At 33.7% G+C, this 57,671-nt stretch carries 55 protein-coding genes, 1 tRNA gene, 1 pseudogene and 2 riboswitches (1 of these 59 running past the window's edge); of the genes and pseudogenes, 47 read left to right on the forward strand and 10 right to left on the reverse strand.

Going from position 1 to position 57,671, the window contains the following annotated elements; translation table 11 throughout:
- Positions 1 to 414 precede the first annotated feature (414 nt).
- From BP18_RS10895 to BP18_RS10920, 6 genes are all read left to right on the forward strand, one after another.
- A complete protein-coding gene (locus BP18_RS10895) occupies positions 415 to 2,415 on the forward strand; it encodes a DHH family phosphoesterase (protein WP_007724034.1) in 2,001 nt (666 codons plus the stop codon).
- 4 nt (positions 2,416 to 2,419) lie between these two features.
- Complete coding sequence (rplI, locus tag BP18_RS10900; protein WP_007724036.1) at positions 2,420 to 2,875, forward strand: 50S ribosomal protein L9; 456 nt, start codon at positions 2,420 to 2,422, stop codon at positions 2,873 to 2,875.
- 202 nt (positions 2,876 to 3,077) lie between these two features.
- A complete protein-coding gene (gene dnaB / locus BP18_RS10905) occupies positions 3,078 to 4,463 on the forward strand; it encodes a replicative DNA helicase (RefSeq protein ID WP_007724038.1) in 1,386 nt (461 codons plus the stop codon).
- A gap of 188 nt (positions 4,464 to 4,651) precedes the next feature.
- Positions 4,652 to 5,944, forward strand: a complete 1,293-nt coding sequence (locus tag BP18_RS10910) for an adenylosuccinate synthase (RefSeq protein ID WP_007724040.1) — start codon at positions 4,652 to 4,654, stop codon at positions 5,942 to 5,944.
- 142 nt (positions 5,945 to 6,086) lie between these two features.
- Positions 6,087 to 6,159: transfer RNA gene (locus BP18_RS10915), tRNA-Lys, on the forward strand.
- A 318-nt stretch (positions 6,160 to 6,477) separates the two neighbouring features.
- On the forward strand, positions 6,478 to 7,290 hold the full coding sequence (locus BP18_RS10920; protein WP_331279873.1) for a ZIP family metal transporter: 813 nt from the start codon (positions 6,478 to 6,480) through the stop codon (positions 7,288 to 7,290).
- 67 nt (positions 7,291 to 7,357) lie between these two features.
- On the opposite strand, the gene BP18_RS10925 is transcribed toward BP18_RS10920, so the two are convergent.
- A complete protein-coding gene (locus BP18_RS10925; protein ID WP_029278036.1) occupies positions 7,358 to 7,573 on the reverse strand; it encodes a DUF378 domain-containing protein in 216 nt (71 codons plus the stop codon).
- 220 nt (positions 7,574 to 7,793) lie between these two features.
- On the opposite strand from BP18_RS10925, the gene BP18_RS10930 reads away from it, so the two are divergent.
- The 4 genes and pseudogenes from BP18_RS10930 (at position 7,794) to thiE (ending at position 12,010) form a co-directional block, all read left to right on the forward strand.
- On the forward strand, positions 7,794 to 9,254 hold the full coding sequence (locus BP18_RS10930) for an alpha-amylase (RefSeq protein ID WP_029278038.1): 1,461 nt from the start codon (positions 7,794 to 7,796) through the stop codon (positions 9,252 to 9,254).
- Positions 9,255 to 9,403: 149 nt separating this feature from the next.
- Positions 9,404 to 9,502: riboswitch (TPP riboswitch) on the forward strand.
- A 57-nt stretch (positions 9,503 to 9,559) separates the two neighbouring features.
- Positions 9,560 to 9,656, forward strand: a riboswitch (TPP riboswitch).
- 175 nt (positions 9,657 to 9,831) lie between these two features.
- Entirely contained in the window at positions 9,832 to 10,575 is a 744-nt protein-coding gene (gene thiM, locus BP18_RS10935; RefSeq protein ID WP_029278040.1) for a hydroxyethylthiazole kinase, read from the forward strand.
- Positions 10,572 to 11,391 (forward strand): annotated as a pseudogene (gene thiD, locus BP18_RS13035) (bifunctional hydroxymethylpyrimidine kinase/phosphomethylpyrimidine kinase). Before thiM ends, thiD begins: the two are co-directional and overlap by 4 nt.
- Positions 11,381 to 12,010, forward strand: coding sequence for a thiamine phosphate synthase (thiE, locus tag BP18_RS10945; RefSeq protein ID WP_029278042.1), 630 nt, complete (start codon positions 11,381 to 11,383; stop codon positions 12,008 to 12,010). The pseudogene thiD and the gene thiE overlap by 11 nt, the downstream one beginning before the upstream one ends.
- Before the next feature lie 107 nt (positions 12,011 to 12,117).
- On the opposite strand, the gene BP18_RS12970 is transcribed toward thiE, so the two are convergent.
- Together BP18_RS12970 and BP18_RS10955 are read right to left on the reverse strand one after the other, a co-directional pair.
- The gene (locus tag BP18_RS12970; RefSeq protein WP_029278044.1) at positions 12,118 to 12,501 is read right to left on the reverse strand and encodes a YtxH domain-containing protein; all 384 of its coding nucleotides are present in this window, start codon (positions 12,499 to 12,501) and stop codon (positions 12,118 to 12,120) included.
- Between the two features lie 27 nt (positions 12,502 to 12,528).
- The gene (locus BP18_RS10955; protein ID WP_029278046.1) at positions 12,529 to 12,984 is read right to left on the reverse strand and encodes a hypothetical protein; all 456 of its coding nucleotides are present in this window, start codon (positions 12,982 to 12,984) and stop codon (positions 12,529 to 12,531) included.
- A gap of 336 nt (positions 12,985 to 13,320) precedes the next feature.
- Here BP18_RS10955 and BP18_RS10960 point away from each other — a divergent pair, with 336 nt between their 5' ends.
- The 7 genes from BP18_RS10960 (at position 13,321) to BP18_RS10990 (ending at position 21,251) form a co-directional block, all read left to right on the forward strand.
- The gene (locus tag BP18_RS10960) at positions 13,321 to 13,839 is read left to right on the forward strand and encodes a PTS sugar transporter subunit IIA (RefSeq protein ID WP_007724054.1); all 519 of its coding nucleotides are present in this window, start codon (positions 13,321 to 13,323) and stop codon (positions 13,837 to 13,839) included.
- 189 nt (positions 13,840 to 14,028) lie between these two features.
- Positions 14,029 to 14,736 carry a response regulator YycF gene (gene yycF / locus BP18_RS10965; RefSeq protein ID WP_007724055.1) on the forward strand — a complete coding sequence of 236 codons (708 nt, stop codon included), beginning with the start codon at positions 14,029 to 14,031 and terminating at the stop codon, positions 14,734 to 14,736.
- 6 nt (positions 14,737 to 14,742) lie between these two features.
- Positions 14,743 to 16,587 (forward strand): cell wall metabolism sensor histidine kinase WalK, encoded by a 1,845-nt coding sequence (gene walK, locus BP18_RS10970; RefSeq protein WP_007724056.1) that lies wholly within the window; start codon positions 14,743 to 14,745, stop codon positions 16,585 to 16,587.
- Positions 16,584 to 17,885 carry a YycH family regulatory protein gene (locus tag BP18_RS10975; RefSeq protein WP_007724057.1) on the forward strand — a complete coding sequence of 434 codons (1,302 nt, stop codon included), beginning with the start codon at positions 16,584 to 16,586 and terminating at the stop codon, positions 17,883 to 17,885. Before walK ends, BP18_RS10975 begins: the two co-directional genes overlap by 4 nt.
- 1 nt (position 17,886) lies before the next feature.
- Complete coding sequence (locus BP18_RS10980) at positions 17,887 to 18,744, forward strand: two-component system regulatory protein YycI (protein WP_007724058.1); 858 nt, start codon at positions 17,887 to 17,889, stop codon at positions 18,742 to 18,744.
- Positions 18,745 to 18,929: 185 nt separating this feature from the next.
- Positions 18,930 to 19,739: an MBL fold metallo-hydrolase gene (locus BP18_RS10985; protein WP_407921366.1), complete on the forward strand. Its 810-nt coding sequence runs from the start codon at positions 18,930 to 18,932 to the stop codon at positions 19,737 to 19,739.
- Positions 19,740 to 20,015: 276 nt separating this feature from the next.
- Positions 20,016 to 21,251 carry a trypsin-like peptidase domain-containing protein gene (locus BP18_RS10990; protein WP_029277826.1) on the forward strand — a complete coding sequence of 412 codons (1,236 nt, stop codon included), beginning with the start codon at positions 20,016 to 20,018 and terminating at the stop codon, positions 21,249 to 21,251.
- A gap of 57 nt (positions 21,252 to 21,308) precedes the next feature.
- On the opposite strand, the gene BP18_RS10995 is transcribed toward BP18_RS10990, so the two are convergent.
- Positions 21,309 to 21,818, reverse strand: coding sequence for a ClbS/DfsB family four-helix bundle protein (locus BP18_RS10995; protein ID WP_007724064.1), 510 nt, complete (start codon positions 21,816 to 21,818; stop codon positions 21,309 to 21,311).
- A 279-nt stretch (positions 21,819 to 22,097) separates the two neighbouring features.
- Here BP18_RS10995 and BP18_RS11000 point away from each other — a divergent pair, with 279 nt between their 5' ends.
- Positions 22,098 to 22,280: a CxxH/CxxC protein gene (locus BP18_RS11000; protein ID WP_007724067.1), complete on the forward strand. Its 183-nt coding sequence runs from the start codon at positions 22,098 to 22,100 to the stop codon at positions 22,278 to 22,280.
- Positions 22,281 to 22,347: 67 nt separating this feature from the next.
- Positions 22,348 to 22,827 carry a 23S rRNA (pseudouridine(1915)-N(3))-methyltransferase RlmH gene (gene rlmH / locus BP18_RS11005; RefSeq protein WP_007724069.1) on the forward strand — a complete coding sequence of 160 codons (480 nt, stop codon included), beginning with the start codon at positions 22,348 to 22,350 and terminating at the stop codon, positions 22,825 to 22,827.
- Between the two features lie 179 nt (positions 22,828 to 23,006).
- Here the strand turns inward: rlmH and BP18_RS11010 are convergent, their stop codons facing one another.
- The gene (locus BP18_RS11010) at positions 23,007 to 24,170 is read right to left on the reverse strand and encodes a BstXI family restriction endonuclease (RefSeq protein ID WP_029277829.1); all 1,164 of its coding nucleotides are present in this window, start codon (positions 24,168 to 24,170) and stop codon (positions 23,007 to 23,009) included.
- Positions 24,171 to 24,255: 85 nt separating this feature from the next.
- Here BP18_RS11010 and BP18_RS11015 point away from each other — a divergent pair, with 85 nt between their 5' ends.
- The 16 genes from BP18_RS11015 (at position 24,256) to BP18_RS11090 (ending at position 40,224) form a co-directional block, all read left to right on the forward strand.
- On the forward strand, positions 24,256 to 26,340 hold the full coding sequence (locus tag BP18_RS11015) for a DNA-methyltransferase (protein ID WP_035050627.1): 2,085 nt from the start codon (positions 24,256 to 24,258) through the stop codon (positions 26,338 to 26,340).
- A gap of 138 nt (positions 26,341 to 26,478) precedes the next feature.
- Positions 26,479 to 26,787: a hypothetical protein gene (locus BP18_RS11020; RefSeq protein WP_029277831.1), complete on the forward strand. Its 309-nt coding sequence runs from the start codon at positions 26,479 to 26,481 to the stop codon at positions 26,785 to 26,787.
- Positions 26,788 to 26,860: 73 nt separating this feature from the next.
- Positions 26,861 to 27,361 carry a JAB domain-containing protein gene (locus tag BP18_RS11025; RefSeq protein WP_029277832.1) on the forward strand — a complete coding sequence of 167 codons (501 nt, stop codon included), beginning with the start codon at positions 26,861 to 26,863 and terminating at the stop codon, positions 27,359 to 27,361.
- Positions 27,362 to 27,548: 187 nt separating this feature from the next.
- Positions 27,549 to 27,854 carry a DUF960 family protein gene (locus BP18_RS11030; RefSeq protein WP_029277834.1) on the forward strand — a complete coding sequence of 102 codons (306 nt, stop codon included), beginning with the start codon at positions 27,549 to 27,551 and terminating at the stop codon, positions 27,852 to 27,854.
- A gap of 117 nt (positions 27,855 to 27,971) precedes the next feature.
- On the forward strand, positions 27,972 to 28,280 hold the full coding sequence (locus tag BP18_RS11035) for a hypothetical protein (protein ID WP_029277836.1): 309 nt from the start codon (positions 27,972 to 27,974) through the stop codon (positions 28,278 to 28,280).
- Positions 28,281 to 28,346: 66 nt separating this feature from the next.
- Complete coding sequence (gene radC, locus BP18_RS11040) at positions 28,347 to 28,850, forward strand: RadC family protein (protein ID WP_051669253.1); 504 nt, start codon at positions 28,347 to 28,349, stop codon at positions 28,848 to 28,850.
- A gap of 4 nt (positions 28,851 to 28,854) precedes the next feature.
- On the forward strand, positions 28,855 to 29,142 hold the full coding sequence (locus BP18_RS11045) for a hypothetical protein (protein ID WP_029277840.1): 288 nt from the start codon (positions 28,855 to 28,857) through the stop codon (positions 29,140 to 29,142).
- A gap of 195 nt (positions 29,143 to 29,337) precedes the next feature.
- Entirely contained in the window at positions 29,338 to 29,850 is a 513-nt protein-coding gene (locus BP18_RS11050) for a DUF1643 domain-containing protein (RefSeq protein WP_162176205.1), read from the forward strand.
- Between the two features lie 106 nt (positions 29,851 to 29,956).
- Complete coding sequence (locus BP18_RS11055) at positions 29,957 to 30,985, forward strand: hypothetical protein (RefSeq protein WP_029277844.1); 1,029 nt, start codon at positions 29,957 to 29,959, stop codon at positions 30,983 to 30,985.
- A 208-nt stretch (positions 30,986 to 31,193) separates the two neighbouring features.
- Positions 31,194 to 31,622 carry a hypothetical protein gene (locus BP18_RS11060; RefSeq protein WP_029277846.1) on the forward strand — a complete coding sequence of 143 codons (429 nt, stop codon included), beginning with the start codon at positions 31,194 to 31,196 and terminating at the stop codon, positions 31,620 to 31,622.
- Entirely contained in the window at positions 31,619 to 32,026 is a 408-nt protein-coding gene (locus BP18_RS11065) for a hypothetical protein (protein WP_029277848.1), read from the forward strand. The genes BP18_RS11060 and BP18_RS11065 overlap by 4 nt, the downstream gene beginning before the upstream one ends.
- A gap of 21 nt (positions 32,027 to 32,047) precedes the next feature.
- Positions 32,048 to 33,946, forward strand: coding sequence for a DUF927 domain-containing protein (locus BP18_RS11070; protein WP_035050630.1), 1,899 nt, complete (start codon positions 32,048 to 32,050; stop codon positions 33,944 to 33,946).
- Positions 33,947 to 34,148: 202 nt separating this feature from the next.
- On the forward strand, positions 34,149 to 35,582 hold the full coding sequence (locus BP18_RS11075) for a recombinase family protein (RefSeq protein ID WP_029276232.1): 1,434 nt from the start codon (positions 34,149 to 34,151) through the stop codon (positions 35,580 to 35,582).
- A 2-nt stretch (positions 35,583 to 35,584) separates the two neighbouring features.
- On the forward strand, positions 35,585 to 37,231 hold the full coding sequence (locus tag BP18_RS11080; protein ID WP_051669189.1) for a recombinase family protein: 1,647 nt from the start codon (positions 35,585 to 35,587) through the stop codon (positions 37,229 to 37,231).
- A gap of 968 nt (positions 37,232 to 38,199) precedes the next feature.
- Positions 38,200 to 38,880: a zinc ribbon domain-containing protein gene (locus tag BP18_RS11085; RefSeq protein ID WP_029276228.1), complete on the forward strand. Its 681-nt coding sequence runs from the start codon at positions 38,200 to 38,202 to the stop codon at positions 38,878 to 38,880.
- 192 nt (positions 38,881 to 39,072) lie between these two features.
- Positions 39,073 to 40,224 carry a hypothetical protein gene (locus BP18_RS11090; protein WP_029276226.1) on the forward strand — a complete coding sequence of 384 codons (1,152 nt, stop codon included), beginning with the start codon at positions 39,073 to 39,075 and terminating at the stop codon, positions 40,222 to 40,224.
- A gap of 190 nt (positions 40,225 to 40,414) precedes the next feature.
- Here BP18_RS11090 and BP18_RS11095 read toward each other — a convergent pair whose 3' ends face one another.
- Entirely contained in the window at positions 40,415 to 40,795 is a 381-nt protein-coding gene (locus tag BP18_RS11095; protein WP_007724081.1) for a VOC family protein, read from the reverse strand.
- A gap of 228 nt (positions 40,796 to 41,023) precedes the next feature.
- Between BP18_RS11095 and BP18_RS11100 the strand changes: the two genes are divergently transcribed.
- The 4 genes from BP18_RS11100 (at position 41,024) to BP18_RS11115 (ending at position 44,127) form a co-directional block, all read left to right on the forward strand.
- Positions 41,024 to 41,725, forward strand: coding sequence for a CPBP family intramembrane glutamic endopeptidase (locus BP18_RS11100; protein ID WP_035050633.1), 702 nt, complete (start codon positions 41,024 to 41,026; stop codon positions 41,723 to 41,725).
- 124 nt (positions 41,726 to 41,849) lie between these two features.
- Positions 41,850 to 42,467, forward strand: a complete 618-nt coding sequence (locus BP18_RS11105) for an NAD(P)-dependent oxidoreductase (RefSeq protein WP_029276224.1) — start codon at positions 41,850 to 41,852, stop codon at positions 42,465 to 42,467.
- A 102-nt stretch (positions 42,468 to 42,569) separates the two neighbouring features.
- Positions 42,570 to 43,358 carry a glutathione-dependent disulfide-bond oxidoreductase gene (gene yghU, locus BP18_RS11110; protein WP_029276222.1) on the forward strand — a complete coding sequence of 263 codons (789 nt, stop codon included), beginning with the start codon at positions 42,570 to 42,572 and terminating at the stop codon, positions 43,356 to 43,358.
- Between the two features lie 58 nt (positions 43,359 to 43,416).
- Entirely contained in the window at positions 43,417 to 44,127 is a 711-nt protein-coding gene (locus tag BP18_RS11115; protein WP_231549465.1) for a YoaK family protein, read from the forward strand.
- 78 nt (positions 44,128 to 44,205) lie between these two features.
- On the opposite strand, the gene fabV is transcribed toward BP18_RS11115, so the two are convergent.
- Positions 44,206 to 45,399: an enoyl-ACP reductase FabV gene (fabV, locus tag BP18_RS11120; RefSeq protein WP_029276218.1), complete on the reverse strand. Its 1,194-nt coding sequence runs from the start codon at positions 45,397 to 45,399 to the stop codon at positions 44,206 to 44,208.
- Between the two features lie 256 nt (positions 45,400 to 45,655).
- On the opposite strand from fabV, the gene gloB reads away from it, so the two are divergent.
- The 3 genes from gloB to BP18_RS11135 all read left to right on the forward strand — a co-directional run bounded on the left by gloB (position 45,656) and on the right by BP18_RS11135 (position 48,038).
- Entirely contained in the window at positions 45,656 to 46,357 is a 702-nt protein-coding gene (gloB, locus tag BP18_RS11125) for a hydroxyacylglutathione hydrolase (protein WP_029276216.1), read from the forward strand.
- An 80-nt stretch (positions 46,358 to 46,437) separates the two neighbouring features.
- Entirely contained in the window at positions 46,438 to 47,145 is a 708-nt protein-coding gene (locus tag BP18_RS11130; protein WP_029276215.1) for a DNA alkylation repair protein, read from the forward strand.
- Between the two features lie 29 nt (positions 47,146 to 47,174).
- A complete protein-coding gene (locus BP18_RS11135) occupies positions 47,175 to 48,038 on the forward strand; it encodes an alpha/beta fold hydrolase (RefSeq protein WP_029276214.1) in 864 nt (287 codons plus the stop codon).
- Between the two features lie 75 nt (positions 48,039 to 48,113).
- On the opposite strand, the gene BP18_RS11140 is transcribed toward BP18_RS11135, so the two are convergent.
- Positions 48,114 to 48,713 carry an acetate uptake transporter gene (locus BP18_RS11140; RefSeq protein ID WP_029276213.1) on the reverse strand — a complete coding sequence of 200 codons (600 nt, stop codon included), beginning with the start codon at positions 48,711 to 48,713 and terminating at the stop codon, positions 48,114 to 48,116.
- A gap of 200 nt (positions 48,714 to 48,913) precedes the next feature.
- Positions 48,914 to 50,104: a coenzyme F420-0:L-glutamate ligase gene (locus BP18_RS11145; RefSeq protein ID WP_029276212.1), complete on the reverse strand. Its 1,191-nt coding sequence runs from the start codon at positions 50,102 to 50,104 to the stop codon at positions 48,914 to 48,916.
- Positions 50,105 to 50,577: 473 nt separating this feature from the next.
- Here BP18_RS11145 and BP18_RS11150 point away from each other — a divergent pair, with 473 nt between their 5' ends.
- Entirely contained in the window at positions 50,578 to 51,138 is a 561-nt protein-coding gene (locus BP18_RS11150) for an NUDIX hydrolase (RefSeq protein WP_029276210.1), read from the forward strand.
- 69 nt (positions 51,139 to 51,207) lie between these two features.
- Here BP18_RS11150 and uraA read toward each other — a convergent pair whose 3' ends face one another.
- Entirely contained in the window at positions 51,208 to 52,482 is a 1,275-nt protein-coding gene (gene uraA / locus BP18_RS11155; RefSeq protein WP_029276207.1) for a uracil permease, read from the reverse strand.
- 332 nt (positions 52,483 to 52,814) lie between these two features.
- Here uraA and BP18_RS11160 point away from each other — a divergent pair, with 332 nt between their 5' ends.
- The 4 genes from BP18_RS11160 to BP18_RS11175 all read left to right on the forward strand — a co-directional run.
- Positions 52,815 to 53,339, forward strand: a complete 525-nt coding sequence (locus BP18_RS11160; RefSeq protein WP_035050634.1) for a YehS family protein — start codon at positions 52,815 to 52,817, stop codon at positions 53,337 to 53,339.
- A gap of 316 nt (positions 53,340 to 53,655) precedes the next feature.
- Positions 53,656 to 55,164 (forward strand): DUF1846 domain-containing protein, encoded by a 1,509-nt coding sequence (locus tag BP18_RS11165; RefSeq protein WP_029276205.1) that lies wholly within the window; start codon positions 53,656 to 53,658, stop codon positions 55,162 to 55,164.
- A gap of 412 nt (positions 55,165 to 55,576) precedes the next feature.
- Complete coding sequence (locus BP18_RS11170; RefSeq protein WP_029276203.1) at positions 55,577 to 56,815, forward strand: MFS transporter; 1,239 nt, start codon at positions 55,577 to 55,579, stop codon at positions 56,813 to 56,815.
- Positions 56,816 to 57,017: 202 nt separating this feature from the next.
- Positions 57,018 to 57,671 carry the 5' portion of a serine hydrolase gene (locus tag BP18_RS11175; RefSeq protein WP_051669188.1) on the forward strand. Its footprint extends 138 nt past the window's final position, so the window shows 654 of its 792 coding nt (coding positions 1-654); its start codon is at positions 57,018 to 57,020; its stop codon lies off the right edge, out of view.

A 57,671-nucleotide genomic window follows, 5' to 3' on the forward strand; every position in this document is an offset into this window, starting at 1 on the left:
AAGAAGAGGTCTTCTTAAAATAGTATGGAATAGATGAATTTGCTTGTAAGAGCCCTAGTGCCATCGTAAGCCTCAAACACAGCTTAATCGCTAAAGCGTTAAAGCTGTGTTATTCGTATTGCTGGTAACTTCAGTAATCCTTAAAATTACTTTAGGTATTTATGTCAAAGTTTGTTATGCTTATAAGTTCCTAAGGGGCAAATTTGTTCATGGTACAATAAATTTCTGTTCAATCATTCCTCTAGCTATTGAGTAAACTGAAAAAATGGGTAACTCAAAAGAATTAAATCAAGAAAGTTTCACGTGAAACATTGCTGATTTTGTTTCATGTGAAACAAGTTGTCTACTTAGAGAACAAGTGGTAAAATAGAGAGTGAACTTGAATTAGGAAAGAGATGGAAAAAGGAGTTTATTATGAATAAAAAACTGTCTCAAGAAAAGCTTCCAGAATTCTTAAATGATAAAAAAATACAGACTATTATTGCAATTATAATCGCATTGCAGTTAAGTACGATTATTCTGGGATTCTTCGCCAACATTGGAATTGGTTTAGCATTATTGGTTATATTTATAGTTGTACTAGTTTTATTGTATAATTTGCTAAAAAAATTAACTGCTGAAAATAAAAAATATATTTCTGATTTAGCTTTTAGAATTAAACGGGGAGAACAAGAAGCGCTTATTAAAATGCCAATTGGAATTCTTTTGTTTAATGATAATTTACAACTGCAGTGGATTAATCCATATCTTCAATCTCATTTGGGTTATCAAGAAGTTTTAGGCAAACAATTAGAAGACGTTGATAGTGAATTAGCCACACTTATTGAAGAAAGTCGTGATTCTGGCTTGAAAACAGCTAAATGGGGCGATAAGTTTTTTCAAATTATTGTTCAAAAAGACATAAAAGTGGTATATCTTATGGATATTACTGAATACGCTATCATTCAATCGAAATATGAAGATGAAAAAATTGTTATTGGTAATATCTTTGTTGATAATCACGATGAAATTACTCAAGGGATGACGGATCGAAATATATCTAACTTAGATAATTTTATTACAACTCAATTATCTAATTGGGCGAAATTGCACCATGTATATTTGAAACGAATTACTGAAGATCGTTTTATTGTTATGATGCACTACAACTCTTTGACAAAGATGGAAGAAGAGAAATTCAGCATTATTGATCAAATAAGAGAAAGAACATCAAAACAAAATTTCCCATTAACATTAAGTATAGGTATTGCTTATGGATCTGATGATTTAAGTGAGCTGTCTAAATTAGCTCAAAGTAATTTGGATCTAGCTTTAGGCAGAGGTGGAGACCAAGTTGTTGTTAAAGGTTATGAAACTGAACCCCGTTATTATGGTGGAAAAACAAATCCAATGGAAAAAAGAACGCGTGTTCGTTCTCGGATGATCAGTCAAGCACTCCAAGAACTGATGAAACATTCTGATCAAATTTTTATTATGGGACATAAATATCCTGATTTAGATGCAATAGGTTCATCGTTAGGCATTAGAAGAATCGCTGAAATGAATAATAAAGAAGCTTGGGTCGTTGTAAATCCAGAAGAATTTAGTAAAGATATATCTAAGTTAATGAAAGAAGTGGAAGAAGACAGTCAAATTAGTCGCTATATCATTACACCGTCAGTTGCGGAACAAATGATTACCGCCAATAGTTTAGTCGTTTTAGTCGATTTCCATCGTCCTTCTATGGGGATAGCACCGGAACTGATTTCACGAACGAATAAAGTAGTTGTGATTGATCATCACCGCCGTGGAGAAGCTTTTCCAAAGGATCCTGCTTTAGTTTATATTGAACCCTATGCCTCATCTTCAGCTGAACTAATTACTGAGTTGTTTGAATACCAATCAAAAGAAGCGAATCCGATTAATAAAATTGAAGCCACGGCTTTATTAGGTGGAATTATTGTAGATACAAATAGTTTCTCCTTGAGAACCGGTTCTCGTACCTTTGATGCAGCGAGTTATTTAAGGTCTTGTGGTGCTGATGCTATCATGATTCAACGATTGTTGAAAGAAGATAAGGAAACCTACCTTCTTCGTAGTCATTTGATTGAAACAATTGAATTTATTACTGAAAATATAGCCGTTGCAATTGGTGAAGAAGACAGTATTTATGATACAGTAGTAGCAGCGCAAACGGCTGATACGATGTTATCAATGTCTAATGTTGATGCAGCTTTTGTTATAACTAAGCGTTCTGATAACCGAATTGGCATTAGTGCTCGTAGTTTGGGCGAAATCAATGTTCAAGTTATTATGGAGCAACTTGGTGGTGGTGGACATTTATCTAATGCTGCTACGCAATTAGAAGACACAACCATAAAAGAAGCAAAAGAGCGATTACGCGATGCTATTGTAATGAAAAAAGAGGAGGAATAAAATTATGAAAGTCATATTTTTAGCAGATGTAAAAGGTAAAGGAAAAAAAGGCGATGTAAAAAACGTTGCTGATGGATACGCACATAACTTTTTATTGAAAAATAATTTAGCTAAAGAAGCTACGTCAGCAAGTATTAGTGAATTAAATGGAAAAATAAAAGCTGACGAAAAGAAAGAAGAAGAAATCCTACAAGAAGCTAAAAAAGTCAAAGAATTTCTCGAAAAAGAAGAGAATGCAATTGTAATTAAAACTAAAGCTGCTGAGGATGGGCGTTTATTTGGATCTGTTACGACTAAACAGATAGCTGCCACAGCTGAAAAACAATTAAATGTAAAACTTGATAAACGTAAAATTGATCTAGCTTTTCCGATTCGCACTGTAACATCAATGAAGATGGATGTAAAAATTCATCCTGAAGTGGTGGCAACTATAACAGTGAATGTTTTACCAGAAAATTAACATAGTAAGAAAAGTAAAAGCGTTTGGCTCATTAGCAGTATAAGAGCCAAACGCTTTTTAATTTGGAATAGATAGAAGAAAGGAACGAATGTTCTTTTTAGCAGATTGTATTACTTATCTTTTTAAGGTAAAATAATAGAATTGAATCTTACTAGTTAAGGAAAAATAATCAGAGTATTGATAGTGAAAGGAAGAGAATTTATTGGCACAAGAAGCTTTTCAAGACCGTTTACCGCCACAAAGTATTGAAGCTGAACAAGCTGTGTTAGGTTCCATATTTTTAGATCCTGAAACTGTTGTCGGTGCTTTAGAATTTATTGAGTCAAAAGATTTTTATCGTCGTGGTCATCAGGTGATTTTTCAATCAATGTTAGAACTGAATAATCATAATGAAGCAATTGATATCGTTACAGTAACCAATGCATTAGAATCTAAAAATCAGTTAGAAGATGTGGGCGGAATGGCTTACTTAGCTGAGCTAGCTGTTTCTGTTCCCACTGCTGCTAATATGGAGTATTACGCAAAAATAGTAGAGCAAAAAGCTATTTTAAGAAACTTAATCCATACAGCTACGGATATCGTTACTAAAGGATATGAAGAAGGAGACGAGCTTGCAACGATTTTAGACGAGGCTGAGCGTAGTATTCTAGAAGTATCTGAAAGACGCAACAGGAGCGGTTTTTTAGCTATTTCAGATGTGTTAAACAGTTCTATTGCACAAATCGATCAACTTTATCAAAATAATGAAGAAATTACTGGTTTGCCAACTGGTTATCAAGCATTAGATAAAATGACTGCTGGTCTTCAAAAAGAAGAATTAATCATTCTAGCTGCTCGTCCGGCTGTAGGGAAAACCGCATTTGCTTTGAATATTGCTCAAAATATTGGAACAAAAACCGATGAGACAGTTGCTATTTTTAGTTTAGAAATGGGAGCTGAATCACTAGTCAATCGGATGCTTTGTGCAGAAGGAAGTATCGATGCTGGACATTTAAGAACGGGAACATTATCAGAAGAAGAATGGCAAAGCTTGATTGTAGCAATGGGTAGTTTATCAAAGGCCAATATTTATATTGATGATACTCCAGGGATCAGGATAGCTGAAATTCGTGCTAAATGTCGCCGATTAAAACAAGAGAAAGGTAATCTGGGTTTAGTATTAATTGATTACCTACAGTTGATTGAAGGTACTGGGCGTGAAAGTAGACAACAAGAAGTCTCTGAGATTTCTCGTCAGTTAAAAAAGCTTGCTAAAGAACTAAAAGTTCCAGTAATAGCATTATCTCAATTATCGCGTGGTGTGGAGCAGAGACAAGACAAACGTCCTGTGTTAAGTGACATTCGTGAATCTGGTTCGATTGAACAAGATGCTGATATAGTAGCCTTTTTGTATCGTGATGATTATTATGATCGTGAAGGTGGAGAAGATGACGAAGACCATGAATCTGCAGGCGAAGATAATGTAATAGAAGTTATTATCGAAAAAAATAGAAGTGGTGCAAGGGGTACTGTAAAACTTTTATTTATAAAAGAATACAATAAATTTTCTTCGTTAAGTTATTACCCAGATGAAATGGCTCAACGTTAAAAAAAGGACTAATGCGATAATTGTTCGCATTTTGTCTTTTTTTTTTGGTTAAATAAAAATAATGTTCGTTTTTTTCTAATATTTTAGTTAAAAAAGTAATGAATATTCGTTTATTTGTTGAAACAAGCAACAATTACTGATAGAATTAATAAGTATTTGGGTAAAAAAAAAATTAATGAGGTGTTCATATGTCTTCAGTAGTAGTAGTTGGTACACAATGGGGCGATGAAGGAAAAGGTAAGATCACAGATTTTTTAAGTGAGAATGCAGAAGTCATTGCACGTTATCAAGGTGGCGATAATGCCGGACATACGATTCAATTTGATGGTGAAACGTATAAATTACATTTAATCCCATCAGGTATTTTCTATAAAGATAAAATCAGTATCATTGGAAATGGTGTTGTTGTGAATCCTAAGGCTCTTGTTAAAGAGTTGGCTTATTTACACGAAAAAGGAATAACAACCGATAATTTGCGTATTTCTGATCGTGCTCATGTTATTTTGCCATACCATATTCAATTAGATCAATTACAAGAAGACTCTAAAGGCGATCAAAAGATTGGAACAACAATCAAAGGAATCGGACCAGCCTATATGGATAAAGCGGCTCGTGTCGGTATCCGAATTGCTGATTTATTAGATAAAGAAATCTTTGAAGAACGCTTGCGTATTAATTTAGAAGAAAAAAATCGTAGTTTTGTAAAAATGTATGATTCTAGTGCCATTGAATTTGATGATGTCTTTGAAGAGTATTATCAATATGGACAAGAACTTAAACAATACGTTTGTGATACTTCAGTAGTCTTAAATGATGCTTTAGATGATGGCAAACGTGTATTATTTGAAGGGGCTCAAGGAGTTATGTTGGATATCGATCAAGGGACATATCCATTCGTTACTTCTTCTAATCCAGTAGCTGGCGGAGTAACAATCGGTAGTGGTGTTGGTCCTTCAAAAATCGACAAAGTAGTGGGCGTATGTAAAGCCTATACTTCACGTGTGGGTGATGGTCCATTCCCAACTGAATTATTTGATGAAGTAGGACAACGTATTCGCGATATTGGTCGTGAATATGGTACAACTACTGGACGTCCGCGACGTATCGGCTGGTTTGATACTGTAGTGATGCGTCATTCAAAACGAGTATCTGGAATCACTAACCTTTCTTTAAACTCAATTGACGTTTTAAGTGGGTTAGAAACGGTTAAAATCTGTACTTCTTATGAACGTAATGGAGAAGAAATTCTTCATTATCCAGCAAGTTTAAAAGAATTGGCTGAATGTACACCAATTTATGAAGAAATGCCAGGCTGGAGTGAAGATATTACAGGATGCCGTACGTTGGCAGACCTTCCTGAAAATGCAAGAAATTATGTCCACCGCATCTCTGAATTAGTTGGTGTTCGTATTTCAACATTCTCAGTAGGACCTGACCGTGAACAAACAAACATTTTAGAAAGTGTTTGGGCACAAATTTAATAAGTAAGTGACTAGCTAAGCAAAAGTTTTCTTTTGCTTAGCTAATTTTTTTACTCGATAAGGATACAAAAAGGTCTAATTTTATTTATTTTTTTACATAAAGGTATAAAAATGTGTTAAACTGTATTTTGTAAGAAATAAAGGGTTGTTAGCTCAGTTGGTAGAGCAGCTGACTCTTAATCAGCGGGTCGAGGGTTCAAACCCCCCACAGCCCATTGGGTGCCAAACCCACGAGACGGATAAATGTTGGTGCGAAAGCATTTCGAAAACGTTTATTGCGTCTCTTTTTTTGTGCTAAAAATATTTTTGAAATCAATTCATCAAAAAATAAATAGTATTATTATGGTCAGCTCATTAGTGAATGGCTTAAGTGTAAGTAATGGAAACGATTGTCATTATTTTCAGAGAATAAAAAAAAGAGGTTATTTACTAAGTACATCGTTATTCAACTGTTTGTTAAAAAAAGGAAAGAGCATTATACTGAATAAGAAGGATAAAATAGTTCGTTATTATTATAAGGAGTGACGTAATTGATTGAGTTTATAAGTTCATTAAGTCCGTTAGTACAAACGCTAATTGCTACTTTATTTACTTGGGGAATGACAGCTTTAGGAGCTTCTTTAGTTTTCACCACTAAGAGTGTCAACCAAAAACTAATGGATGGTATGCTAGGTTTTGCTGGGGGAGTAATGATTGCTGCAAGTTTTTGGTCGCTTTTATCACCAGCACTTTCAATGGCTGAAAGCGGTCCGTTACCAGCCTGGATGCCTGCTGCTATAGGTTTCATGTTAGGTGGGATATTTTTATGGAGTGCAGATAACGTTTTGCCCCATTTAAATCCTAATATGCCTCCAGCAGAAGCTGAAGGTGTGAACCCTCAAAAAAGAAAACGGAGTACGTTATTAGTTGTAGCAATTACGATGCATAATATACCTGAAGGTTTAGCAGTGGGAGTTGCTTTTGGATCCGTTGCAACGGGTAACCCAGAAGCTTCTATTGCAGGAGCGATTGCTTTAGCAATTGGTATGGGAATTCAAAATTTTCCAGAAGGAACTGCCGTTTCTATGCCTCTGAGACGTGATGGTATGTCTAGAGCGAAAAGTTTTTATTATGGACAACTATCAGGAGCTGTTGAACCAATTGCAGCCATAGTTGGGGTATTGGCTGTTACGGTAATGGAACCTTTGCTTCCATATGCTTTAAGTTTTGCTGCGGGAGCTATGATTTTTGTAGTTGCCGAAGAAGTTATACCTGGCTCCCAAGAAAATGGGAACAAAGACTTAGCATCTATGTGGTTAATGATCGGTTTTACGATCATGATGATCTTAGATGTAGCTCTTGGATAGAAGAGAATCAAGTAGATATGCAAAAAGGGACTCAACAGTGAACTGTTGAGTCCCTTTTTAAGGTGAATCAGTGTCTATCTCTGCGATTTGAATTTAATAAAGGGAAAAATTTCAAGGAATATAATGCACATAAACCAACGATGATATAAACAATTTTCGATAATAGAGAGGTTTGTCCACCAAAAAGTGTAGCAACAAGATCAAATTCAAAGAGTCCTACCAATAGCCAATTTAAGCCGCCTACAATTAGTAAAGCTAACGCAATACTATCCAGTGCTTTCATCTAAATAACCTCCTTTATTTGATAGGATAACTATACTTATTTCAGAACTAGTTGTCGATTAATGTATCTTATAAAATACTGTATCCTTTTTATTATTCATTTCGAGCAAAAGGTGGTAAAATTATTTAAATTACATTGAATTTTCAGATTAAAAACAACGATAAAATAGTTTGTACAAAAAGAAAAAAGCGAATCAGATAGGCTAGAAAGGAAGAAGAATATGCTTAAAAATGGGGTAATGATGCAGTATTTCGAATGGTACACAGAAGCTGATGGAAATCATTGGAAACGGTTAAAAGAAGATGCGAAACATTTAAGTGAAATCGGTGTAACAAGTGTATGGATTCCACCCTGTTTTAAAGGTACCGGGAAAAATGATAATGGATACGGTATTTATGATTTGTATGATCTAGGAGAGTTCAATCAAAAAGGCACTGTGCGTACTAAATATGGGACAAAAGAGGAATTAATTGCAGCTATTGATGAGCTGCATAAATATGATATTCAAGTTTATGCAGATGTTGTTTTGAATCATAAAGCAGGCGCAGATGGTACTGAACGATTTAAAGCTATTGAAGTAGATCCAGATGATCGCAATCAAACCGTCAGTGAAGTCTATGAAATTGAAGGTTGGACAGAGTTTACGTTTCCTGGTAGAAAAGGGAAGTATTCTGATTTCCAATGGCATTGGTATCATTTTTCTGGAACAGATTACAACCAAGAAAATGAAAAAAAAGCTATTTATCGCATTGAAGGTCAAAATAAAGGCTGGGCAGCTGATGGAACAGTAGATGATGAATATGGCAATTACGACTACTTAATGTATGCTGATATCGATTATAGTCATCCTGAAGTCATTGAAGAAACAAAAAAATGGGCCAACTGGTTTGTCGAAGAAACAGGAGTAGATGGATTTAGGTTAGATGCCGTTAAACACATAAACGAAAATTTCATTTACGAGTTGCGTGAAAGTATTGAAGCTAATTTTGGGAAACAGTTCTTTATCGTTGGAGAATATTGGGATCAAAACTATACGAACTTGAATAGTTATTTAGACAGTCAAGACTACAAATTGGATTTATTTGATGTTGGTTTACATCATCAATTGGAACAAGCTTCAAAAAAAGGTCAAGAATTTGATTTAACCCATTTATTTGACCAAACATTATTAAAAAACAATCCCATGCAAGCTGTGACGTTTGTAGATAATCATGATTCACAGCCAAACCAATCGCTCGAGTCATTTGTTGAACCTTGGTTTAAAGCGATAGCTTACGGAATCATCTTATTAAGACAAGAAGGCTATCCTGTTCTATTTTATGGTGATTATTATGGCATTCAAGGTGATCATCCAATCGAGCCTCAACGTGAAGTAATCGATAAATTAATGTACCTTAAAAAGAATTTTGCTTATGGAGATCAAACCGATTATCTTGATCATGGAAATTGTATTGGCTGGACTCGTTCAGGAAATGAAGAGTGTCCAAAAGGATGTGCCATAGTCATTTCAAATAGTGAAGCAGGATATAAAGATATGTTTGTAGGAAAAGAAAAAAAGGGTTTTGTTTATGAAGATTATCTAGGCAATTGTACAGAAACTGTCACTATTGATGAAGCAGGAAATGGTCATTTTCTTGTTGAAGCTGGGTCTATATCTGTATGGGTGAATAAAGAAGAATAATTAAATTAAAAGAAAAAGGTCGAATGGTTGCTAACTAATGAATAGACTGAAAAAGTCTATTCATTAGTTACTTTTTTTGTACTCTTAATGTCTAATAACTTAAGAGAATTGATTAAATAGGTTGTATATAGTAAGCTTATAAGTAATTAAATGTTTTGCAGGGGGACACAAGTGTGTTGAGAAGGTTAAAACCTGACCCTTTGAACCTGTTAGTTAACACTGACGTAGGGAGCACTATGTACATATGTATTAAATGATACGTACTGAGCTCTCCATTTTTATGGGGAGCTTTTCTTTTGTAAAACTTTTAATTGCGGGGGGACACTTGTGTTGAGAAGGTTAAAACCTGACCCTTTGAACCTGTTAGTTAATACTGACGTAGGGAGCGATTAGTGGTTTTCTTATACACTTTTTTTAGCCTCTACACTTTTTGTAGAGGTTTTTTTTGCTTACGTCCAATATAAAGGAGGTCTGAGAGTCGTATTTTTTGAAAAGAAAGGATAGATAGAACGCTAATAAGATTAAGAAGTCAGTTATTCAGATGGTAGACAAAAAATGTGAGAAAGAGGAATGAAAAATGTTATCACAAATAAAAAAGACGGCTCCTTTAGTGCACTGTATGACAAACTACGCGGTCGCTAATTTTACGGCGAATGGTTTACTTGCAGTCGGTGCTTCACCTATTATGGCTGATGAAGTGAACGAGGTAACGGAAATAGTGTCGATTTCCCAAGCTTTGCTGATTAATATTGGCACTGTAAATGATCGTACGGCAGAATCTATGATGTTAGCTGGGGAAAAAGCCAATGAATTATCCATTCCTATAGTGTTGGATCCTGTAGGTGTTGGTTCTACAAGTTATCGGAGACAATTGGTTCAGCTACTTTTAAAGAATATTCAGTTTAACTTAATTCGATGTAATGCAGGAGAATTAGCAGCAATTGCAGGTGAGGTTTGGCAATCAAAAGGTGTAGACAGCGGCACGGGTGAAATAGATATTGCTTTAGTAGCCAAACGAATATCTTTGCAGTATAGATGCTTTGTTATTGTAACAGGTGAATCAGATTTTATAACAAATGGATATGAGGAACTGCACATTTCAGGAGGTAAAGAGCTAGCAACACATATTACAGGTACAGGATGTTTATTAAGTGCTATTTGTGCAGCGTCTCTTGCTAGTGGAGGTACAAATCAACTGCAGAATTTAGTAACAACGCTAAAAGACTATAAACAAGCTGCTGAACAAAACACAAAAAATGTAGGGGATTTTGCCTTGCAATTTATGAACAGATTACAAGAGTTAGCGGAGGTGGAGAAATGATTGCATTAACAATTGCCGGATCAGATTCAGGTGGTGGTGCTGGAATTCAAGCAGATGTAAAAACATTTCAAGAACTTGGTGTATTTGGGACAACAGCTATTACAGCATTAACTGACCAAAATACACTAGGAGTCCACGGTATTTTTGAAGTACCGTCAAGTTTTGTACAAAAACAAGTACAAACTGTGCTGGATGATTTTTCTATAAAGGCCATTAAAACCGGCATGTTATTTTCAACTGAGATTATTGAAGTTGTAGCTAAAATCATCACAGGATCAACAAAACATTCCGTTGATTGTTGATCCTGTGATGATCGCAAAGGGCGGAACAAGTCTTTTACAGGATGCAGCAGTAACAACGTTAATAGAAAAACTTTTTCCTTATACAACAATCTGCACACCAAATATTCCTGAAGTAGAACTGTTAACAGGCAGACACATTAAAGATGTGAAAGATATTGAAGAAGCTGCACAAGAAATACTTGAAATGGGAGTTAAATGTGTCGTTATCAAAGGAGGACATTTAGATGGTGAATACGCAATAGACCGAGTGTATTCCCGTATAGATTCTTTTTCACTAACGACCCCTCGTATCCAAACAAAAGATACACATGGAACAGGCTGTACATTTTCAGCAGCGCTTACAGCGAATATAGCAAAAGGACTATCGATAAAGGAATCCATAATTGAGTCTAAAAAATTTATTCATTTAGCCATTTCTACTCCTCTTTATATTGGACATGGACATGGGCCAACAAATCACTTTGCTTATAATGGTCAGCAAGGAATTTGTGAGGTAGAGATCAGTGGACTATAATCTATTGCGTGTCTATTTTATAATGGGAACAATAAATTGTACAAAAGATCCTTTGAAAACACTTGAAGAAGCATTAGAAGCAGGTATTACATGTTTCCAATTACGTGAAAAAGGTGAAGGAGCATTAACCGGTATCGCTTATGAAGAATTTGCTCGTGCTTGCCAAAAAATGTGTCAAGCATACCAAGTGCCTTTTATCGTCAACGATGATGTTGAATTAGCTCTCAAACTAGATGCTGATGGTATCCATATTGGACAAGAAGATCTAGCTCTTTCTAGATTTCGTAAACAAGCGAAAGGAAAAATAGTAGGCGTTTCGGTACACAATTCTAGAGAAATGGAACAGGCGATACTTAGTGGAGCAGATTATGTGGGAATTGGACCAATCTATAAAACGCAATCTAAAAAAGATGCGAAACCTCCTGCTGGATTGCATTTTTTAAGTGCTACGCGAAAACAGTTTGAGAACTTTCCTATTGTTGGTATAGGAGGAATCACAGAAGAAAATACTAGTGACATTCTTTCTTCAGGAGCAAACGGTGTATCTGTTATTTCAGTTATCTGTCGCAGTAAAGATATTGGGCAAACGGTTAAGAATCTCCTCCTAGCGAAAAAATAAATTAATTGTTAAAGGATTTTTTAACAATTCTCTATTAGTTGAAAAGCCATAAAAAGAAAAACACTCCTGCTAATGATGTACTCATTAGCGGGAGTGTTTTTTTAGCTCTATAATTGTCCACGTCTATCTTCAACAGATAAGTCAGGAGCATTAGATAAGTCTTCAACTACAGATGTTGGTGGAACTTCCACAGCACCAGTAAATTCTGAATGATCAAGTGGTTCAGAGTGTAAATTTAAGTCTGTTTCAATATCTTCAATGGTAGCAGCTAATTCAGGATCAGTATAACTGATTTCTTCTTCAACTTCTTTGTAACTTTGTTTTACTTCTTCAGCAAAACTATTCACCTGATCCATTGCTTGATCTTTTAAATCGTTTGCTTGTGCTTTGATATCTTGACGCAATTCTTTTCCAGATTTAGGAGCAAGTAATAAAGCAGTAACTGCAGCAGCAGCACCTACAAATAAAGTTCTAGTAAAACTATTAGCCATAATAAAATTCCTCTTTTCTAAGTTAGTTTAGTTAAATGAAAAACGTTTTTTTGTTCTTTTTTTTCTGTTTTGATACATTTTTAGAGCAGTTTTTCCTACTTTTGATATTTGAGGAGGAGTCACCGTTGTTTTTTTGTTTGATCTTTTGAAAAAATTTGAAACAACGTTAGTGCTAGTTTGTTTTAAGTCGTTGACAGAGTCTCCAAATGTAGTAGTTGTTTGAGTAAAGTCAGAAATGTAAGTTTGTTTTACCGCTATATCCTTATTTATACCATCTACTTGAGCAGTTATATTATCTATCTTACTCGTTATAGCGTTTGCTTCTTTTGTAAAGTGAGTTATATGATCTTGAACGGTAGTTTGTGTTGAATTGATTTCTTTCACTACGGTTCCTATTTTCTTGCCAATGAGTATTCCGACGATAACTAAAGCAACCAAGGCTAAAACGACAATACCAAGTGCTACTATAAATTCGATTGACATTTAGCTTTTACACTCCTTTCATTAGAATAAATTTTGAAGAAAAATAATTGGTTATAAAATCAGATGAGTCTCACTTATTTTGTCTATAAGTAATTCATACACCTTTATTTTCTATAGAATACCATTAATAAAAGGAATATCCAAACAAAATGAAATCGCATTAATGCCAAAAATACACTAATAAATAAAAAAAGAAATCAACATAATCAACTAAACTTCTAGTTTTTTATAAAAGATGGTCAAAAGGAATAGAATCCGGTACAATTAGAGATAAAATAAAGAGTAGGTGACTCTTAATGTACAAGAATAAGAGTTTAACATTGGAGGATTATTGGAATGAATTTATCTTCAAAACCAGAAATACAAAATGAAGTGCCTGAGAAGAAAAAAGCTCTGTTGGTAGCTGTTACAGATGGTAGTATAATACCTATAGAAGAAGTGCCAGATCTGGTTTTTTCTGAAAAAATGATTGGAGAAGGTTTTGCTATGATTCCGACTTCAGATGTAGTCTACGCACCAATTGGTGGAAAGTTATTTCAAGTAGCAGATGCCTCTCATGCATTTGAAATTCGCACAGATGATGGGTTAGAAGTTTTAATTCATGTTGGGCTAGATACGGTAACTTTAAACGGAGCAGGCTTTAAAACGGATTTAAAAAAAGGCATGGTGGTAAAACAAGGAGACCCTCTAGTAAGCTTTGATAAAGATTATCTTATTAGTCGTGGTTGCCGGCTCTTTATTCCTGTCATTGTGATAAATGGAGAAAACGAAAATTATCACTACGTTTTGAAACCTAATAATGAAGTTAAAGCTCAAGCTGGAAAAACAATTGCTTTAACCATTGAAGGGTACTAAGAAAAACAACTCTAATTTCTTGATTAATAGACTATATAAAGCGCTTGATTTTGTTTTTTGCACTCTTATCTTATGTTCGGTATAATGAAATATAGAACTGTTTGTTAAACTATCGTAATTAGACTAAAAAGTAAACTCATTAAAAAATAAGTTAAGTTAAAAAGAAAGAAACTCTAAGGAGGTTTCATTTTGAAAAAAATATTGGTAGTTGATGATGAGAAGCCAATTTCAGATATTGTGAAATTTAATTTAACAAAAGAAGGTTATGAAGTATTCACAGCATATGATGGAGAAGAAGCGTTAGAAAAAGTAGAAGAAGTTTTACCGGATCTTATCATTTTAGATTTGATGTTGCCAAAAAAAGACGGACTAGAAGTTTGTCGTGAAGTACGTAAAAATCATGATATGCCTATTATTATGGTTACAGCAAAAGATTCAGAAATTGATAAAGTTCTTGGATTAGAGCTTGGTGCTGACGATTATGTGACAAAACCTTTTTCAAATAGAGAGCTGGCAGCACGTGTGAAGGCGAATTTAAGAAGACATGATAATGCCAAAACACAAGTTGTTGAAGAAGTTGAAACGAATGATATTGAAGTAGGAGCTTTAACGGTACATCCAGATGCTTATATTGTTTCTAAAAGAGGTGCAACAATTGAATTAACGCATCGTGAATTTGAATTGCTGCATTATTTGGCAAAACATTTAGGTCAAGTGATGACTAGAGAACACTTACTGCAAACCGTTTGGGGCTATGATTACTTTGGTGATGTAAGAACGGTAGATGTAACGGTTAGAAGATTAAGAGAAAAAATTGAAGATAACCCGAGTCACCCAACATGGCTTGTAACAAGACGTGGAGTGGGCTACTATTTAAGAAATCCTGAACAGGAGTAATGTTTCATGAAGAAAAAAACTACTTTTTTTCAATCTATTGACTTTAAAATCATTTTCGTCTTTATTGTTCTGCTGTTAGTAGCATTAGAATTGATTGGAACTTATTTTGTGAGGCAATTAGAAACACAATTAGTCACTAACTTTCAAGAAGAAAAAAGATTACAAGTAGGATTTTTAGACAATACGATTCAGCCTATGCTGTTAGATGATGAAATAGCAGAAGATAGTCAAGAAATTGCAAGATTAATCGAAGATTTTTCTGGAAATGGTATTTTAGAAGTTCAAATTATTGATGCTCAACATTATGTTTTAGGGACTAGTGACAGTACGCAACAAAATAGTGTGGGCAGTAAGACTAGTGATAAAGATGTCCATCAAGCCTTATTATTGGGAAATACTGTTACAAGTCAATATAAAGACCAAGCGACCAACGACCGAATCTGGAAGTTGGTTTCTCCTATTGTGGCAAGTAATGGTTCCAATGAAATACTTGGAGTAATCGCGTTAACAACAAATATCGAGAGTGTATATGAACAAATAAGTGAAATAACGCTTATTTTTCTTAACTCTTCTTTAGTTGCAGTTGCAGTAACCGTTATTTTAGCATTGTTTATTTCCCGGGCAATAACTAAACCCATCACTGAAATGACGCAACAAACGATTCAAATGGCTGACGGAGATTATTCTGGACAAGTAAAAGTTTATAGCAAAGATGAATTGGGTATTTTGTCTACTGCAATCAATGATTTATCGACAAAAGTTGAAGAGGCTCAAGAAACAACAGAATCTGAACGAAGACGTCTAAATAGTGTATTAACTCATATGACTGATGGCGTAATTGCCACTGACCGTAGAGGGATAATTATTATCATTAATGACAAAGCAATGGAAATGTTAAATATTTCCCAGGAAATGGCCTTAGGAGTTTCCATTTTAAAAGTATTGAAAATTGATAAGGAATATACCTTACGCAAATTATTGGAAAATGAAGATGATATGCTATTCGACTTCTCAACTGAAGAGATGTTGGTTACATTACGAGGCGAATTTACCCTAATTCAAAGAGAAACTGGCTTTATCAGTGGAATCGTATGTGTATTGCATGATGTAACGAAACAAGAGAAAATAGAAAATGAACGAAAAGAATTTGTTTCAAATGTATCGCATGAACTAAGAACACCTTTAACAAGTATGAGAAGTTATTTAGAAGCTTTATTAGATGGGGCTTGGAAAGATCCGGAAATTGCTCCTCAATTCTTAGAAGTCACACAAGAAGAAACAGATCGCATGATTCGTATGATTAAAGATCTGCTTGAGCTCTCACGTATGGATTCTAATAAAAGTGTATTGGATTTAGAATACCTTAATGTAAATGAATTATTTGACCATGTCATTAAACGCTTTGAAATGATGTTACAATCTTCTGATAAGACAATGAAAGAATTTTCTATTAAACGAGAATTTACTAAGAGTCAATTGTGGGTAGAAGTAGATGCAGATAAAATGATTCAAGTTTTAGATAATATTATGAATAACGCTATTAAATATTCTCCAGACGGGGGAACGATTACGTGTGGTCTTGTTGAAACAAACACTAGTGTCATTTTTAGTATTAGTGATGAAGGTTTGGGTATTCCAAAACGAGATCTAGCTAATGTATTTGATCGTTTCTTTAGAGTTGATAAAGCTCGGGCTCGCTCTATGGGAGGGACCGGATTAGGGTTAGCTATATCTAAGGAAGTCGTTCAAAAACATAAAGGTAAAATATGGGCGGAAAGTACGGAAGGAAAAGGAACAACGTTCTATATTTCATTGCCTTATCTTCCGTATGAGGAGGATGATTGGGAATGAGAAAAGATATAGTTTTAAATGTTTTTTTAGTATCTCTTATTGTGTTAAGTCTCTTTTTAACCTTTATTATTTGGACTAAACCTAGTCAGTTTAGTGAAGAGACAAATACCAGCCAAGGAACAACTTCTTCCATTTCCATTGAGCGAAAGCTCTCTCAAGTATTTGGTCCTACTCAAATTGCCCTTCATAGAAATGACGAAATAAATGTATTCGTACAGACAGATGTTGTGGAATCGTTAACGAAAGAGATGACTAACTGGCAAGTAGATACTTTAGATGAGCCTGTTGAACTAACAAATGAAGAATATGAAAAAAAAATAAGCCAAGTTAATGCAGTAGAATTAGTTTTTATAGAAAATATATCTTTTGGTATATTTTCAGATAGGTTTAATAATCTTGCAGGTGAATACCAAGATCGCTCATTTAACCGGATGTATTTTTTGGAAAATGATTTAAGCCAAATTTATTTTTATAACACTCATTCTAAATTATTTTACAGTGAGGCAATAGAAGGAATAAATCAAGACAAATTGGATAAACTATTCAATTCCGAAGGCATTAAATCTTATTTAGCAACACCTGCTCTGGATGAAGGAAAGCAAATATATACGTCCAAAGAAGAAATTGAATTGCCGTATTTAAGCTATTTGGTTGAGAGACAAACCAATCAATTATTTATTGAACGTTTATTTGATGATACTTCTGAAGTAAGAGAAAATAGCGATAATGGCGACAATATTGTTAGTTATAACGATTATGTTAGCGAATTACAAATTAATGAAAATACAGATATTCTAACTTATTATAGAAATCGGAGTGCTGAAAATAAGTTGTCTATTACAGACACTCTCAGATCAAGTTACAATGAATTGATTCAATATGAAAATTGGGCATCTGCTGTTCATTATTTTAATTATAATGACTCAACAAAAGAAGTCACTTATCGTCGTTATATTCAAGGGTTTCCCGTTTTCAGTGAGATATCTGATTATGGAACAACCTATATTACAGTCGTTGAAGATGGGCTATCACGGTTGCAAGTTCCTTTAGTCATTGCTCAAACGCCTATTTCTGATGTCGAAGAACTAAAAACACTTCAAAGTGGAGTAAGTGTCATAGATGCTTTGGTAGAACATGGCTATGATAGTTCGGAAATTGATGATCTGAAAATTGGCTATACTTGGACAAATAGTACAGAATCAGACCGTGTTATCAATTTGGAACCTAATTGGTATGTCAATATTAACGGCACTTGGGAAATTGCTCAACGCCTGCTTCTAGATGAAGGGGGTCAATAATATGGATTTTAAACGAATTCAAATTATTTTTATTATTACCTTTCTCTTTTTAAATGCGTTCTTAATTTTTACGTATATAGATAAAAATAAAAATTATTATTCTAGTAGTTCAAATCAAGTAATCGATTTTATTGAAGAAATGGAAAATGAAAATATTAAGTTGCCAAAATTTTCAAAAATCGAAAATAAAGTTCCTTATGTTCAAGCTGAAACGAATAATTTGTTAGCAGAAAATATCAATCAATTAAAAAATCGTTCTGGAACAGCTGAAGAAGATGGGTCACTTTATAGCAGTTTACTTTCTAAGCCGCTTACTTTATCAGAAGGAACAGGTTTAACAGAAGATGATATTGAACAAATCGATGACTTTGTATTAAGTGATCAAGTTTTATTTGGTAAAGAATACCGTTACTTTAGTTACAGTTCAAGTGATCAAAAAATAAAGTATACTCAAATCGCGAATAACATCCCGATAGCAGATGGAACATCTGAAATCATATTTCATTTGAATAATAAAAAACAAATCATTTCTTATGATCAAATGTTTGCGGGTCCTGTCACTGTTCAAGGGGAAAGTCGAACCTTAATTACAGATAAAAATGCGGTGGAAATTTTATACCAAAATGACGAGATACCTGCAAATGCTACGGTCAGAAAACCAGTATTAACTTATTCTAAAACACTTTCGTTACAAAAATTAAGTATGTATGCACCTATATGGTATATTGAAATTATCAATAGCGGGAATACAGAGTATAAACGAGTAGATGCTCTCAATGGAAGTATTATTCGATCTAATATGAATGAAGCAACTACAGTTGAAGAATCTGCTGCAGAAGAAAATATGAATGCCAATTAAGACGGTCATGCAGCTCACTGAACAAATTAATTAGTCAGTTAATAGTTAGACTCAAAGGTAAAGGTGTAAGTAACGAAATGACGTTAAACCTTTTTCTTTGGGTCTTTTTTTTGCGTCATGAAAACTTGAATTTAAATAAGTTTGATGTAAAATGATAAAGGTAATAGAGGAGGATTTTTTAGATGATATCCAATGAAAATAATGGCTTAAAGGTCAGCATTCTTGCCAGTGGAAGTTCTGGAAATGTGACTTATATAGAATCCAAAGAAAAAAAATTATTAGTAGATAGTGGATTAAGTGGAAAAAGAGTAACTGAACTATTAAAAAAAATAGACCGAAATGTAGCAGACTTGGATGGTATTTTGGTAACGCATGAACACCGAGATCATGTCCATGGAGTGGGTGTGTTAGCTAGAAAATATAATTTAGATGTCTATGCAAATGAACAAACTTGGGCAGCTATGTCACCTATTATTGGTACCATTAAAACAGAACAAAAATACTTATTTGAAATGGGTAAAACGATGACTATTGGGGATATAGATATTGAAAGCTTCGGTGTTTCACATGATGCTATCGCTCCTCAATTTTATAGTTTTCATAAAGACAATAAGAAGTTTGTCATGTTGACTGATACTGGCTATGTTAGTGACCGTATGAGAGGTATTGTTTCGAATGCAGATGCTTATCTATTTGAAAGTAATCATGACCTTGAAATGCTGAGAATGGGCAATTACCCATGGCACTTAAAGCAACGTATCTTAGGAGACAAAGGGCATCTTTCAAATGAAGATGGTGCATTAGCATTATCTGAAATTATAGGAGACGCTACTAAAAGAGTGTATTTAGGTCATTTAAGTAAAGACAATAATCTGAAAGAATTGGCTCATATGACGGCTGTAAGTATTTTAAAAGAAGAAGAGACTGGTGTAGAGGATAAATTTATTGTTTTTGATACTGATCCAGTGGAACCGACTTCTTTATTCGTGGTTTAAATAAAAAATTGGCTTTTTGTGATCTTACCTTCACGAGAGGTCAATTCTTTTTTTTCGAGTGTTTAACAGTGTCCTTTAAAGCAGATTTAATGTTAAACTTATAGAAGAATTATATGAAATATCCCAAATTTTTCATATAAAATTCAAATGTAAAAAATATAATAGAACTATAAAAAAATACTAGGGGTGATTGCAATGAGTGATGAAAATCATAACGATCAAACAAATTTGCCGTTACATGATAAAGAAGATGTTAAATCAAATGACCAAAACCAAGTGAAATCCACAAATACAGAACCCCCTTCAAAAAAGAGCAAAAAGACTAATTCTTGGAAAAATGGACTGGTTGGAGGTTTGATAGGTGGTTTAGTAGTGGCCGCATTAGGCGGTGGATACTTGTTGGCTACGGACGATAATGATTTAAACACCGACGGTACAGTAAATGAACAAGGAGAAGTAACTACAACTAATGTCAGTGTAAATGTTACTTCCGATGTAACAGAAGCTGTAACTAAAGTAGAAGATGCAGTCGTTTCAGTTGTAAATATGCAAGCAAAACAAACTTCTGGTGGGCTTGGTGGTGCATTTGAAACTCAGGAAAGTATGCAAGAAAAAGACAGCTTAGAGACAGCTGGTGAAGGTAGTGGAGTTATTTATAAAAAAGATAATGACACGGCTTATGTTGTAACAAATAATCATGTTATAGATGGTTCAGATGCGATTGAAGTTATCTTAAAAGATGGTACAAAAGTTGAAGCAAAATTAATTGGGACAGATATTTGGACGGATTTAGCCGTGTTATCAATTCCGGCTGAAAAAGTAACAACGGTGGCTAATTTTGGTGATTCTGAAACCTTAAAAGTCGGTGAACCAGCAATTGCAATAGGTTCTCCTTTAGGTACAAACTTCGCTTCATCAGTGACTCAAGGAATTATATCTGCTAAAAACCGTAGTGTTGAAACGGATATTACAGGTGATGGAGTTGTCGATTGGGAAGTAACAGCTCTTCAAACCGATGCGGCAATCAACCCAGGTAATTCAGGAGGGGCATTAATTAATATAGCAGGCCAAGTTATTGGAATCAATTCAATGAAGATTTCTAGTGATACGGTTGAAGGAATGGGATTCGCTATTCCAAGTAATGATGTAGTAAGTATTATCAATCAATTAGAAGCGAATGGAGAAGTTGTTCGCCCGATATTAGGTATTAGTTTATTAGATCTAACTGAAATATCAGAACAACAACAAGACTCTGTACTGAATTTACCTGAAAAAGTTTCTTCTGGCGTTGTAGTTGCTGAAGTTCAACCAGGTTCAGCAGCTGAAATTGGCGGTCTAGAACAATACGACGTTATTGTAAAATTCAACGGTGTAGAAGTTACAGATTCCATTTCCTTACGTAAAGAAATTTATGCTTCAGAACTGGGTAAAGAGATTGAAATTGAATATTATCATGATGGTAAATTGCAAAAAACAACAGTTACAATGACTGCTGCTGAAAAAAGTTTATAAATAGAATGAAAAATTTAAAATGAAAAAAGAGTCTAAGCGAAAACCTTAGACTCTTTTTTAATTATTTAATTTTTTCCATTTACGAATTTTGGTTCTAAAATTCGTAAATGGTGCAACTGTATTTATGTGAACCCATTTCCAAATAGGCCACTTGGCTTTTGTAGTAGCCCAATTTCGTTGTTCTGATTCAAATAGTTCAGTATCAGATAGACTTTCCACCCAATGACAAAGCTCTTCAACCAACTGAGTTAACAATTCTTTTTGTTTTGCCAAAGAATAGTTCCCATATTCTTGATAAAAAGATTGATTCAATCCACCTAAATTATTCCATTTATATTTTTCAGTAGGCGTTTGAACAATTTTTCCTTGTTGTTCATCTTTTTCCCATTGAAGTAAAAGAGTCACCCAACCAATCTGATAAGATAAGTTTTCAGAAGGAGTTTGCTCTACTTCTATGATTCGTTTATTTTTAAACTCTTCAGAAATAGAATCAAATTCAGTGATATATTTTTGGTAATGTTCTTTAATGGCGTTGATTAATTCAGTTTTATTTTGATATTCTCTCATAAAAACCGCCCCTAATAGTTTAGTAATAAGAAAAGAAGATTCGATATAAAAATAATAAGGTGTAGAATGTAAAAAGTCTAGTTCTTCGTAAAAACAATGGAAACGAATTCTTTTAATTTGAATAAATGATAAAAAGCCCAATTTTTAATTGGTTTTTTTATTTTTTGTGGACAAGTAAGTTTAAAAAGTTTTGAACAATGTGGATAAGTGCTGTAAAATAAACTACATAGGTATGTGGAGGCAAAAAAAGTTATCCACAAAACTAGGAAGGTGTTGTGGATGGATAAAATTTTAGCGTGTAAAGAACATATAGAAGAAGCATTAGATGACGCGGTTTACGGCGGTTTTGAAATGCCAGTACTAGACCAATTATTGCCTGTTGATAACTTGAAACAAAAATGTGGTTATTGCGAGGAAGATGCAATATATGTAGTGTCGAACAAGCATTCTACCACTAGATAATGATATGAAGTTGTGGACATGTGGATAACTTTTGTGGATAACCTGTGATTATAGGAGGATAACTTTTTTGAACATTAAAATAATAACTGTGGGTAAACTAAAAGAGAAATATTTGAAAATGGGTATTGCAGAATATGCTAAGAGATTATCAGCGTATTGTAAAATGGAATTAATTGAAGTTCCGGATGAAAAAGCACCTGAGAAATTAAGTGAAGCTGAGATGATTCAAGTCAAAGAAAAAGAAGGCGAACGCATTTTAGCAAAAATCCCAGATCAAGCTCATGTTTTTGCATTGGCAATTGAAGGCAAACAACGAACTTCAGAAGCATTTGCTAAAGAAATTGAGCAATTAGGTGTTCAAGGAAAAAGTACGCTCGTTTTTGTCATTGGTGGATCATTAGGTTTAAGTGATGCTGTAATGAAAAGAAGCAATACACCTATTTCTTTTGGGAAAATGACGCTTCCTCATCAATTAATGCGATTAGTTTTAATCGAGCAAATTTATCGAGGATTTAAAATTGTCCGGAATGAACCATATCATAAATGAGGTCATTAATTCATGATGTAATTTAAATAATCATTTAGATAATGAAAAGTAGCTGATGGAGGAAAATATTTTATTTAAAGATATTAGAACCGTACCATAAGTAAATGAGGTTTTTAATAATAAAAAAAGTATACTGCACATTTACAATAAATGTTACAGTACACTTTTTTATTTAAATTTTACTTAGTAACTGTTAAGTCATCAACTGGTAGAGTTTCATCTGAAAGTAGTTCATTTGAATTATGATCTACAATTAAGCGTAAGACATTTAAAATTTCTTCTATATCATAGTCTTCTTGAATTGTATTACAGTGCCTATGACCCCAACCTAAATTGTATACTCTATGATTTAATTCTCCTGGACGAAGAGCATGAATATGCATTAATGCAATTTTAGAGCGAGTATTGTCTTCTTCCTCTCTACCATTAACTTGCTCTGCAACTTCAAGAAAGTCTTGAGCATTTAAAGTCTGTAGACATAAAGGACAAACTGGTTGGTTCTCTGCCTCCCCCCATGCTCGAATTTTAATTAGTTTTTCGAAGTCAAGTAAATCATGGTTTTCACAATATTTAGTAATGTCTTCTAATATGGTATCATATAGAGTGGAGAATCCATTGGGTTGTGTACATGATTTATAGGCATTTGGAGAAAAACCAAAAGTTTTATTTACCAAATCACTTTGACATAAATCATTTAAGTACTCCTTCATACCATTAACTTTTAGCATAAAATAAGATAACTGATATTTAATAGCAGTTGTTTCATCTTTAGTAGCATAATCATAATCAAAATTACCAAGGCCAGCTTGACTAGGTACATTCTCAAGACTATAGTTATCCTTAAGAATTTGTTTTTCAACACTAGTTAATGAGCCAGCTTTACCACATATTCTAGAAATCTTTGATGGTTTTGCATTGTTAATAAATAGAGCATATTCTCCAATCCATTCAGGCTCATTTTCTGGTTTTGGTTTGTTTGAAGTATAAAGTTCAGTAATTTCGTTCCAATCAGCATTAGGAGGGAATTTCTTAAAAGAAGAAATTGTCTTGTAATATACAAATGCATTCTTTCCAAGTACTACAGAGTCTGGTAAAGGCACATCAGAAGTAAAAAACTCTTCAGGACTTATACGTATTGCAAATCCATTTTCGAAGTTAGATAAAAATTCTGAATTTTTTGAATCGATGTAACGATAAGTAGAAAGATGCATAATAACTCTGTAATTCCGATTGTTACGTCTTTTGTAAATACCTTTGCCGCTCCGTGCTTCTGCGGTCTTCTCAATCTTTTTTGAAAGTGTTTTTGGAAAGACTTTATTCCAAGAGTTTGCTGTTTTTACCATATGTTACCTCCTCAGGTTTCGATGTTTTTATTCTACCACTGGGGAGGGGAAAAGTAAATAGAAAATATAAAAGTAGGAGAAATTAATGGAAATTAAAAAAAACGTATTAAATTTAATAAAGGAAAAGCTAGATTTAAATATTGATGAAAGAATTTTAGATTCAATTGTTTTAGATATGACAAGGGTTGCAGATAAAAAAATCACAATTTTAATTAATGAGCTAAAAAAAGAGCACAATTTTAATGTTAGTACAGTTGAGAAAGAACAATTAAGAAAATATTTAATTGGATATCCTATAAAAGATTATGATAAATTTTCACAATATCGTAGCTATATCTTGAAAGATGAGTCGATTTTGGTGAGTGCGTATAACTTAATTGAAAATGGGTTAGTACGAAATAACAATAGTGTACTCGGTTCGATAACAGCAAGGTATAAAAATTTTACTGGAGAAACCATTAAGGATGAGAATGATAAATACCTTCAATATATAAAAACAAAACAAATTAATGAAAATCAATTAATCTTACTTCATTTAAAAGCTAGTGCAGTAGATAACCCATTAGAAGACGTATGCTCTTTCATTAAAGAAACATATACTACATTGTCAAATTATCATAACTTAGCAATTTATTTAGAAGATGATGAAACGACATTTTCATGGTCTTTAATTTCAAAGATAGCTATATTTGCTGAACAATTCCTAAATGAGTCTGACTTCTCTGTATATAATAAAAAAAATAAAGAAAGAAGAATTGATGAACTATCTAAATTTTTGGATAATAATAATAATATTGATAAAGCTAGTTTAAGCACACTAAAGGAGTTAATTGCAGATTATTATCAAGATGTTTCCTATGGATTTCAGTTTAATGATTTATATATTTCAGAAAATGGAGCAAAAAAAGTTCTGATTTTTCAAAAAATTGAATTAGATGAAGATCCAATACCCTGTCCAGCATGCATGATCGAATCAGGTAGAGGCAACTCTTATCCTAAGTTATTATATAAGAGCTTTGAATGTTCTAATCCAAATTGTCCTGCAAGAAGTAAAATTGGTAGAGGCAAAAGATATGATTATTTTGGAACAAAAAGAAGTTTATTACTTTGGGAAAATGATAAAAAAAATAAAATAGATGATTTATTACGTAAACAGTTTAGAAGAGATATATTTTCAGAAGATTCAAATGTAATATCTATGATTTTAAAATTCTATAGCTGGAATAAAGAAAACGTACTGTATGTAAAAAATGATAAAATTGATGAATTTAGTTCATATGGTCGAAATATTGTAGTAGAAAAATTCAATAAATACGTAACGAAGGAAAGTAATCTTTTTGAAGATCTTAAAATATTCAAATTATTCAAAGAAATTTCTAGAAATATAAAAGTAAAAATGAATGAGAGTGAAAAATTGGAATATCAAGAAATAGATAATTCATTTATTTACCATGGTAATTCAAGTAATATAATTCCGTACCTACCGATTAAAATTGATACTGCAGTAACTTCTCCTCCATACTATAATGCAAGAGAATATTCACAATGGGAAACTTTATATTGTTATCTTATTGATATGATGATTAATGCTTCATCAGTATACAAAAAAATTGAAGAAGAAGGGAAATATTTTTACAATATAGGAGATATTGTTTCGCAAGATAATATTTTTATCAAATCTAATATGTCTAAAAGAAGAACTATTTTAGGCTTTTATAGTGTGTTAATATTTGAATTAGTTGGTTTTGAGGTTGAGGGTAATATTATTTGGGATAAAGGTGAAGTACAATCTAAAAGAAACTCTTCATCAAATAAATTTTCAGGATATGTAAAACCTATAAATTGTTACGAACATATTTTTGTGTTTTCTAAATCGAAATTAAAAAATAAAAATATATCTTATACTAAAGTTAAAAGAATTGATACTGTAAAAAAGATAAACTCAAAAGGAACCAACATATTAGGACATACTGCTCCTTATCCTGAAGAAATTGTTGATATTGCCTTAAATTTTACGAAAGAAGAAAATTATATTTTAGATCCTTTCTTAGGAAGTGGAACTACCGTAATTGCTGCAAAAATAAGGCATAAAAAAGCAGTTGGAATTGAAATGGATGATAAGTATTTTGAGTTGGCAGTGAAACGAATTAATGAAGTAATGGCTTTTTAAAATAATCGAAAGAAAAATTGACCAATAAAAATGTCTGTATTGTTTTAATTTGTAAATATATATTATAGATATGGGAAGTTATTCTAATTATATTAGAATAACTTTTTTATTTATATTAAATTAGGAGGAATATGCAGGATGTGCTATTTTGGTAAAGAAAATTTTAATATATTCTTATTTCATCAGTATAGTGTAAAAGTGGATGAAGAACAGGTAAAAGAAGAAGCAGAATTACTTTATAAAAAAGAGGTGAATAAAAATGTTATCTCTAAAAAGTTATTGGCAGTTGCAACCGAACTAATATTTTTTGAAACATATACTTGCGTAATAAATAAAAATGAGTGGATAGTTTGTGTGGCTTCAGATGCCGATACAAGCTATCCACTCTTTTTGTATTGTCTAAAAGACGGTATAAAAGTATATGAAGAGATATTGAAAGAAGAATAAATAAAACGGGAAAATCCATTAATTGCAGATATTAAAACTATAGACAAAAGGATTATCTGAGAGGGGAAAAATAATGTATCAAAAAAGGCTATTAACAGAAAAAGATGAACCAAAACAAGTATCAGCAAAAAGAGTTGATATTGTAAAAGTTCAATTGGTAAAAGAGAGTTCATTATTGTATAAAAACCGGACAGTCCATTGTCCTCAGAATGGATTTGACTTAATGACTCAATTTTTAGGAGAAGTGGATCGAGAATACTTTATTGTGATGTGCTTAGATAGTAAAAACCAACCTACAGCCTTAAACATATGTCACATTGGAAGTTTGAATTCTTCACTTGTACACCCAAGAGAAGTATTCAAGCCAGCGGTATTGAGCAATGCTGCCTCTATAATGGTAGGGCATAATCATCCTAGTGGGAACTCTCAACCATCAGAAGCGGACTTTAACATGACGAAAAGGTTAGTTGAAGCAGGAGAAATAATGGGAATAGAAGTACTTGATCATATTGTAATGGGTGACCAAGAGTTTACTTCGTTTAAAGAAGAAGGATACATGAGGTGGATAACATAAATTATTGCTTAATCTTAATTAAAAATTTATTCAAAAATAAAGCTACAACCTATGTAGATAGTTTATTCTGTCTTTTGAAATATATATTATAATAATGAAGTATCGGTAATTAATAAGGCCAAGATCCTAAACAGGGATCTTGGCCTATTCTTTTTGCTTAAAATAATAAATGAAAGAAGGAAGAAACATGTTTCAATCAAAAGACAACCGCCATGTTACAAGGAATGTTGACTCTACAGTACCTAAAAAGATGCAATTATTTCTATGGGAACTAATAGATGATCAAGTTAAGAAAGGTAATGAAATGGATTATTTCCAGAAATTCGAATTTAGAGTTATTAATGAGGGGCAAGAGATTATACACAGTCAAGAAAGGCCCAAGTGGAACTCTAAAATAGAGCTACCGATTCTGAATGAAAACTGTTTAAGTAAAACTATTTGGGTAATTGATGACATAGAGTATCAAACAATGTTGTTTCCGAAAGACTACTAACCATTTAAAGGAGGATATATATGAAATGAAAAATCAATATGAAATTGATAGTAATATTAAAACAGCAAAATAAAACCATATAAAGTAGTACTAAAATAAAGTTAAGGAGGGGTTGAAATGTGTTATTTTGGAAAGGAAAATTTTAGTTTGTTTCTATTTACCAAATATAATATTAATGTATGTGAGAATCAAATAAAGGAAGAGTCACAATTACTTTATAAAGATGAACTTAATAAAGAAAAAATATCCGATAATTTAATTGAGGTAGTAACCGAGGTAGTTTTATTTGAAACATATACTTGTCTGATAAATGAAATAGAGTGGGTGGTTTGTGTGGCTTCAGATGCCGATACAAGCTATCCACTCTTTTTGTACTGCCTAAAAGATGGCATAAAAATATATGAAGAAGTATTAACTGTTAGTTAAAGAACTGAGAAATTTAACAAGCTATAGAGAGTAACACTACACATAAAGTAAAATATGGAGGGAAAAATGATGGAACAAGAGACGTTAGTAACAGAATACGTAGGTAATAAGAAAGTAGCAGCAAAAAGAGTCGATATTGTGAAAATCCAAATGGTAAAAGAAAAATCGCTATTATACAAAGATAGGAAAGTCCAATGCCCGCAGAATGGGGTTGATTTGATGAAGCAGTTTCTAGGAGATGTTGATCGAGAGCATTTCGTTGTCATGTGTTTAGACAGTAAGAATCAGCCTACAGCTTTAAATGTATGCCACATTGGAAGTTTAAACTCTTCGATTGTACACCCAAGAGAAGTTTTCAAAACAGCCATACTCAGTAACGCTGCTTCTATTATGGTGGGACATAATCATCCCTCAGGTAATCCAGAACCCAGTGAAGCAGATATCAATGTTACGAGAAGATTAGAAGAGGCTGGCGAACTAATAGGCATTAAATTGTTAGATCATTTGATTATTGGCGAAGATACCTATGTTTCTTTGAAAGAGCGAGGAAATTTCAAAACGAAGGAGTGATATCATGGAGAACATACCTTATGTAATAAATTTATTAAGAAGACAGGCTGGAGTTGTAGCTGTAGCATCGGATTTTGGTTATGAGAGTGTATTACTGGAAAGAGAGGAATTAGATCCTAATTTATTACCAGCATACTTTGACGAGATACAAACAGAAGAAGAGATATTAGTCCATTTTTATGTGATAGAAGAGTATACCATCTATGTTATTGCGGACGTAGAAAATACGAGTTGGAAACTTATCGGCATCATAAAGAACGGACATCTAGCGTACAATAAGGTATTTGATTAGTGAGAGGTGAAATGATGGACGAAAAATTAGTAAAGATACTTTTAGAAGGACTAAAGTTGATGGCTAGACTATTAAAAGAAGAACTAAGTTGAGGAGCTGACTAAAAATGAGAAAAAGAATGTTACAACTACTTATGAATATTGTGATCGCTATCATTGAGGCCTTTTTAGATTGGAATGTAGCAGTATGATAAATATGAATGCTACAGTTAAAATTGAAGTAACAGAGTCAGATAATCATGAGCACCGTTATGTATTAAAGAAGGTATGGGATGTAAAAAAGCCAATGGCTACCGTAATTACCCTCTATCCTGGAAAAGCTGATCTAATAGTATCAGATACAACTCAAATGTTAGTTACTAATCAGTTATATACCAAAGGGTTTGGTGGTTTTTTTAGTGTAAATCTATACTCAAAGATAGGAATAGCAGATAGTATGAACAAAAATTTTAAACAAGCAAGCAACAATGAGAATGATAAATTGATTCTAGAATGTGCAAAGGAATCGAGACAAATTATCTTTGCATGGGGAAGCTTGCCACAAAAGAATAGGATAGTAAAAGAACGAGTAGAGAAATTAATAGAAAAATTAAATAAAGAAAAGAAGAAGTGTTTCATACTTAGTGATGAGCAGTCTAGCAAATATTACCATCCACTAACCGGTAAAGTTCGGATAAAATGGAATCTTCTGCCTTTTAGAGACGAATAACAAGAAGTGGTTACTATAAAAGCTGATTAATAAATTGAAGATTTTCTATAAAAATTTCTTAATACGTTACGGCTGTTGTATAATGTTTTAATAAGGAGTGACAAATATGAAAATTATTGAATTATATGATTTTGCTTTTTTTATACCCATTCGAAATCCGGATTTTGTTCAGGAGAATTTGTCAGAGAAGCAAAAAGGAAAAGCAATAGTATCAACTAATGAATATACACATAGTTCAGAAGGAGGAACATCGAAGCGTAAAACATTAAGAGGTGTTTTAGCCTCGACAATAGAGTTACTAGCATATTCCCCTACAGCATATAAATTAATTTATGAAGAAGAATGGGGAATGCCTTTACTTCAACAGTTATCATCAGAAAAAACGTGCATAGATATTATTGGAGCAAAAGGATTTAAAGAGATACACCGTTGGAATGTTGATTCAAAACCACTAATATTTTTATTAACTATCTTCGTATCTTATAACTCTCTTTACACACGTAGAACAAAGGAAAAAGGAGGATATCAATATACTAGTGTACTTGATGACTTAAATAAAATTTTAATAAGAAATATAGATGGTACAACTAGCAAGACTGATAGTATAGAACAAAATGGAAGTCAATTAGTAGAAGATTTATATCTGAACCAACTATTAAAAAGCACTATTGATAAATTAGATTTAAGTAAAGACAATGAATTCATTGAGATAATGGACTATATGAAAAATTCTTTAAGTTTATTCTATACAGACTTTTCCTTAATTAATAAAATGGTTGAATCATCAGATTTAAATGAGTATTTAAAATTATTAAGAAATCGCTCATGGGGAAATAAACCAAGAGTAAGATTTGAAAGATATATACAATTAAATGAAATTATGCATGATCTGAATAACACTGATATACAAATAATGAAAACGGTAGTCGAAGAGTTATTTAAATTTGAATCTTCAGAAGAGTATGGAGAAAAAATAAAAGCAAATAATCAATGGGCAAATTCTTATCAAATTAAAAATCTTCTTAAAATTAAGCAACGAGAAGACATGGATCCAATAAAGAATATGGTCACAAAACTAAGTGAAAATGATCAAAGAATGGTCAAGAAAATTAATGAAAGATTTTTATTAAAATAAAAAAAGTATTAAGAACAGTAAATAGTTTGAAAATAGACTAGTCATTAAGGCTAGCCTTTTTTTTATGCTTAAATTTAGTGATTTTAAAATAATAGGCATATCGAGTATCTAAATTACATTTTTATATGCCTATTGAGTACATAGTAAAAGTATTAAAGTATAGATAGAGCTTATATAAGAGCTTAAAAAATACTCAGGAGGAAAACATATGAATAATATTCTAATTAAGAAAAATGACTTTACCAGCAAAAACGACAGGCGCATGCATGCTCTTGCAAAATTGAAGAGCATTTACTGGAGTGAAGACCAGTATCGAAATCTAATCATAGAATTTAATATTAAAGAAGTCTTCGGTTATAAAATAGCTGAAATTGGTTCTCAATATATTTGTAGACTGCCATCGTTAAGCGTTGAACGTTCAAAGATACCACTCTCATATAAGTGGTTGCTCGAATGTACTAGCTTCTTGCAAGAAGACGAGTCAGGACAGGTAGACCTAACCCATTTAGTGGATAAGGATTATATTATTACGGTACAAAAGAAAGTATCTTCAAATTACATTTTCTACAATTTAATTAACCTTGTTTATTTCAATAATAAACCAGCAGACAATTTGAAAGGGGAGCAACAATTATGAGTACAATGACTACTAAGATTAAAAGAGACGATTATTTACAAGGGCCGCGAGATGAGATATTAACTCATATTCTTGGACAAGTATCTAGTGTAGAAGTATTGACAGATAAACGAATTAGAGTAAGAATTTTACAATTAGAATCTTTTAACAACCCGAACTTGTCTGTAGTCAACGGTAGGACTATTGATTGTATATTTCCAGAAATTGGGGGTGGGAAGTCAGCCCCTTATCGGGAGTTAATAAATTGTATTAACAGCTCTATGCCTAGACATTCAGGTAATACTTTAGATCTCCTAGATCTAATAGGCTGCTCTGTGCTGGCTACAGTAAAGCCTAAATATATCAAAAAAAGTAAAATATACAGTACAAAATTGAAAAACCTAGTTATTTTACCATCCCATTAACATTCCTAAGGAGGAGAACTAATGAAAAGACTAAGTAAAGTGGATATAACTAGAGATAATCAATTGTGCGATCCAAATTTGTTGGAAAATCGTGGAGACATGCCAGTCAAAGAAGAGGCTAATCAGGAAGAACAGCTTCTTCCTGAGACTCTTAAATTTGGAAAATATACTATCAGTCCTTCTGATGGTATATCGATTAAGAAGGGAAAAGACGAACTTAGGATAAGTGATTATATGCGTATTTCATCTATAAACCGCGATATATCCACGAATGAAGAAAGTTACGAACTAGAATACTATCGATCTAGCTTACGAAAAATAGACCGAGTTATCGTCCCTGGAGAGTCTTTGACAGGTATGCGAATAGAGAATCTAATGAAATATGGAATCGATGTCCATGCCGGGAATAAAAAAATCGTGTCGGAAGTACTCATTAAAACTAAAGAGTACGCTAAAGTATTAACTACGTACAATCACTATGGTTGGTCGAGAGTGGAAGAAAAACCTATATTCTTCCACGAAAATGCTATTTCTAGAGATGGAAAACTAGAAGATTATAAGCTAGCCAACTCAGCTAAGCTCAATTTAATTCCAAAAGGGACATTAGATGTGTGGATGGCTGCTTATGAGACTTTTGTTAAAGGTAAGACATCTTTAGAGTTTGCTGTTGTGCTAGGATGCTCCGCGCCTGTGGTAGCCTATTTATCCCAAACACATGATGATTTAAAGACTATGTTTGTAAATATAACGGGTCAATCAAGCCAAGGAAAAACCACTATGACAATGCTAGCTCTTTCAGTTGCCGGCAATCCAACATCTAGAAACAATGGTTTGTTGAAAACCTGGAGCAGTACCCAGAACGCTATCACAGGTCATTTGAACCATGTCAATGGTATACCGATAGCGTTTGATGAGCTCTCGATGTCAAATAGTAAAAATCTAACAGCTCTATTGTACTCCATGACAGAGGGTAGGCAGAAATCAAGATTGAAGAAAGATGGATCGCAGAGAGAAATTGCTGAATGGTCTACAACGATCATTAGCAATGGAGAAGTCTCTCTGTTTAATCGATTAGATAACAACTTAGGATTGCGTGTTCGAATTATGGAGTTTGCTCATATTGCTTGGACGGAGTCAGCTGAGCAATCAGAAGCTATTAAGCAAGCAGTTCACAAGAATTATGGTCATTTACTACCCTTATTTGTAAGCAAATTATTGGCTTCTGGATTAGAAAGCATAGACGTGGAATTCGAGGCGCAAAGACAAGATTTTTTAACTAAAATTCCAGAAACGGAAACTTCAAAAAGGATATCAATCAAACTTGCAGCTATTACAACGACAGCAAGCCTCCTTAAGAAATTAGGCGTTTTAGATATTGACGTCTCCTCACTTCAAAATTTTCTGATTGAAAACGATAGAGAGAACTTCGATTCGAGGGATATGAGTATTAAGGCACTTGACGATGTTTGTAAGTATTTAGTGGTTAATCAATCAAAGCTGCTGCGCGATAATACTGTTCAAACACCTTTTGAAGTCATAGGAAAGCTGACAGTTAAATACACTGGTAGTAAGAAACAAATAGAAGTTGCGATTATTACGAGTCAATTTGATGCCATGATGGATAATTTAAATTATCAAGACGCTAAAGTTGTGATTAAAGAATGGCAAAAAAAAAATATCTTAAAGTCAGAAGGAGATCGATTAACGCTTAGAAAACAATTTTCAATTGCAGGTAAGCAGGAACGTCTAACCACATACGCATTTGAGATACCTGAAGAGTACCATGATTTGCTACAAAACTTACCCAGTCAAGATATGAACGTATCTGTAGCGAGCAGTTTCTCAACTAGGTCATTAGATAATGCTTCAAATCGACTGCCGGTAGAAGGCTTGCAAACAATTACGGAGCAAGATTTTTGAGTTATGAAAAAGGAGGAGAAAAGATGCAAGATGAGAAAATGAAAGTATTTATTGAAACAGTAGCAGAGCAGTTGATAGCGATCTTTCAATATACTTATATTGAAAGAGATGAGACTGATGACAAATAAAGAATAATGGCTAAAGAGTTATGAATTGCATTTGTATAAAAACCAATGGTAAGAGGAGGGAAGGTGTCTCGTGGTTGGGACATGGGACATCGTTTATTATGGAGCAGGTAGTAGGATATGTTAGACAGTCTACTAAAATCCAAAAAAGCTTAGGAGCACAGGAATCAGTTTTACTAAAAGAGGCTGAAAAAAGACATCATCAACTAGCTCATGTCTTTTCAGATAAGGCTAGTGGTAAGAACTTAGATAGAAAAGGAATACAGCTTTTAAAACAATTGCTTGTAAAGAAGCAGGTTAAGTATTTATATGTTTGGAGAATGGATAGGATTAGCAGAAACACATCAGATATGCTTAAGTTTTATGATTTTTGCCAAAGCTATGGGGTTAAGATTATCAGTATAGCTGATCCAATTAATGTTACTACAGAAACTATGACAAGATTCCATATTTCAGTAATTGGTAGTGTTGCAGAAATGCAACGTGAACTTCTACGAGAAAATAAATTAGAAGGAAATAGGCAGAAACATAGCCAAGGACTGGCGTTGTCTGCTCATGTAGCTTATGGATATAAATACAAAGATAAGTTAATGGAAATTGACCCTGGAGAAGCTAAGATAGTCGAAAAGGTTTATGAATTGTATTTAACAGGATACGGGTATAGAAAAATAAGTAACCTTTTAAATGCAGACCAAATCACGTTTAAAGGAAAGATGTTTAATAGTGGTCACATAAGAAATATGTTAACCAATCCTGTATATACGGGGATAATCGATAATCACTTTGGAATTGTAAAAGGACAACATACGGCCATCGTTTCTCCTCAATTGTTTGAGAAGGCAAAAGGAATTAGAGAGAGTAAACAACTTATGCGCAAAGACTGGAGAAGATCATTTCTAGTAAAAAAAATAAAATGCCCTTATTGCAATAAAGCACTGACTATTCAATATGCGCAAGATCTAAGCAAATTAAGCAAAATTTATTACTATACTTGTTCTTCTTATATAGCTAACGGAAAAAGTGTATGTAGAGGTTATCGACTGAACACTAGAAAGATTGAAGCAGAGGTTGTAAAAGACATCATGAGCTTTTTATTGAATACGACTATTTTGGAGCAGATAGGAGTAAGTGTAGATCGGAAAATTGAATACATCAAAAAAAGTAAGACTCTTGATAAACAACAACAGGCTAAAGATAAGCGATTGTTATTTTATGAATTTGAGCTTGGAAATTTGAGTCAAGAAAAATTAAGAGAAGAGATTGCTTATTTAAATAAGCAGTCTTTAAAATTACCAACTGAAGAAATACCTAATATAGTCGATGTTAAAGATTTGAGTAGAAGAATGCAGCAATTAGGGGAGCCAGAAGTTATGCCAACTATATTGCAGTACCAGTTTTTCCAAGAAATTATAGAGCGTGTTGTTGTGAATGAATATAAGGTACTTACTGGTCTGTACCTAAAAGGAATGGATAAAAACGTTATAAGTATGCTAGAGGAAGAGGTTAAATAAATATGATGAACCAAGGAACTATTGAGAAGAAGAGGGCTGTTGGATATATTCGAGTAAGCACGACAGAACAAGCTGATAAAGGTTACTCTCTTGATGCCCAGACGCAAACAATTAGAGAGTATTGTTTACGTGAGAACTTAGATTTAAAGTTTGTCTACGCGGACAGAGGAAAAAGTGGTAAGTCCATTAAAGGACGAGTCGAAATGCAGAGGTTACTGCAAGATGCTGAAGAAGGGAATTATGATTGTGTTGTAGTATGGAAAATAAGTCGTGTTGCTAGAAATTTAGTAGACTTATTGGAGATCGTTAATCTGCTACAAAAAAAGAATATTGCCTTTTATAGTATTAGTGAGCAGTTTCAAGTAGATACATCATCAGGTCGCTTTATGCTTCAAATCATGGCTGCTACGAATGAAATGGAACGGAATCAAATCGCTGAGAACGTTAAACTAAGCATGACAAAGTTATCTCATGAGGGGTATTGGATATCTGGAAAAGCTCCTCTTGGATTTGATAATATTGAACTCTCTAATGAGAAAAAGGGACTAGCTATCAATAAAAAAGAATCTGGAATCATACAGCTCATCTTTAATGAAGCAGCAAAGGGAAAAGGCTATCGTGCTATTGCAAATCAGCTAAATCGAATAGGCTATAAAACAAAATTTAGTAACAGTTTTAGTTCCGTAGCTATAAGGGATATCTTAAAGAACCCCGTTTACATTGGTAAAATAAGATATAACAAATATGAGAAATGGTCAGATAAGAGGAGGAATGGCCTAAGTAAGAATGTCTTTATAGTTGATGGTAAGCACGAAGGGATCATAGATAACGAATTATGGGAAAAGGTACAAGGTAAGCTAGCATTGAGTAGTAAGAACCCTGCTTGGAATCATAAAGGTGCAAGTATATTAACGGGTATTTTAAAGTGTCCAGAGTGTGGTTCACCTATGGTTATAAACAATGTTACCAATAAATTGAAAGATGGGACTAAGAAGGTAATCCGGTATTATAGCTGTAGCCAGTTTAGAAATAAAGGTGCAGCAGTATGTCATGCAAATAGTATAAAATCCGATGTGGCGGAAGAACAAGTTGCTTCTAAACTAAGTGCAGTCATACAGCAATCAGAGGTTTTAGATGCCGTTATAGAGAATATGAACAAAAAAATGATTGAAGAAAAGGAACCATTCGAGAAAAATCGTAAAAGTATCCAGTCTAGAATTGAGGTAACAGAGAAAAATATACAGCGGTTTTTAGAATTAATAACTCAAGCCCCAGAGATTGCAGAAGATTTACATGTTAGAATAAAAGAATTAGAAAATAATCGTTATGAGCTCCTAAATCAAGAACGAGAGATGGAAAACAGGTTAAATCAAACGAGGAAGCCAATTTCTAAGAAAGAAACACAAAGAGTATTGGACTTACTTGGTATAGCTATAAAGGATAAAGAGAAAAAAGAACTAAAGGAAATCTATAAGACATTTATTGATAAAATTACTTTCGATAAATCTACAAAGGAAGTAAACGTTCATCTAGTCTTTAATAAGGAAATACTAAGAAAGTTAAACAGCAATCTTGAAAAAGAGCCTTCATCTTCGTTAGCGGATGAAGGCTCTTTCACTTTGTCTGAAAGTACCTATCTCATTCTATAAAAAAGGACAAGTAATAGGGTTGGAAGAATAAAAATTTCCTTTCGTTTTTTCATCCATACTTTCTAAGGATTTAATAGGGAGCTGATCAATTCGATTGAGGAAATTTTTATTTTCTAACCCTTTTAGTAACTAAAAAATCCCACAGCTATCCGCTATCCTAAAGATAGTGGGAGCTAAACGGGATAGTAGTAACTCAATGACATCAACAAAAGTTCTATCCTATCCCGTATTCCCTTAAATCTACCTATACTAATCATACTAAGGTAAAGCGAAAAACTGAAACACACATAATAATTAGCTTCTAATCGATTGGGATTACGGGTTATCGGGAAAGCCTATAGGTTGAAAGAAAGACAGCGGGTGAGTAGAAACCATAGAGTGGGAAAGTTTAGGTTTTTCACACCGCAAAAAATGATACAATGAACTAAGAGAAGTTTTGCAATCAGGATGAACATTAGGCCAAGCCTATTGGGTACGTATAGACCACTGTCAAGCATCATGTAGTAAATCATACAGTAGTCAAACTAACATACTGTGAAAGAGAGCTTTGAAGATAAAATAGTAGATATAAAATTCAATAGAGAAGATCTAACAGTAATATTAGATAATCTCCCAGAGAAAGACATTATGGTTTCCTTTGGATCGGATAAGTGCATATCTTAATTACTATTTGTTCACATCCGATAACTATTAATTAAATATTAGAGTACTCACTATCTCTTGATTATTTAAAGGATATCGAGATTATTCTGTTCATTTATCTATCAAAATCTGCTTAGCAGCGAAAAATATTAAAACTTTAAGGAGTGCTACAACATTATTTAGAAAAGATTAAATAAGAATAGAAATATTCTAGAATGAGTGTTATTATTGATTTGTAGAAGTATGTTAATAAGTTAACATACCGATTTTGTAAGCGTTATAAAATCATTCGCTAAGCTTTATATTATAGACAGGAGGAGTAACAAATGGCAGAATCAAAGTTATTTAAATTAGGTAAAGAAGTTTCAATAGAAGAAATAGGAGTAGGACTTGAAAGTTTTTTTAGAAATAAAAAAAACTTAATAGCAGAAGGTGTTAACACAGCAGAAGGATACTTAGTACAAGCTAAACAAGAAGAAAGTTGGAAGAAATTTATAGGAATGGATACAGCTATACAAGTTCAATTATACGAAACTGGAGATATGGTAACAGTAAGTATAGGATCTGGAAGTTGGTTAGATAAAGCTGGTGCTGGTGCAGCTGGGGCTATAGTTTTTGCTCCATTAGCTGTAACAGCAGCGATAGGAGCTTGGAATCAAAAAAGGTTACCTGAAGAAATATTTAGCTATGTAGAGAATTTCATCATGACAGGAGGAAAAAATGTTTCTGTCTCAATGGACTCCGGTAAAGGTCTGGCAGCAGATACTATTTTATGTCCAAGTTGTCATGCGGTAAATGATAAAGGAACTAAGTTCTGTTCGTCTTGTGGTTCTGGACTTTCTAACTCTTGTTCAGGATGCCATGCTAATGTTCCTCTAAATTCAAAATTCTGTCCTGAATGTGGGATGTCAATGGCGCCCGTTATTGTAAATTGTAAAGGCTGTAATGCCGAGTTAGACAAAGATACAAAATTTTGTCCCGAATGTGGAATGTCAGCACAAAATTAAGAATAATACTAACAAATTAATACAACGATGCCAGAGCTAATAGCAGAGATAAATGCTGTTAGCTTTTTTACTCTACTGGAGAATGATGTCTAGTTAATTGAGATAGCAGGTAGCAAAATTTGAGTGAAAAGTGGTACTAATTAAAAGGCAATGCAAATATTTTAGATAAAGATAGAAAGGAAGAAATCAATTTTGAATAAGAAAGTTTTATATGGAACAATCGTAGTGATGGCAATGGTTATTGGAGGACTAGGAACTTGGATTGTAACAGATAATTTAAATGACAAAGCAATAGAAAAAAAAGAATCCTCAAAGCAACAAGGAAATTCAGCAGTTGAAGATAAGATGGTTAAAGATATACAAGACAAGTTCTTTCCAGATAATGAAGCAATAGTTACTCATAGTAAAAAAGATGATGAGGTATCTATTATTGTTACAGCAAAGTCGGATGAGATGTTGTCCAAAATTGAAGACGAAGCTATTTGGGAGAAAACCTACAAACCTTTAATGGAGAAAGTCTCTAAATATGTTGCTGATAATTATGGATCTAAGCACAAAGTCAAATTGAGTAAACCGAAGTCTGATGGAAAAGAGTACTTATTAATCTTAGTAAATGGATCTATTCAGAAAGATTTATTCCCATACACTAAAAAAGAAAAGGAAAAAACTGTAGAAGTCGTTCAAAAGACTAAAGAAGATACTCAAAGTGCTGAAGAAAAAATGATTACTGATATAAATAATAAGTTTTTCGACGAAAATGAAGCAAATGTATCTTATACTAAAGAGGACGGTCAAGAATATATACTAGTTACTGCAGTAAGTTCCGATATGTCAACAGCTATCTCTGATCCAACAACATGGGAAAATTATTGGCACGGTTATATTGGTAACTTAAAAGATTACACAGTACAAAACTATGGAACTAACTATAAACTTAAAGTAGTTAATTCTGAAGGGACAACAATATTTTTAGATGAAAATCAAAGTCCTGATACTTCAGGTGAGGATATTTATATAGAAGTAACTAATGAGATAGTAAGACAATTTGGGGATACTTTTGAGGTAGATGTAAACGGGGCAAGCGATAGTTCATATAGATATTACTTTTTTGTAATTCAAAATACCCAACTAGACCAAATGTTTGGTCCTATGTATAATTTGGATGATAATGTAATTGATGAATACCATAGTGTATACGTGGATCAGTTATCGGATAAGTTAACAGTAATTTCAAATAATTATCCTAATAAAGAAATAGAAGTTTCAATTATCTCACCAACAAATTTAAAGGATGTTGTAACACGATGGACGAACGGTAAAGTAGTATATGATATGTTTCAATAAACAATTATTAAATTAAAATAATATCATCTTTTCGTGATACGCAGAACCGTATCATAAGTAGGTGAGGTTTTTAGACAGTAATGAATTAACAGGAAACTTGTAAGTGGCGGTAAGGTGATAAAAGAAGAGATTAAAAAAATATAAGCATGTTGGCAACAACCAACATGCTTATATTTAAAATAGGCAAAAATTATTTTGCACGTTTTACTTCAATTCGATAGCCATCAGGGTCCGTAACAAAGAAATAGGTAGGTGTGCCGCCTGAGAGTCCTTTTAACTCCCCTGTTTCGTAAGCAGAACCTTTACAAATTTCATGCATTTTTTCTAAGTCACTGACAGTTACACCTAAATGACTGAAACCATCTCCTACATTATATGGCTCGGCATCGTAATTGTAAGTAAGTTCAATTTGTACAGAAGAGCCAGGAGAATTCAGATAAACCAAATCAAATTTATTTTCAGGGAATTTTCTGTGGCTAGCAACTTCAAAATCGAACAGATTAGTATAAAAATCTAAAGTAGCCTCAAGATTTCTGACGCGTAAGCAAATTTCAACGAGTGTTTGGTGCATAATAATATCATCCTCCAATAGTTTCTTATGTTTATTCTAGCATGAATAGGTCATATAGGCACCCTTGATAACTTCTGTATTGTCTTCTATTGAGAACACCATCTTATAAATAGGCGGGGCTGGCGGGTATTTTGATAGTCATTAGCACCATTCTTTTAGTATGTTAAATCTTCTTTTGTTGGAAAGTATTAGAATTGATTTATACTAAAAATCTGAGGTGAAGAAATCGTGGAAAATAAAAAAATCATTCTACAATTTACGATGCTGACATTTGGTATAGCCTATTTTGTGTCAGGTATTTTGATTTTTTTGGAACAATTTGGGTATACAATTTACAATTGGGTTAATTCATTACAGCAATTTGCTATGAATATTCCTTTTGCGATCTATATTTTGTCGCCTGCTGTTGCTTCATATGTCATTGCAGGGCTCATCCTGTATTTTGGGATTCATCTTGCACTTTCCGATTATAGTAAAATAGTCCTTCCATTTTATGCATTTTTTCTTTACTTACCCGGTAATCTTATTATCGGTGGTTTAGAGGAAGCTGGTTGGATGTATATATTACAACCTGGGCTCAATAAAAAATATGGTTATATTTTGTCTTCGTTATTGGTCGGAATAATTTGGCTAATATGGCACATCCCACTCTTCTTCATTCCAGGGACGAACCATAGTGAGGGACTGATTAACTTTTGGATGTTTGCCGTTCAGATTCTAGCCTTTCGTTTTTTTTATGGAGCAATCTCTAAAATATCAGGAAAAGGTCATGTTTTTATGTGTGTCTTATTTCATACTATGTTCAATGCAGCATCTCCTATCTTTGGGACAATGACTATGACCTGGATAGGAACAATGGTTGCAAATGCTGCGATTGTCATTATTTCAATTGTAACGGTTATAATATTCGAAAAAAAGAACAACAAATAGACTTTTCTATAGTATAGTTAACGAAATAAGAATGGAAAAGAGTATCATGGTCTTCTTTATTTTCGATGTATGATACAGATTCTATTTTTACCTATTTTAAAAAAAAATAAACAGGTGGTTTATCATGAAAATTATCGTTTTTGGGGCAACAGGCGGCGTTGGTCAATTTGTTGTGAAACAAGGATTAGAAGCCGGTTTTGAAGTAACGGCATTTGTACGAACACCAGCGAAGTTAGCTATTTCACACGAGAACTTAACGGTTATACAAGGAGATGCTTTCAATCAAGCAGAAGTAACGGCTGCAATTGCAGGACAGGATGCTGTGGTATCCTGTTTAGGATCAAGCCGTGGAATGAAAAAATCAACTGAACTTCAAGAGATGACGAAAAATATTGTGGTAGGTATGCAAGAACAAAAGGTTGAGCGGATCGTGTATACTGCATCTGCAGGTGTTCATAATGAACTAACAGGTATCAGTGGGAAATTGGTGATGATGTTGCTTAAGAATACATTAATTGATCACCGTGTAGCAGTCGAGTATATTAAAAGCTATAAGTTAAACTACACGATTGTTCGCCCTATGAGTTTAACAAATCATGATTTCACAGGGAAATACAGAGAGTCTGCAACAAACGTCCCTAGCAAATCAAGTTCAATACCACGCGCAGACGTAGCTCACTTTATATTAAAGGCTTTAGCAGATTCAAATTACGTAAATACGTCAATCGTAGTTGCGACATAAATTAAACAAAAATTGATGTCTTATAAATAAGCTGAAATTTGGGCATATTGATAAATGAGTAGTATGATAAAGATATGAATAAATAGTATGAGGAGTGGTAAAATGACAGCATATGAATTACCAAAAGTGTGGCAGTGGGAAGAAGAAAATTCAAAAAAAGGTGGCAATCGCCCAACCGCTGGAAGTCGTTTTGAACAAAAATTACCAGTCGGAAAGGCTCCGTTCCAGCTTTATTCATTAGGAACACCTAATGGTATTAAAGTCACAATTATGTTTGAGGAACTAAAGGAACTTGGTATAGAAGGCGCAGATTATGACTTGTATACTATTAATATTGGAGAAGGGGATCAATTTGGTTCAGATTTCGTTGAGATCAATCCTAACTCTAAAATTCCAGCTCTAGTTGACCAAAGTCAAAGTCCTCGTTTAGAAGTGTTTGAATCCGGTTCTATTCTTCTTTACTTGGCAGAAAAATTTAAGCAACTGATTCCGACAGATATTCATGGACGGACCGAAACGCTTAATTGGTTATTCTGGCAAATGGGCGCAGGTCCTTATGTTGGTGGAGGATTTGGCCACTTTTTCGCTTATGCTCCAGAACCGATGAAATACCCAATTGATCGCTTCACGATGGAAACGAAACGTCAGTTAGATTTACTAGATAAAACCTTAGAAAAACGACCTTATATAGCCGGCGATACTTATACTATCGCAGATATTGCCATCTGGTCTTGGTATGGTCGTTTAGCTTTAGGAAAATTATATGAAGGTTCTTATGAATTTCTAAATCTGGATGAATACACTCATCTCTTGGAATGGTCTAACCGCATTGCAGAACGACCAGGTGTTCAAAAAGGCCTAGCAGCGGAGTCTCAACCAATTAAAGAATAGGTTATAAAATAATAAAACATGTCACTAAATAAAAATGTTTATGATAGTAGGGTTTGTATTGAGAAAAAAAGCACTAAAGATTCAGTTAACGAGTTGGATTTTCCTCTTAACTGCAACTGCAGGATTTATGAACGTTGTAACAATTATTTTATTTTCAGCTACTAGCTCCCATCATACGGGGAGTTTATCAAATAGTATGATTCATTTAGTAAAAGGGGATTTTGAGAATTTTATTCGTTTGGCAATCGTTATACTAGCCTTTTTCTTAGGAACGATGTTGAGTGGATTCTTATTTCCAGAACAGGTCTTTAAATTGAAACGTCGGTATGGTTATATTCAACTCTTATCCGGTTTAGCGATTTTAGCGGGAAGCATGATGTTTAATAATTCTTTGTGGTATTTGCTAGAGACAACCTTTATTTTAGGTCTGCAAAATGGGATGTTTGTCTATTATAAAGGGATGATTGTTCGTACGACACATATGTCCGGAAATCTAACGGATGCTGGTTTGGCTTTAGGTAGAAGTTTAGCAGGGCGAAAATCCGAATTTAGGAAAGCCCGTTTCCAACTACTGAATCTCAGCTTCTTTCTATTAGGTAGCATAGTTGGTGCCGGCTTATTGCTATATACTAGTGTTGATATTTGGCTTGTAGCAAGTAGCTTATACTTCTTTCTAGGTCTCTTATATTTCTCATTGTATCATCACTTCAATTACGTAAAATCAACTCACGATGAATTTGAAATAAACGGAAACCGCTTGTTTGATTAGTTAAACTAGACTTAAAACAAAGAACCCCTCGCATTAAACTGTGAGGGGTTCTTTGTTTGGTTAGAGAGTCACAACTGCTTAATAGTGTAGTGCTTTTAAATCTTCTATAGTAACATCTTTTTCAACATAACCGTCAACCATGAAGCCACTTAAATTTGAAAACTCTTTATAAAAGACATCGTAAGCTGTCAGATCAGAAGCAAAGTTTTCTTCAGTTAATTTTAGGATAAGTTCCTTGGTTTTGGCTTGAGTATCGCTATCAAGTTCCCAATTATCAGGTCTAAGACGGCCCACTTCATCGTACTCAGGTTTGTTGCCGTAAATCATTTCGCGGTAAATGCGGTCTTGATGCATGATAGGTGTTTCATGAGTACCTTTTTCTGCCATTACTTTATAAAGACCAATGCAATACACTGGGAAAAAAGGAATAACTGAACTTGCTTTAGTGGTAACTGCAGTAGCTACAACGATTTGAGCTTTGCCGTTAATGTCCGCTAGTAACGCATTAATATTCTCTGTTTTTTCATCACAGTCTGCTTTAGCAAGACCAAGAGTACCTCCACCATAGTAATCATGATTCAGTTCTGTTCCTAAATAAGAATAGTTTGTTGTTAGAACGCCATCTGTTAAAACGTCTGCTTCTTTTAGTGCTTTCATCCATAATTCCCAGTCTTCGCCACCCATTACTTTTACCGTGTTAGCAATTTCTTGATCCGTTGCGGGGTCTAGTGTTTCTGTGTAATAACTTTGATTTTGCATATTAATATTTGGACCAACCACGGGCTCTCCGATAGCTTTAATTGAAGAAGTATATGTTTCTCCAGTATCAGGATCTGTTCTTCTACCACTTGCTAGACTGTAAACAACTAAGTCAACTTTTCCACCAAATTCGTTCTTGATGTAATCGATAACTTCCTGCTTGCTTTCATGGCTAAAGGCGTCTTGAACAAAGTTTTTAGCAATCAATCCTTCATCTTCAGCAGTTTCTCGAAAAGCGATATTATTGTACCAGCCGGCTGTGCCTAGATTTTTTTCGTTTTTTGGACCTTTTTCATAAGAAACACCAATTGTGTCTGCTCCAGTACCGAAAGCTAAGCTGATTCGAGTAGCCAATCCGTAGCTTGATGAAGCGCCAATAATCAATACTTTTTTTGGACCTTCATAAGTTCCTTTGCTTTTAACATAGTTAATTTGATTCAATACTTCTTGTTTGCATCCAAGTGGATTTATGCCTAATGCTACATTTCCTCTAATGTTTTGTGTAAATTCCATCATAATTAGTTTTCCCCCATTAAATTGTTATACGAATATCATATCAGAAAAAGTTTCTCATGAGAAACTACTTATCCAAATTTTAAATTAAAGTTCACTCTAGAAACAGTCATAAAACTTTATAAGACAAAGTAGAAACACTATTTTTAGTGATTGGATCGTTATTAAAATAATGTAAGGTTCTGTTATACTTAGTAGTATATTAAAATCACATTTCGAATAGGGATGATAAAATTAAAAGTGAGGAGACTTATTCATGAAAATTAATCCTATAAAAGCATTTTCTGATAACTATATTTGGGTAATAGAAGAGGGGAAAGATGCAGTAATAGTCGATCCAGGAGAATACAAAGCTGTTCTTCATTATTTAGAAGAAAACCAGATGACATTAAAAGCGATTATTCTGACACATAATCATGAAGATCATATCGGTGGAGTCAAAGCAATTTCAGAAAAATTCCCGGATACGCCTATTTATGGACCAGAGGAAACTGCTTTTTTAGCTGATCATGTCGTTAAAGATGGTGATTCTTTTGATTTATTGGGTAAAAAATTTCAGGTCTTTAAAACAGCCGGTCATACAATAGAGCATGTTAGTTTCTTGATGGAAAAGGCACTATTTTGTGGGGACGCTTTGTTTTCAGCCGGTTGCGGACGCGTCTTTACAGGTGATTATCAAGCGCAATTTAATGCATTACAAATGTTTAAGAGCTTAGATGACGCTGTAGAAGTTTATGCAGGGCATGAATACACTCAAACGAACTTACGCTTTGCTCAATTTATTGAACCAGCGAACAAGAACATTTCACATGTTTTGGATCAAGTAACTAATTTAAGAGCGCATGACCGTCCAAGTCTGCCGTCCACGATTGGCAAGGAAAAAAATATTAATTTATTTCTTCAGGCGGATAAGTTACAAGATTTTATTGCTTTGCGAAATGCACGAGATAATTTTTAACAATAAAGCCGAAGACAAGGTCATCTGTGTTATAAGTATAGTTAAGTAAATGGCTAGTAAAAAAAAGGAGCTATCAGAGGATGGATTTTGAAACAGTTATGCAAGAGCTTGAAGCTTTAAGTAAGCCAAGAATGAAGAAAATATATTTATCCAATGGTGCACACGAGCCGCTTTTTGGTGTGACTACGGGTTCTATGAAACCTATGTCAAAGAAAATAAAACTAAATCAGGCTTTAGCGGAAGAACTTTATGCTACAGGTAACTATGATGCGATGTATTTTGCAGGCGTTATTTCGGACCCTAAAGTTATGATGGAGTCGGATTTTGATCGCTGGATAGATGCAGCTTATTTTTATATGTTGTCTGATTTTGTGGTAGCTGTGACATTGTCGGAGTCAGACATTGCACAAGAAGTTGCTGACAAATGGATTGCAAGTGGCGAAGAGCTAAGAATGTCAGCCGGTTGGAGTTGTTACTGTTGGCTATTAGGCAATCGCCCAGATACCGAATTTAGTGAGTATAAGATTTCGACTATGATGGAGATCGTGAAAAATACGATTCATCATTCGCCAAACCGAACGAAAGCATCTATGAATAATTTTCTATTTACAGTGGGGGTTTCATTTGCACCGCTACATGAACAAGCGCTTGCGACTACACAAGAAGTAGGAATAGTAGAAATCCAACGTCAAAATAAAAAAAATAGTTTCTTAAATGCTTATGAAAGTATTCAAAAGCAAGTGGAAAAAGGCAGGATTGGTTTTAAACGTAAATATGTCAGATGTTAATTTACTTCAGATAGGAGGAGTGAAAGCAGATGGAATTACAAGAACATAAGTATATAAAAACCAATGGAATTAAATTACACGTTGTCCAACAAGGTCCTGAAAATGGTGAGTTGGTTCTATTACTGCATGGGTTTCCAGAGTTTTGGTATGGGTGGAGTAACCAACTATCTGATTTAGCAAATAAAGGGTTCCGAGTATGGGCTCCTGATCAGAGAGGATACAATCTCAGCGATAAACCCAAGAAAGTAAAAGATTATCGCATGGATCAGTTAGCAGCAGATGTTGCTGGATTGATTAAAGCATCAGGGAAAGAAAAAGTCATTTTAGTCGGTCATGACTGGGGCGGAATCGTGGCGTGGCGAGTGGCGCGCGAGTATCCCGAACTGCTCCACAAGTTGATCATCCTCAATGCTCCACATGAAGTTGCTATGGGCAGCCAGATTGTGCGACACCCATTACAACTAGTGAAAAGCTCGTATATTGCTTTCTTCCAGTTGAGAGGACTGCCGGAAAGAGTATTTGGAATGTCTAATTGGAAAGTTTTAGAGAAGACACTGGTAAATAGCAGTCAAAAAGGCACGTTTACTGAAGAGCAATTGAAAAACTATCGTGTTGCTTGGTCACAACCCGGTGCTATGCGTTCGATGATTAATTGGTATCGTGCACTGATAAATAAACCTACAAAACCAACTATCCCATCACGCGTGACTGTCCCTACGTTAGTGATATGGGGAGCTAAAGATCAATTTTTAGGTCCTGAATTAGCTAGTAAAAGTCTGGAGTTTTGTGATAATGGTCGAGGAATCTTATTAGGAGAAGCAACTCACTGGGTGCATCACGAAGAACCCGAGCGAGTCAGCAACTTAATGATAGATTTTATTGCTGAAAAATAAGCTCAATTTAAAAAAATGCTGAAAAAAAGCACATTATCCATCTAAATGGGCAATGTGCTTTCGTTAATGAGGCTTTTATTTTTTAACTTCGCCAATAGGCATAATTATTTTTCCATAAAGTTCATTTAAAACTTGTGCCATTGCAGCATAAATTGCTGAGAATCCACAAATGATTCCTTCATAACCAGCAATCGTTAAAACAAGTTCAGATCCTGTAAAATGACCTAAAGATAATAATAGGAATAAAAGTGCTAATGATCCAAATACAACTTGTAAAGCTTTGCTGATTCTAAGCGTTCCAATAAACATAGCAAATGTAAAGATAGCCCACATGAACAAGTATGCTCCCATAGATTGACTAGAAGGTGCCTCGCCTAAACCCATAGTAGGTAAAATGTTTATTGCAATCAATGATAGCCAAAAGAATCCAAATGATGTAAATGCTGTAGCGCCAAAAGTATTATCCTTTTTCCATTCCATAATTCCTGCAATCACTTGTGCAAATCCGCCATAAAAAATACCCATTGCAAAAATCATTGAATCCATTGGGAAAAATCCAGCATTATGAAGATTTAACAATACAGTAGTCATTCCGAAACCCAATAGTCCAAGTGGAGCAGGGTTAGCGGTCATTTCCTTGAAGGTAACTGTTTTACCTAATTTATCTTTATCCATTTTGTTAAATAAACTCCTTTAAATATATAGTCGCAAAAATTCACGCGATTCTTATTATACAGAAGGTGGTCTATACAAGTCAAATGAAAGTTTGAATTAAATACTTTGAAATTATTATTCGTATTTTCTATAAAAAAACCCCTGAAAATTAGATTTTTAGGGGATGACTTATTTTGAAATACGTCTTTTTTATATTAAGCTTATTTTGTATAGTTGTCGAAGTAACCTTGAATATAAACAATAGGTGTTCCTTTATCTCCGCTGCCAGAGGTTAAGTCAGATAATGAACCGATTAAGTCAGTTAATCTACGTGGAGTGGTACCTTGCGCTTCCATCGTGCCAACTAGATCTTCCTTTTTATTCAGAATATATTCAGAGATAGATTGTTTTAGATCTTCTCCACGAAGATGAGAGAAGTTATTGTCGGCTAGATATTTTAACTTCACTTCGTTTGGAGTGCCTTCAAGGCCTCTGGTGTATGCAGGCGAAACAACTGGATCTGCAAGTTCCCAAATTTTACCAACTGGATCTTTGAATGCACCGTCACCATATACCATGACTTCAATTGTTTTACCTGTTAGTTCTTTTAATTTGGCTTGAATACCATCGACAATTGGCTGGCAATTATTTGGAAAGAGTTTCAGGGTATCTTCTGTTGCTTTATTTGATCCAAGTAGGCCATAAGTTTCATTAAAGCCGCTGCCGTTGATTGATGTTGTTAAAATATCATCAAGGCCATATACTGTTTCAGCACCATTAGTTGATAAGATGCGTTTTGTTCTAAAACGTGAATGTATATCACTCGTTAAGACATGTTTAGTATACGTTAAAATAGTTTTAGGATTGTTTGAGAAAATGACTTCGCAAGTTGCACCTTCAGCTTCAATCAACTCTCGATAGTAATCGATATAATCGATCCCAGTAAAGCGGTGTTTTTTATAACCGAAATGCTCACGGAATTCAGCTTCAGTTAAAACATCTGTCCATGGATTCACACCTTTGACATCCAGTTCATCGATTTCAACAAGTTGATTCCCTACTTCATCAGAAGGGTAACTCAACATTAAAACGATATTTTTTGCACCTTTTGCAATACCGCGTAAGATATTTGCAAAGCGATTACGACTTAATATTGGAAAAATGACGCCGATTGTTTCATCTCCGAATTTTGCTTTGATATCTTCAGCAATAGCATCAATTGATGCATAGTTTCCTTGTGCGCGTGCCACAATTGACTCGGTTATAGTAACAATATCCCGATTTTCAAAAGAAAACTCTTCATTCTTAGCTGCATTTAATACAGTCTCCACTACAATTTGTTCAATATCGTCGCCTTTATTGATGATTGGACCGCGAAGGCCGCGTACTACTGTTCCTACTGTGTTTTCCAATATGATCTCTCCTAATATATTGCTTTATAAAAATAGGCATAACTATTTACACACTATACACTTAGTATACCTTTCTGAACGCCTAGAAGTAAAATAGAATAACATACTAGATGAATATAGCGAGTTATTGAAAAAGTGTACTTCTTTTAATTATTCAATTTCTCTTATATCTCTGTTTCAAAATAGTTTATCTCATACTCCGTTAGTGAAAACGTAGATTCAAACTCATTTGTACTCAAAAGGAGTTTGTGTACTATGAATTAATAGTATGATAAACAAAGAATTAAGGGCGGTTAACATAGGTTTCGGAGACATCCATAGTTTAAATGCAATAGAGCATTTGTGGTATAATTACTAAGCGTACTTTAAACAAAAGTAGACTTAAAAGGACCTATTTAATTATAGAAAGTCAAATCAGTAAATAGTTGAATGGTTCAATATTATCTATAGAATTTATTAAAGGAGAATCTTAGATGAACTTAAGAGAACAAATCAGCCATTACATACCTTATACTATTCAAGAAGCTAAAGAACAAGAAGTTATCCTAAAGTATATGGATACTTTTGACAATTTACTGACTCGCGAAAATGAATTTGCTCATCTAACAGCTTCAGCTTGGATCGTTAATCCTGAACGTACGAAAGTTTTAATGGCCTATCATAATATTTATCAATCATGGTCTTGGATTGGTGGGCATGCGGATGGCAATGAGGATTTATTGCAAGTAGTTTTGAAAGAAACAACTGAAGAAACAGGTTTAATAAATATTATTCCAATTATGCAAGATATTTACTCAGTAGAAATACTAGGTGTTCCTAGTCATATAAAAAAGGGCAGTCCAATTGTCACACATTTGCATTTGAATGTAACGTATTTGATTGAAGCGACTGAAAATGAAGAAACGACGGTTAAAAAAGATGAAAATAGTGCCATAAAATGGATGGAATTAAATGAAGCCATTGAAGCTTGTACTGAGCCTGAGATGAAACTCATCTATCAAAAGTTGAACGAAAAATTAAAAAACGAAAAATAAAAAAAAACTGGGTACTAGTTTCCTCTATATGTTCTATAGAAGAAACTGGTACCCAGCTTTTTTAACCTATTAGTCTTCGTCTGATTCATTCATTAAGCCAGCTATTTCAAATAAATAAAAGACGACACTTAAAACAATTCCGACTACACTCGCAAGAATCATACCTTTTAGTTCAATTCCCGCAAAATTAACCGTTAAGCCGCTTAAGCCAGCAACAAGAACAATAGAAGTTAAAATTAAATTTTTTGATTTGCTATAATCGACTTTAGATTCCACTAACAAGCGCAATCCACTTGTTCCAATCATTCCGTAAAGTAGAAATGTTACTCCACCAATGACATTTCCGGGAATCGTCGAGATAAATGCTGCTAAAGGTCCAATAAAAGCCATGCAGATTGAGAAAATTGCTGCCCCAGCAATTACCCGAACACTGTAAACACGCGTGATTGCCATAACACCAATATTTTCACCATAAGTTGTTGTAGGAACCCCACCAATCAGACCAGATAAAGCAGTGCCCAAATTGTCAGCGAATAAAGAGCGATGTAATCCAGGATTTTTAATCAAATCATGGCCGACAACATTTGAAGTGACAACTTGATGACCTATATGTTCAGAAGTTAAGACAAGAAGCACAGGTAGCATCGTTAGTATGGCATTAACATCAAACTTTGCCCATTGAAAATGAGGCAAGGTAAACAATGGCGTTTCCGTTAAAGGGGTAAAATCGACCATTCCAAATGCAGCAGCAGAGAGATAACCGACAACAATTGAAATTAAAATGGGGATAGTGGATAAAAATCCTTTAAACAGTACTGAACCTAAAATTGCTACACTTAATGTAATGAAAAAGACAATAAAGTCTTGGGATGAGGCCGTTTCAGTCATCAAGTTTGCACCGATTGAACCGCCTTGGACAGTGTTTGAAGCTAGCTCCAAACCAATTAAAGCAACGACTGCACCCATTGCTGCTGGTGGAAGAACGATATTAATCCATGCAGTACCTACACGTCGAATGAATAAGGCTAAAAGACAACCAATGACTCCTAAGACGACAAATCCTCCTTGAGCATAAGCAAAACCTTGATTCGCAATAATAATACTTGCAGGTCCAATGAAAGCAAAACTTGAACCAAGATAAGCAGGAGCTTTTCCTTTGGTGATAAGAATAAATAATAACGTAGAGATTCCGTTCATTAATAAGACAATACTAGGGTCAATACCAAAGATGATAGGCACTAATACAGAAGCGCCAAACATTGCAAAAGTATGTTGCAAACTTAACGGCACCAGTAATTTTACAGGGACCTTTTCATTAACTTGAATAATTTTCTTGCTTGACATATACGATTCCTCCTATTTTTGGGCACAAAAAATGCCCTTCTTGAATGGTGTATTCGCAAAAGGACCTCAGGTATCGTATCATAAATTGACTTGTTACCCTTTTTAATCTCTCTGGATTAATTTAAAAGGACTTTGCTTTGATTTATTCTAGCAGTAAACAATTTGGATTACAACAATCAATCCGTAAATAACCAATAATTCTTAAAAACAGAAGCACCTGAAAGTAATAATAAATGGTTTTTATCTGCTGACAAAAGGTGCAATAAGGTGAATAAAGCTTTATACTATATAGAAGATAACAATTTGAAAAAGCTTTTGGAGGGCAAAATAAGATGAACAATAATGATCGATTGGTAAGATTAAGATACGCATTAGATATTAAAGATGCAGATATGGTAGAAATTTTTAAATTAGGCGGATTAGAAATAACAAAAGAAGATGTAAAAAAAATGCTGGATAAGTCGAAAAAACAAAAAGATGAAATTGCAAAAGAAGATGAGTTTCAAAAAAATGAGTACGTGAAAGATTGCTCTAACCAAACGTTAGAATGCTTTTTAAATGGTTTAATTATATTCAAAAGAGGCAAAAAAGATTCAGAAGTCACAGAACCAGAAAAGCCTGTTTCATTGATAATAACGAATAAAAACGTAAATAATATTTTGCTGAAAAAAATTAAAATAGCTCTTTCCCTTACAAGTGATGATATGCTGGGTGTTCTAGGAAATGCGGGAGTGGAAATATCAAAAAGCGAATTAAGTGCAGTTTTTAGAAAAGAAGGACATCGAAATTACAAAGAATGTGGCGATCGTTATGCTAGGAATTTTTTGAAAGGTTTAGCTATAGCGTGGCGCGAATAATTAGTTAATCTAATAAGCTGTTTTAGAAAAAAACACTGGATTAAACTTCTGCTTTCATTGCTGAAGTTCAGTCTAGTATTTTTTTATAGAGAAACAAAAAATTCATAGAGAAAATACATTGATTTTAAAAAATAAACCCCTATAATTGAAAAGGATGTAAAAATAAAACGTTAGTTTTAGGCAAAATATAAGTGCATTTATTTATTCTTAATAGTAGTTAGAAAATAAAAACCGTTAGTACGACAAAAATCGTCTAACTTTTTTTTGTTTAAAAAGGCAGCTGCTAAAATCCAGCAATTATATAGGAGGAAAGCACATGAAAAAAGCAGGGTTTGATCCACAGAAATATATTGAAGAACAATCAAAATATATCTTAGAACGAGTAAATGATTACGACAAGTTGTATCTTGAATTTGGTGGAAAATTGATTGGTGATAAACATGCCAAACGAGTATTACCAGGTTTTGATGAAGATGCAAAAATTAAGTTGTTACAAAAATTAAAAGATCAAGCTGAGATCATTATTTGTGTGTACGCTGGAGATATCGAACGGAATAAAATTCGTGGCGATTACGGCATTACTTATGATATGGATGTTTTAAGATTAATTGATGAATTAAGAGGATATGGTTTAGAAGTAAACAGTGTAGTTATTACGCGCTACAACGGTCAACCTTCTACAAAACTGTTCATTAATAAACTAGAAAGAAGAGATATCAAAGTATTTACGCATGCTGCAATTGAAGGATATCCATCAGATATTGAAACGATTGTTAGTGAAGAAGGTTTTGCAAAAAATGCTTATATTCCAACAACTAAACCAATCGTTGTTGTTACAGCACCCGGTCCTGGAAGTGGGAAACTAGCAACGTGTTTAAATCAACTATACCATGAACGCCATCAAGGGAAGACAGCTGGGTATTCAAAATTTGAAACTTTTCCAGTTTGGAATGTACCGTTAAAACATCCGCTTAATATTGCTTATGAAGCGGCTACTGTAGATTTGAAAGATGTCAATATGATCGATAATTTTCATTTTGAAAAATACAATCAAGTAGCGGTCAATTATAATCGAGATCTTGAAACTTTCCCAGTTATTAAACGCATCATTGAAAAAATTACTGGACAAGAATCAGTCTACCAATCTCCGACAGATATGGGTGTTAATCGAGTAGGTTTTGGCATTACTGATGATGAAGTTGTTAGAGAGGCCTCTAAACAAGAAATTATTCGCAGAAGCTTTTTAACGGAATGTGACTTTAAAAAAGGGCTGATTGACGAAGAAATTTTAAACCATATGAAATTAATTATGGAAGAAGTTGAATTGAAAAAAGAAGATCGAGTTCCGGTTGCACCAGCTCGTAAATATGCAGAGCAGATAAGAGAACAGTCTGAAGCACCTGATATGCCAGCTGTTATCGCATTTGAATTGCAGGATGGTCAAATTGTTACGGGTAGAACAACACCTTTAATGGATTCTTGTTCTGCAGGTATTTTAAATTCAATTAAGGTATTGGCTAATATTTCAGATGAAATTCATTTGTTATCACCAAATATTTTAGAAACAATCCAAAAACTTAAAGTAACAGATCTTCATAGTAAGATGGCAGCGTTGAATGCAAATGAAGTGCTTATTGCACTAGCTATAAGTGCAGTTACCAATCCCACGGCTCAATTAGCGTATAATAAACTTTCTGGGCTGCAAGATGTTCAAGCACACTCAACGGTTATGCTGAATAAAGATGATGAACAAACTCTTCGTAAATTAGGATTAGATATCACATGTGATCCATTCTATCCATCAGAAAATTTATATTATATTTAAATAGAAAAAAGAGAGGTGAGACTTTTGTCTAACCTCTCTTTTTATTGGGCTCAAAATAGGGATTCAATTAAATGGACAAATAAAAGAAGCGTTATAAAATAAAGAAGTAAAGAGAACGTGCAAAATTAAATATGAGATAAAATAATAAGGAGGTTTACAAGAATAACTCAGCCATTGAATGAAAGCGTTTCATAATAATTAATATAAAAAAGAGGTTGACCGGTGTAACTATTTTTATTATACTGACTAATGCAGTAGGATATCACAATATGAGATGTATTTTTGTAATGTGATACTAATCGAAAGTGAGAAGGATTCGTTTTTTATGAAATAATAAAGATAAGAATTGAGCTAAAGGCTTTATTTCAATTGAAATGAAAGCACATACTTTAATTATGGAAGGAAATACAAAATGAAAAAAGAACACTATAGAATGGTCATCGCAGGAATGTTATTAATGTTAGGTCTAGGTATTCCAATTAATGGAATGGGAGTATTTACTGTTCCCGTAACAACTGCATTAGGATTCACCGTTGCCCAATTCAGTATTGTAAGCAGTTGCTTAAGTTTAATCGGAATTGTCAGTATCCCGGTGTTATCTAAAAGCTTGATGCCAAAAATAGGATTAAGAAAGACTGCTTTTGTAGGTGGAATTACAGGGATTACAGGATTTATTTGGATGGCTAATAGTACATCAATTTGGTCATTTTACCTTGCAGCATCTCTAATAGGTTTGTTATTAATGGTTTCCACAAGTATGGTAGCAATAACAATGGTAAATAATTGGTTTATTAAAAAACATGGAACCGTTATGGGTATAATTGCAGCATCAATGGGGTTAAGTGGAGTTGTGGTAAATGCTGTTATTCCATCTGTTGTAGAAAATAGTGGTTTCAGCGCAGGATATTATTTAATGGCTGTCTTTTATGGGGTAGCTGTTCTTGGAGGAGCTTTACTGCTTAGAGATAAACCTGAAGATTTGGGAGCAGTAGCTTATGGCGATGAAGAATCAACTATTAAAGAGCCGAATGCAGTAATGGCAACGAACGAATCAGAACAAGCGTTGTCTGAAGGATTAACATTTGTTGAAGCAATACGTTCACCTGTCTTCTACTTTGCTGCAATTGCCTTTATCTCGTTTGTAATGGTTAGTACATTCACTCAACAATTACAAGTATTCTTAGTCTCAACGGGCATTAACATCGTTCAAGTAGGTGCTATGATGTCTGTAGCTTCAGTGGCTATGATTATCTCTAAGATTGCTATGGGTTCTATCAGCGATAAACTTGGTGCTAAAACGACGTATACAGGTTTAGCCGTTATCTTTACACTAGCCTTCGTCATTTTCTTTTCAACCAGTTCACCAATTATTTTATTCGTAGCGTTACTGATGTATTACATGTGTGCAGGAACACCAAACGTTCTACACCAATTGATTACATTAGATTTATTTGGAAAAAAAGATTTCACTGCTATCTGGGGAATGCTAGCTGTTGCAGCAAATATTGGTTTGGCAATTGGAAATCCAATTTTAGGTCTGCTTTATGACTTAACTGGAACTTACCAATTAACCATTATCGTATGTATTGCATTGATGATCATTTGTTTAATCTTTTTCTTCCTTGCAAATCAAACAAAAAAAAGAGCTTAAATCCGTTGAAAACTATGCGTAATTAAAAACCCACGACTCAATTTTTTTGAGTCGTGGGTTTTTTTTATAAAGTATGAGACAAATAACACACCTGACATGAAAGCGTTACAATAATGTTGTAGTAAATAAAAAAATTCTATATAATTAATTTTAAGTAATAAATATATGAAATTTTAATGTGAGAAAAGAAACGAGGGTGAAAATGGACTGGAATAAGGAAATTCAAGAATTGAAAACAGATTTTACACCTTATATGGAAAGTGGAATTTATATTCATGATGGAAAAGAATTGTTATTTAGTGAAAATAAAGAAGCAATGTTTCCTTCAGCAAGTATCATAAAGCTGCCTATCTATCTCTATTATTACGAACAAGCAATTCAAGGGAATTTTAATTTAACAGATAGAATAAACGTTTCAAAGTCAGGTCGTGCAAATGGATCGGGAGTACTTCATATTCTGACATCTGTTGAAGAGTGGAGTATTGAAGAACTCTTACAATTGATGATCGCTGTTTCAGATAATGAAGCGACAAACCAATTGATTTCTTATGCCGGTTTAGAGAATTTAAAAGCTTGGATAAAAGAAAAAAAATGGGGTAAAAGAATAGCTTTAAGGCGTTACTTGATGGATTATGAATCGGGTTTAGTGAATGAGGTTTCATCACAAGGAGCTGTAGAGGTTTTAAAAGAAATCATTGAACTTGGAAATCATCATTTGTTATGGAGAGAACAAATAGAAAAACCTCTTTTACTGCAGCAATTTCGAACAGGCCTACCAGGCTATTTAGATGAAAGAGAAATTCCTGTTTTAGAAATGTTAAACAAAACGGGTGAAGACAATGGAATTCGTCACGAT

This window comes from Carnobacterium jeotgali MS3 (genome assembly GCF_000745125.1).
GTDB lineage: Bacteria > Bacillota > Bacilli > Lactobacillales > Carnobacteriaceae > Carnobacterium_B > Carnobacterium_B jeotgali.

Coding starts and splice junctions, on each gene's coding strand:
- BP18_RS10895 (WP_007724034.1), top strand. CDS start 415: ATGAATAAAAAACTGTCTCAAGAAAAGCTTCCAGAATTCTTAAATGAT.
- rplI (WP_007724036.1), top strand. CDS start 2,420: ATGAAAGTCATATTTTTAGCAGATGTAAAAGGTAAAGGAAAAAAAGGC.
- BP18_RS10910 (WP_007724040.1), top strand. CDS start 4,652: ATGTCTTCAGTAGTAGTAGTTGGTACACAATGGGGCGATGAAGGAAAA.
- BP18_RS10925 (WP_029278036.1), bottom strand. CDS start 7,573: ATGAAAGCACTGGATAGTATTGCGTTAGCTTTACTAATTGTAGGCGGC.
- BP18_RS10930 (WP_029278038.1), top strand. CDS start 7,794: ATGCTTAAAAATGGGGTAATGATGCAGTATTTCGAATGGTACACAGAA.
- thiM (WP_029278040.1), top strand. CDS start 9,832: ATGTTATCACAAATAAAAAAGACGGCTCCTTTAGTGCACTGTATGACA.
- BP18_RS12970 (WP_029278044.1), bottom strand. CDS start 12,501: ATGGCTAATAGTTTTACTAGAACTTTATTTGTAGGTGCTGCTGCTGCA.
- BP18_RS10955 (WP_029278046.1), bottom strand. CDS start 12,984: ATGTCAATCGAATTTATAGTAGCACTTGGTATTGTCGTTTTAGCCTTG.
- BP18_RS10960 (WP_007724054.1), top strand. CDS start 13,321: ATGAATTTATCTTCAAAACCAGAAATACAAAATGAAGTGCCTGAGAAG.
- walK (WP_007724056.1), top strand. CDS start 14,743: ATGAAGAAAAAAACTACTTTTTTTCAATCTATTGACTTTAAAATCATT.
- BP18_RS10975 (WP_007724057.1), top strand. CDS start 16,584: ATGAGAAAAGATATAGTTTTAAATGTTTTTTTAGTATCTCTTATTGTG.
- BP18_RS10980 (WP_007724058.1), top strand. CDS start 17,887: ATGGATTTTAAACGAATTCAAATTATTTTTATTATTACCTTTCTCTTT.
- BP18_RS10995 (WP_007724064.1), bottom strand. CDS start 21,818: ATGAGAGAATATCAAAATAAAACTGAATTAATCAACGCCATTAAAGAA.
- BP18_RS11000 (WP_007724067.1), top strand. CDS start 22,098: ATGGATAAAATTTTAGCGTGTAAAGAACATATAGAAGAAGCATTAGAT.
- BP18_RS11010 (WP_029277829.1), bottom strand. CDS start 24,170: ATGGTAAAAACAGCAAACTCTTGGAATAAAGTCTTTCCAAAAACACTT.
- BP18_RS11015 (WP_035050627.1), top strand. CDS start 24,256: ATGGAAATTAAAAAAAACGTATTAAATTTAATAAAGGAAAAGCTAGAT.
- BP18_RS11020 (WP_029277831.1), top strand. CDS start 26,479: ATGTGCTATTTTGGTAAAGAAAATTTTAATATATTCTTATTTCATCAG.
- BP18_RS11025 (WP_029277832.1), top strand. CDS start 26,861: ATGTATCAAAAAAGGCTATTAACAGAAAAAGATGAACCAAAACAAGTA.
- BP18_RS11030 (WP_029277834.1), top strand. CDS start 27,549: ATGTTTCAATCAAAAGACAACCGCCATGTTACAAGGAATGTTGACTCT.
- BP18_RS11035 (WP_029277836.1), top strand. CDS start 27,972: ATGTGTTATTTTGGAAAGGAAAATTTTAGTTTGTTTCTATTTACCAAA.
- radC (WP_051669253.1), top strand. CDS start 28,347: ATGATGGAACAAGAGACGTTAGTAACAGAATACGTAGGTAATAAGAAA.
- BP18_RS11045 (WP_029277840.1), top strand. CDS start 28,855: ATGGAGAACATACCTTATGTAATAAATTTATTAAGAAGACAGGCTGGA.
- BP18_RS11050 (WP_162176205.1), top strand. CDS start 29,338: ATGAATGCTACAGTTAAAATTGAAGTAACAGAGTCAGATAATCATGAG.
- BP18_RS11055 (WP_029277844.1), top strand. CDS start 29,957: ATGAAAATTATTGAATTATATGATTTTGCTTTTTTTATACCCATTCGA.
- BP18_RS11060 (WP_029277846.1), top strand. CDS start 31,194: ATGAATAATATTCTAATTAAGAAAAATGACTTTACCAGCAAAAACGAC.
- BP18_RS11065 (WP_029277848.1), top strand. CDS start 31,619: ATGAGTACAATGACTACTAAGATTAAAAGAGACGATTATTTACAAGGG.
- BP18_RS11070 (WP_035050630.1), top strand. CDS start 32,048: ATGAAAAGACTAAGTAAAGTGGATATAACTAGAGATAATCAATTGTGC.
- BP18_RS11080 (WP_051669189.1), top strand. CDS start 35,585: ATGATGAACCAAGGAACTATTGAGAAGAAGAGGGCTGTTGGATATATT.
- BP18_RS11085 (WP_029276228.1), top strand. CDS start 38,200: ATGGCAGAATCAAAGTTATTTAAATTAGGTAAAGAAGTTTCAATAGAA.
- BP18_RS11095 (WP_007724081.1), bottom strand. CDS start 40,795: ATGCACCAAACACTCGTTGAAATTTGCTTACGCGTCAGAAATCTTGAG.
- BP18_RS11105 (WP_029276224.1), top strand. CDS start 41,850: ATGAAAATTATCGTTTTTGGGGCAACAGGCGGCGTTGGTCAATTTGTT.
- yghU (WP_029276222.1), top strand. CDS start 42,570: ATGACAGCATATGAATTACCAAAAGTGTGGCAGTGGGAAGAAGAAAAT.
- fabV (WP_029276218.1), bottom strand. CDS start 45,399: ATGGAATTTACACAAAACATTAGAGGAAATGTAGCATTAGGCATAAAT.
- gloB (WP_029276216.1), top strand. CDS start 45,656: ATGAAAATTAATCCTATAAAAGCATTTTCTGATAACTATATTTGGGTA.
- BP18_RS11130 (WP_029276215.1), top strand. CDS start 46,438: ATGGATTTTGAAACAGTTATGCAAGAGCTTGAAGCTTTAAGTAAGCCA.
- BP18_RS11135 (WP_029276214.1), top strand. CDS start 47,175: ATGGAATTACAAGAACATAAGTATATAAAAACCAATGGAATTAAATTA.
- BP18_RS11140 (WP_029276213.1), bottom strand. CDS start 48,713: ATGGATAAAGATAAATTAGGTAAAACAGTTACCTTCAAGGAAATGACC.
- BP18_RS11150 (WP_029276210.1), top strand. CDS start 50,578: ATGAACTTAAGAGAACAAATCAGCCATTACATACCTTATACTATTCAA.
- uraA (WP_029276207.1), bottom strand. CDS start 52,482: ATGTCAAGCAAGAAAATTATTCAAGTTAATGAAAAGGTCCCTGTAAAA.
- BP18_RS11160 (WP_035050634.1), top strand. CDS start 52,815: ATGAACAATAATGATCGATTGGTAAGATTAAGATACGCATTAGATATT.
- BP18_RS11165 (WP_029276205.1), top strand. CDS start 53,656: ATGAAAAAAGCAGGGTTTGATCCACAGAAATATATTGAAGAACAATCA.
- BP18_RS11170 (WP_029276203.1), top strand. CDS start 55,577: ATGAAAAAAGAACACTATAGAATGGTCATCGCAGGAATGTTATTAATG.